At 39.6% G+C, this 57671-nt stretch carries 51 protein-coding genes, 1 rRNA gene and 3 pseudogenes (1 of these 55 running past the window's edge); 31 read left to right on the forward strand and 24 right to left on the reverse strand.

What is annotated here, in order from left to right:
* Both QT16_RS05310 and QT16_RS05315 read right to left on the reverse strand, forming a co-directional pair.
* Window positions 1–452, reverse strand: a 16S ribosomal RNA gene (locus QT16_RS05310); the annotation flags it as partial.
* Between the two features lie 526 nt (window positions 453–978).
* Window positions 979–2208, reverse strand: a pseudogene (locus QT16_RS05315) (Ppx/GppA phosphatase family protein); the annotation flags it as partial.
* 82 nt (window positions 2209–2290) lie between these two features.
* Between QT16_RS05315 and QT16_RS05320 the strand changes: the two are divergent.
* Complete coding sequence (locus tag QT16_RS05320; RefSeq protein WP_039486842.1) at window positions 2291–2563, forward strand: Hpt domain-containing protein; 273 nt, start codon at window positions 2291–2293, stop codon at window positions 2561–2563.
* 63 nt (window positions 2564–2626) lie between these two features.
* Here QT16_RS05320 and rho read toward each other — a convergent pair whose 3' ends face one another.
* Together rho and trxA are read right to left on the reverse strand one after the other, a co-directional pair.
* Entirely contained in the window at window positions 2627–3886 is a 1260-nt protein-coding gene (gene rho / locus QT16_RS05325; RefSeq protein ID WP_002960945.1) for a transcription termination factor Rho, read from the reverse strand.
* 186 nt (window positions 3887–4072) lie between these two features.
* On the reverse strand, window positions 4073–4399 hold the full coding sequence (gene trxA / locus QT16_RS05330) for a thioredoxin TrxA (protein WP_002960942.1): 327 nt from the start codon (window positions 4397–4399) through the stop codon (window positions 4073–4075).
* A gap of 91 nt (window positions 4400–4490) precedes the next feature.
* On the opposite strand from trxA, the gene rhlB reads away from it, so the two are divergent.
* On the forward strand, window positions 4491–5768 hold the full coding sequence (rhlB, locus tag QT16_RS05335; RefSeq protein ID WP_002960940.1) for an ATP-dependent RNA helicase RhlB: 1278 nt from the start codon (window positions 4491–4493) through the stop codon (window positions 5766–5768).
* Between the two features lie 43 nt (window positions 5769–5811).
* Window positions 5812–6087: pseudogene (locus QT16_RS20545) on the forward strand (Ppx/GppA phosphatase family protein); the annotation flags it as partial.
* Here QT16_RS20545 and QT16_RS05340 read toward each other — a convergent pair.
* Window positions 6084–8540 (reverse strand): annotated as a pseudogene (locus QT16_RS05340) (tetratricopeptide repeat-containing hybrid sensor histidine kinase/response regulator); the annotation flags it as partial. The pseudogenes QT16_RS20545 and QT16_RS05340 sit on opposite strands and share 4 nt — an antisense overlap.
* A 76-nt stretch (window positions 8541–8616) precedes the next feature.
* On the opposite strand from QT16_RS05340, the gene QT16_RS05345 reads away from it, so the two are divergent.
* A complete protein-coding gene (locus tag QT16_RS05345) occupies window positions 8617–9189 on the forward strand; it encodes a DNA-J related domain-containing protein (RefSeq protein WP_039486846.1) in 573 nt (190 codons plus the stop codon).
* 22 nt (window positions 9190–9211) lie between these two features.
* Here QT16_RS05345 and dbpA read toward each other — a convergent pair whose 3' ends face one another.
* Window positions 9212–10600, reverse strand: coding sequence for an ATP-dependent RNA helicase DbpA (gene dbpA / locus QT16_RS05350; protein ID WP_002960948.1), 1389 nt, complete (start codon window positions 10598–10600; stop codon window positions 9212–9214).
* Between the two features lie 189 nt (window positions 10601–10789).
* Between dbpA and QT16_RS05355 the strand changes: the two genes are divergently transcribed.
* The 3 genes from QT16_RS05355 (at window position 10790) to QT16_RS05365 (ending at window position 15477) form a co-directional block, all read left to right on the forward strand.
* A complete protein-coding gene (locus QT16_RS05355) occupies window positions 10790–12868 on the forward strand; it encodes a TonB-dependent siderophore receptor (RefSeq protein ID WP_039486848.1) in 2079 nt (692 codons plus the stop codon).
* A 180-nt stretch (window positions 12869–13048) separates the two neighbouring features.
* Window positions 13049–14449: a M20/M25/M40 family metallo-hydrolase gene (locus tag QT16_RS05360; RefSeq protein ID WP_039486850.1), complete on the forward strand. Its 1401-nt coding sequence runs from the start codon at window positions 13049–13051 to the stop codon at window positions 14447–14449.
* Window positions 14450–14535: 86 nt separating this feature from the next.
* Window positions 14536–15477 (forward strand): tetratricopeptide repeat protein, encoded by a 942-nt coding sequence (locus tag QT16_RS05365; protein WP_039486852.1) that lies wholly within the window; start codon window positions 14536–14538, stop codon window positions 15475–15477.
* A gap of 44 nt (window positions 15478–15521) precedes the next feature.
* Here the strand turns inward: QT16_RS05365 and QT16_RS05370 are convergent, their stop codons facing one another.
* Window positions 15522–16427: a DUF808 domain-containing protein gene (locus QT16_RS05370; RefSeq protein WP_039487027.1), complete on the reverse strand. Its 906-nt coding sequence runs from the start codon at window positions 16425–16427 to the stop codon at window positions 15522–15524.
* Between the two features lie 145 nt (window positions 16428–16572).
* Between QT16_RS05370 and QT16_RS05375 the strand changes: the two genes are divergently transcribed.
* The 5 genes from QT16_RS05375 (at window position 16573) to QT16_RS05395 (ending at window position 21901) form a co-directional block, all read left to right on the forward strand.
* Window positions 16573–16854 (forward strand): MliC family protein, encoded by a 282-nt coding sequence (locus QT16_RS05375; RefSeq protein WP_024595167.1) that lies wholly within the window; start codon window positions 16573–16575, stop codon window positions 16852–16854.
* A gap of 77 nt (window positions 16855–16931) precedes the next feature.
* Window positions 16932–18962 (forward strand): methyl-accepting chemotaxis protein, encoded by a 2031-nt coding sequence (locus QT16_RS05380; protein WP_039486855.1) that lies wholly within the window; start codon window positions 16932–16934, stop codon window positions 18960–18962.
* 71 nt (window positions 18963–19033) lie between these two features.
* Window positions 19034–20500 (forward strand): 4-hydroxy-3-polyprenylbenzoate decarboxylase, encoded by a 1467-nt coding sequence (gene ubiD / locus QT16_RS05385; protein WP_002960958.1) that lies wholly within the window; start codon window positions 19034–19036, stop codon window positions 20498–20500.
* A gap of 109 nt (window positions 20501–20609) precedes the next feature.
* Window positions 20610–21323 (forward strand): NAD(P)H-flavin reductase, encoded by a 714-nt coding sequence (fre, locus tag QT16_RS05390; protein ID WP_002960960.1) that lies wholly within the window; start codon window positions 20610–20612, stop codon window positions 21321–21323.
* A gap of 167 nt (window positions 21324–21490) precedes the next feature.
* Window positions 21491–21901: a CBS domain-containing protein gene (locus tag QT16_RS05395; protein ID WP_024605928.1), complete on the forward strand. Its 411-nt coding sequence runs from the start codon at window positions 21491–21493 to the stop codon at window positions 21899–21901.
* 54 nt (window positions 21902–21955) lie between these two features.
* On the opposite strand, the gene add is transcribed toward QT16_RS05395, so the two are convergent.
* The 8 genes from add to cyaY form a co-directional block, all read right to left on the reverse strand.
* Window positions 21956–22957 (reverse strand): adenosine deaminase, encoded by a 1002-nt coding sequence (gene add, locus QT16_RS05400; protein ID WP_039486862.1) that lies wholly within the window; start codon window positions 22955–22957, stop codon window positions 21956–21958.
* Window positions 22958–23084: 127 nt separating this feature from the next.
* Entirely contained in the window at window positions 23085–25772 is a 2688-nt protein-coding gene (locus QT16_RS05405; RefSeq protein WP_039486864.1) for a CHASE domain-containing protein, read from the reverse strand.
* A gap of 51 nt (window positions 25773–25823) precedes the next feature.
* Window positions 25824–26933, reverse strand: coding sequence for a heme biosynthesis HemY N-terminal domain-containing protein (locus QT16_RS05410; RefSeq protein WP_039486866.1), 1110 nt, complete (start codon window positions 26931–26933; stop codon window positions 25824–25826).
* A complete protein-coding gene (locus tag QT16_RS05415) occupies window positions 26930–28771 on the reverse strand; it encodes a uroporphyrinogen-III synthase (RefSeq protein ID WP_039486868.1) in 1842 nt (613 codons plus the stop codon). The genes QT16_RS05410 and QT16_RS05415 overlap by 4 nt, the downstream gene beginning before the upstream one ends.
* Complete coding sequence (gene hemC / locus QT16_RS05420; protein ID WP_039486871.1) at window positions 28772–29710, reverse strand: hydroxymethylbilane synthase; 939 nt, start codon at window positions 29708–29710, stop codon at window positions 28772–28774. It abuts the gene before it with no gap.
* A gap of 35 nt (window positions 29711–29745) precedes the next feature.
* Window positions 29746–30723 (reverse strand): DUF2914 domain-containing protein, encoded by a 978-nt coding sequence (locus tag QT16_RS05425; protein ID WP_039486874.1) that lies wholly within the window; start codon window positions 30721–30723, stop codon window positions 29746–29748.
* A gap of 22 nt (window positions 30724–30745) precedes the next feature.
* Window positions 30746–31402: an alpha/beta hydrolase gene (locus tag QT16_RS05430; protein ID WP_039486876.1), complete on the reverse strand. Its 657-nt coding sequence runs from the start codon at window positions 31400–31402 to the stop codon at window positions 30746–30748.
* Window positions 31399–31722 (reverse strand): iron donor protein CyaY, encoded by a 324-nt coding sequence (gene cyaY, locus QT16_RS05435; protein WP_002960979.1) that lies wholly within the window; start codon window positions 31720–31722, stop codon window positions 31399–31401. Before cyaY ends, QT16_RS05430 begins: the two co-directional genes overlap by 4 nt.
* Window positions 31723–31879: 157 nt before the next feature.
* Between cyaY and lptM the strand changes: the two genes are divergently transcribed.
* From lptM to QT16_RS05475, 8 genes are all read left to right on the forward strand, one after another.
* Window positions 31880–32074, forward strand: coding sequence for an LPS translocon maturation chaperone LptM (lptM, locus tag QT16_RS05440; RefSeq protein WP_002960981.1), 195 nt, complete (start codon window positions 31880–31882; stop codon window positions 32072–32074).
* Window positions 32075–33328 (forward strand): diaminopimelate decarboxylase, encoded by a 1254-nt coding sequence (gene lysA / locus QT16_RS05445; protein ID WP_039486881.1) that lies wholly within the window; start codon window positions 32075–32077, stop codon window positions 33326–33328. It begins immediately after the preceding gene.
* 64 nt (window positions 33329–33392) lie between these two features.
* Window positions 33393–34223 carry a diaminopimelate epimerase gene (gene dapF, locus QT16_RS05450; RefSeq protein ID WP_002960987.1) on the forward strand — a complete coding sequence of 277 codons (831 nt, stop codon included), beginning with the start codon at window positions 33393–33395 and terminating at the stop codon, window positions 34221–34223.
* Window positions 34220–34831, forward strand: coding sequence for a DUF484 family protein (locus QT16_RS05455; protein ID WP_039486884.1), 612 nt, complete (start codon window positions 34220–34222; stop codon window positions 34829–34831). Before dapF ends, QT16_RS05455 begins: the two co-directional genes overlap by 4 nt.
* Window positions 34828–35772 (forward strand): tyrosine recombinase XerC, encoded by a 945-nt coding sequence (locus tag QT16_RS05460; protein ID WP_039486886.1) that lies wholly within the window; start codon window positions 34828–34830, stop codon window positions 35770–35772. The genes QT16_RS05455 and QT16_RS05460 overlap by 4 nt, the downstream gene beginning before the upstream one ends.
* A 10-nt stretch (window positions 35773–35782) precedes the next feature.
* Window positions 35783–36490 carry an HAD-IA family hydrolase gene (locus QT16_RS05465; protein ID WP_039486888.1) on the forward strand — a complete coding sequence of 236 codons (708 nt, stop codon included), beginning with the start codon at window positions 35783–35785 and terminating at the stop codon, window positions 36488–36490.
* Between the two features lie 28 nt (window positions 36491–36518).
* Window positions 36519–37622 carry a retroviral-like aspartic protease family protein gene (locus tag QT16_RS05470; RefSeq protein ID WP_039486890.1) on the forward strand — a complete coding sequence of 368 codons (1104 nt, stop codon included), beginning with the start codon at window positions 36519–36521 and terminating at the stop codon, window positions 37620–37622.
* 21 nt (window positions 37623–37643) lie between these two features.
* Window positions 37644–38000: a HopJ type III effector protein gene (locus QT16_RS05475; protein ID WP_039486892.1), complete on the forward strand. Its 357-nt coding sequence runs from the start codon at window positions 37644–37646 to the stop codon at window positions 37998–38000.
* A 10-nt stretch (window positions 38001–38010) separates the two neighbouring features.
* On the opposite strand, the gene QT16_RS05480 is transcribed toward QT16_RS05475, so the two are convergent.
* Window positions 38011–38418: a GNAT family N-acetyltransferase gene (locus QT16_RS05480; RefSeq protein ID WP_039486895.1), complete on the reverse strand. Its 408-nt coding sequence runs from the start codon at window positions 38416–38418 to the stop codon at window positions 38011–38013.
* A 41-nt stretch (window positions 38419–38459) separates the two neighbouring features.
* Window positions 38460–38765: a DUF6482 family protein gene (locus QT16_RS05485; RefSeq protein WP_039486897.1), complete on the reverse strand. Its 306-nt coding sequence runs from the start codon at window positions 38763–38765 to the stop codon at window positions 38460–38462.
* A 109-nt stretch (window positions 38766–38874) separates the two neighbouring features.
* Between QT16_RS05485 and QT16_RS05490 the strand changes: the two genes are divergently transcribed.
* From QT16_RS05490 to QT16_RS05500, 3 genes are all read left to right on the forward strand, one after another.
* The gene (locus QT16_RS05490; RefSeq protein WP_039486899.1) at window positions 38875–39567 is read left to right on the forward strand and encodes a pseudouridine synthase; all 693 of its coding nucleotides are present in this window, start codon (window positions 38875–38877) and stop codon (window positions 39565–39567) included.
* Between the two features lie 101 nt (window positions 39568–39668).
* On the forward strand, window positions 39669–40043 hold the full coding sequence (locus QT16_RS05495) for a BlaI/MecI/CopY family transcriptional regulator (RefSeq protein ID WP_039486901.1): 375 nt from the start codon (window positions 39669–39671) through the stop codon (window positions 40041–40043).
* A gap of 9 nt (window positions 40044–40052) precedes the next feature.
* The gene (locus QT16_RS05500; RefSeq protein WP_039486903.1) at window positions 40053–41261 is read left to right on the forward strand and encodes a M56 family metallopeptidase; all 1209 of its coding nucleotides are present in this window, start codon (window positions 40053–40055) and stop codon (window positions 41259–41261) included.
* Between the two features lie 73 nt (window positions 41262–41334).
* Here the strand turns inward: QT16_RS05500 and QT16_RS05505 are convergent, their stop codons facing one another.
* Window positions 41335–41718: an MAPEG family protein gene (locus QT16_RS05505; RefSeq protein ID WP_024605945.1), complete on the reverse strand. Its 384-nt coding sequence runs from the start codon at window positions 41716–41718 to the stop codon at window positions 41335–41337.
* A gap of 239 nt (window positions 41719–41957) precedes the next feature.
* Between QT16_RS05505 and QT16_RS05510 the strand changes: the two genes are divergently transcribed.
* Window positions 41958–42836, forward strand: coding sequence for an EamA family transporter (locus QT16_RS05510; RefSeq protein WP_173400220.1), 879 nt, complete (start codon window positions 41958–41960; stop codon window positions 42834–42836).
* Between the two features lie 66 nt (window positions 42837–42902).
* On the opposite strand, the gene QT16_RS05515 is transcribed toward QT16_RS05510, so the two are convergent.
* The 4 genes from QT16_RS05515 to QT16_RS05530 all read right to left on the reverse strand — a co-directional run bounded on the left by QT16_RS05515 (window position 42903) and on the right by QT16_RS05530 (window position 48033).
* Window positions 42903–43220 (reverse strand): DMT family transporter, encoded by a 318-nt coding sequence (locus tag QT16_RS05515; protein ID WP_002962354.1) that lies wholly within the window; start codon window positions 43218–43220, stop codon window positions 42903–42905.
* Window positions 43220–44752 carry a bifunctional GNAT family N-acetyltransferase/carbon-nitrogen hydrolase family protein gene (locus QT16_RS05520; RefSeq protein ID WP_024595458.1) on the reverse strand — a complete coding sequence of 511 codons (1533 nt, stop codon included), beginning with the start codon at window positions 44750–44752 and terminating at the stop codon, window positions 43220–43222. The genes QT16_RS05515 and QT16_RS05520 overlap by 1 nt, the downstream gene beginning before the upstream one ends.
* Before the next feature lie 88 nt (window positions 44753–44840).
* Entirely contained in the window at window positions 44841–45689 is an 849-nt protein-coding gene (locus QT16_RS05525; RefSeq protein WP_039486908.1) for an MBL fold metallo-hydrolase, read from the reverse strand.
* A gap of 58 nt (window positions 45690–45747) precedes the next feature.
* On the reverse strand, window positions 45748–48033 hold the full coding sequence (locus tag QT16_RS05530) for a penicillin acylase family protein (protein ID WP_039487029.1): 2286 nt from the start codon (window positions 48031–48033) through the stop codon (window positions 45748–45750).
* A 156-nt stretch (window positions 48034–48189) separates the two neighbouring features.
* On the opposite strand from QT16_RS05530, the gene ycaO reads away from it, so the two are divergent.
* The 7 genes from ycaO to folX all read left to right on the forward strand — a co-directional run bounded on the left by ycaO (window position 48190) and on the right by folX (window position 56881).
* Window positions 48190–49950 (forward strand): 30S ribosomal protein S12 methylthiotransferase accessory factor YcaO, encoded by a 1761-nt coding sequence (gene ycaO / locus QT16_RS05535; protein ID WP_039486910.1) that lies wholly within the window; start codon window positions 48190–48192, stop codon window positions 49948–49950.
* Window positions 49951–50065: 115 nt separating this feature from the next.
* On the forward strand, window positions 50066–53428 hold the full coding sequence (locus QT16_RS05540) for an ATP-binding protein (protein ID WP_039486912.1): 3363 nt from the start codon (window positions 50066–50068) through the stop codon (window positions 53426–53428).
* Between the two features lie 43 nt (window positions 53429–53471).
* Window positions 53472–54101: a YceH family protein gene (locus QT16_RS05545; RefSeq protein WP_002962344.1), complete on the forward strand. Its 630-nt coding sequence runs from the start codon at window positions 53472–53474 to the stop codon at window positions 54099–54101.
* A 68-nt stretch (window positions 54102–54169) separates the two neighbouring features.
* A complete protein-coding gene (gene nadE / locus QT16_RS05550) occupies window positions 54170–55000 on the forward strand; it encodes an NAD(+) synthase (protein ID WP_024589633.1) in 831 nt (276 codons plus the stop codon).
* A gap of 223 nt (window positions 55001–55223) precedes the next feature.
* Window positions 55224–55943: a dihydromonapterin reductase gene (folM, locus tag QT16_RS05555; protein ID WP_039486916.1), complete on the forward strand. Its 720-nt coding sequence runs from the start codon at window positions 55224–55226 to the stop codon at window positions 55941–55943.
* A 22-nt stretch (window positions 55944–55965) separates the two neighbouring features.
* Window positions 55966–56520, forward strand: coding sequence for a GTP cyclohydrolase I FolE (folE, locus tag QT16_RS05560; protein WP_002962341.1), 555 nt, complete (start codon window positions 55966–55968; stop codon window positions 56518–56520).
* A 4-nt stretch (window positions 56521–56524) separates the two neighbouring features.
* Window positions 56525–56881 (forward strand): dihydroneopterin triphosphate 2'-epimerase, encoded by a 357-nt coding sequence (folX, locus tag QT16_RS05565; RefSeq protein ID WP_002962340.1) that lies wholly within the window; start codon window positions 56525–56527, stop codon window positions 56879–56881.
* Between the two features lie 16 nt (window positions 56882–56897).
* Here the strand turns inward: folX and QT16_RS05570 are convergent, their stop codons facing one another.
* A complete protein-coding gene (locus tag QT16_RS05570; protein WP_039486918.1) occupies window positions 56898–57332 on the reverse strand; it encodes a YqaA family protein in 435 nt (144 codons plus the stop codon).
* A 228-nt stretch (window positions 57333–57560) separates the two neighbouring features.
* A protein-coding gene (locus QT16_RS05575) for a DUF4870 domain-containing protein (protein ID WP_039486921.1) crosses the window boundary here: on the reverse strand, window positions 57561–57671 show its 3' end. It continues 255 nt past the right edge of the window; 111 of the gene's 366 nt are visible here — the last part of the coding sequence; the start codon falls outside the window, past its right edge; it ends in the stop codon at window positions 57561–57563.

Raw genomic sequence — 57671 nt, forward strand, 5'->3', positions numbered from 1 at the left:
TAACCTTTCCTCCTGACTGAAAGTGCTTTACAACCCGAAGGCCTTCTTCACACACGCGGCATGGCTGCATCAGGCTTGCGCCCATTGTGCAATATTCCCCACTGCTGCCTCCCGTAGGAGTCTGGGCCGTGTCTCAGTCCCAGTGTGGCTGATCATCCTCTCAAACCAGCTAGGGATCGTCGCCTTGGTGAGCCATTACCTCACCAACTAGCTAATCCCACTTGGGCCAATCTAAAGGCGAGAGCCGAAGCCCCCTTTGGTCCGTAGACATTATGCGGTATTAGCAGTCGTTTCCAACTGTTGTCCCCCACCTCAAGGCATGTTCCCAAGCATTACTCACCCGTCCGCCGCTCGTCAGCAAAGTAGCAAGCTACTCTCTGTTACCGCTCGACTTGCATGTGTTAGGCCTGCCGCCAGCGTTCAATCTGAGCCATGATCAAACTCTTCAATTAAAAAGTTTTATGTCTTTCGACAGCTCAATGAATTCTGAATTTTTTAATATCTTTCGATATTGAATTGACTGTGCCGAATAATTACCGAAATAACTATTCTGTTGGTCACTCAGTTTTCAATTGAGACTCTAATTTGTTTGCCTCGCTACCTAAGTAGTTTGGCTGTTAGAACTCAATCTGTACGAGTGCCCACACAGATGATTGCTTTATATTGTTAAAGAACGTTGCGATTATAAAGTTGAACTTTACCTCGCTAGGGCTGCGCATATTACGCTTTCCTATTTTTTTGTCAATACTTAAATTTAAACTTTCTAAAAAGATTCACTCTAAGTTTTACTTAACACCCTGAGTTGTTCGTGCCTCGCTATGCGTTGCTGTTTCCCGTCTCAGTGGGGTCGCATTATAGGGAGATCCAAAAACAGATCAACCCTTTTTTGAAGAAAACTTGAAATAATGTGCTGTTCGCACATATTTACATCGAAATGGTTACTTTAAACACTAAAAAGGCCCTGATGGGCCTTTTTAATTAGTTTACTATGAGCTTCCAGCCAAGTTTTCCTTGCTGTTTAGACTCTTGTTGCAGCTCGCTGGCCATTAATGGATGATCTTTTAACCAGTTACTTTCAAACTTAAGGTCTAACACTTCATTTTTAGCAGTTAACTCAAACTTAGGCAGTACATCATCTTGTCTGCGCATTGATAAAATGACTGCTATTCGTAGTAATCTCACTATATATTGCGCTAATAGACTATTTACGCCGAGTGAATTAAAACAACCTTTTGGAAAATCAGATCGATGTGCATCTGCTACCGCTACTATTAATTTATGCTCTGACTGTGAAAAACCAGGCATATCGGTATTTTCCAAAATATAAGCGGTATGTTTATGGTACTGCTTATACTCTATCAGTAATCCAATCTCATGAAGCTGCGCTACCGCTTTTAATAGTGGTAACCCATTTAAGCTTTCAATTGGCCAATCTTTATCAATACTCAACGCTAACTGCATTGCCAAGCTTGAAACTCGACACGCTTGTTTTTGATCAACATGATAACGACTCATAAACCCATCCACTGTGCGTTTGCGAATGTCGTTATTATGAAACTCCGGAACCATGCTATATAAAACACCTTCACGCAGTGCTCCACCCGCCAATCCCATTTTTTCTATTTCAAGAGATTCAAATAGTGCGATTAAGATTGCAAGTCCTGATACAAATACCAGTCGACGGTCTTCACTTAATCCAGGAAGGTCTAGCGCTGCAATAGTGCTAAATGCAATTGCTTGATCTTTTATAGTGTTGAGCTTTTCAAGTGTAAGTAAGTCGTCAAGATTTTGCGCGACCATAATTTCTTGAATTGCTTGTACTGTACCAGAAGCTCCAGATGCAATTTGCCATCCAGCTGCTTTATACTCTGGAGAAATTTCATCAATGACTGTACGAGCCGCTTTTATTGCTGCGTTAAAGTTACTCTTACTTAGTTGGCAATCTTTAAAATAGCGTTCAAGATAGGTAACACACCCCATATTGAGGCTTTTGTAATGTAGGGCATCAAATGCTTTACCAATTACAACTTCTGTACTTGCACCACCAATATCAATAACAAGCTGTTTGCCAGTACAAGATGAAGTATGGGCAACACCTTTATAAATTGTGCGCGCTTCTAATTCTCCGCTAATAACATTAATGTTATGACCTAGAATTTTTTCGGCATGATTTTTAAATACGTCGGCGTTAGTTGCTAAACCGATAGATAAAGAGTCATTTTATAAAGCGCTTTCCAGCCACCTATATAGTGCAGAAGATCAGCCAATTACAAAGCAAAATGAAGTTGATATGAGCGATCTTGTCATTAGTTTTAAGCAAAGCTTTGCTTTGGAGAGTGAAACGATTACTCAGCATTTTATAAGTGAAGATTTAGCCGCGCTACAAAAAGATAGTCATCGCATTTTAGGAGCGGCGCAAATGTTTGGTTTAGATGAAATTGCGCAATCGGCTCAAAGTTTAGATAGAGCACTTTTACGCAGGACCCAAAAAAGTAGTGCGAATGACTTTAAAGCGCTCGTTGATACGTTGCAGAGTGTACTTAAAAAGTATAATGAAAGTTAAACTGTGTTTAATCCCGACATAAAAAAAGCGCCTAAGGCGCTTTTTTTATTCAGCTAAGACGCTTTATTGGCGTCTCATCGAATCAAAAAATTCATCATTGGTTTTGCTCATCGATAGTTTATCGATTAAGAATTCCATCGCATCAATTTCTGACATGTCATGAACAATTTTACGTAAAATCCAAAGCTTTTGAAGCTCATCTGGTTTTGTTAGTAATTCTTCACGACGAGTGCCTGAACGATTAAAGTCGATAGCAGGGAATACACGTCTTTCCGCAATTTTACGGTTAAGGTGAAGTTCCATGTTACCAGTACCTTTAAACTCTTCGTAGATAACTTCATCCATTTTAGAGCCAGTGTCGATAAGCGCTGTAGCTATGATTGTTAAGCTACCACCTTCCTCAACGTTACGTGCAGCACCAAAGAAGCGCTTAGGTTTATGTAATGCGTTAGCGTCAACACCACCAGTAAGTACTTTACCTGATGAAGGAATAACGGTGTTATAAGCACGTGCTAAACGAGTGATTGAATCCAATAAGATAACAACATCTTTTTTATGTTCAACTAAACGTTTTGCTTTTTCGATAACCATTTCGGCAACTTGTACGTGACGAGAAGCTGGCTCATCGAACGTTGATGCAATAACTTCACCTTTTACTAGGCGTTGCATCTCTGTTACTTCTTCCGGACGTTCATCAATAAGTAAAACCATTAATGTTACATCAGGATGATTATGCGTAATTGATTGTGCAATGTTTTGAAGTAGCATTGTTTTACCCGCTTTTGGCGGAGCTACTAACAAGCCACGTTGGCCGCGGCCAATAGGAGATGCTAAATCAAGTACACGGGCTGTAATATCTTCTTTACTGCCGTTACCACGTTCCATGCGAAAACGTTCGTTTGCATGTAGTGGGGTAAGGTTTTCAAAAAGAATTTTAGTTCGAGAGTTTTCAGGTTTATCAAAGTTAACTTCATTTACTTTAAGTAAAGCAAAGTAACGTTCACCGTCTTTAGGTGGACGAATAAGGCCTGAAATTGAATCGCCAGTACGCATGCTGAAACGGCGAATTTGGCTAGGTGAAACATAAATGTCATCTGGCCCAGCTAAGTAAGAGGCTTCTGATGATCTTAAGAAGCCGAAACCATCTTGTAAAATCTCTAATACACCGCCGCCGAAGATATTCTCTCCGCCTTTGGCATGGGATTTAAGAATGGCAAAAATGATATCTTGCTTTCTTAAGCGGGCTACGTTTTCGAGCCCCATGGACTCAGCTAAGTCTACAAGCTCTTTAATCGACTTGTCTTTTAATTCGCGTAAATGCATATTGGTGGGTTCTTTATTACAGTTGTCATACTCAAAATCGCTTTGATCGTTGAGTGAGGTTTGTTGAATATAACTAAGGATTAGTTGGCTTTATAAACTAGCAGTTCACTGGCAAAGCGTCCAGTCTTTATACAAAATAAATTTAAAAAAGGGCAAAAAAGCCCTTTTTATTGTTCTAGCTTACCGTTAGATGTTGTTTTCTAAAAACTCGATAAGTTGAGTTTTTGAAAGAGCACCTACTTTCGTTGCAGCTACTTGGCCATCTTTAAAAAGAAGTAAAGTAGGGATACCACGAATACCAAACTTTGGCGGTGTGCCAGCATTTTGGTCAATATTTAATTTAGCAACAGTCACACGGCTGTCGTATTCATCAGCAACTTCGTGAAGAATAGGGGCGATCATTTTACAAGGTCCACACCATTCAGCCCAGAAATCTACTAGTACTGGTTTGTCTGATTGTAATACGTCAGCTTCAAAGCTATCGTCAGTAATTTGGATTATTTTCTCGCTCATTGCGCTCTCCGATTTAGTTAGGCGAAATATTTAGTGCGTATTTAAACACTCTTGTTTCTTATTGCAAGTTTAAACGTTATGCTTAAACGCTATGACTAAGACACATTTAACCGATAAAAAGTTTTCAGACTTTGCTATCGCACCGGAAGTGGTTGCCGGTTTAACCGAGAATGGGTTTGAATATTGCACACCTATTCAAGCAAAATGCCTACCTTTTATTTGTGATGGACGCGATATCGCGGGCCAAGCTCAAACGGGTACAGGCAAAACGTTGGCGTTTTTAACCGCCACGTGCCATCGGTTATTACAATCTAGCAAAGCACCTAGTAAACATCCAAGAGCCCTGATCATGGCCCCTACTCGGGAGCTTGCGATTCAGATACACAAAGATGCTAAAATTTTAGCGCCGCACTGTAATCTTAACTTAGGTTTAGTATATGGTGGCGAAGATTACGAAAAACAACGTGCACAACTAGAAAAAGGCGTTGATATTTTAATTGGTACTACAGGTCGCCTAATTGATCTGTATAAGCAAGGCTGTTACACCCTTAATGAAATTGAGGTAGTCGTGCTGGACGAAGCCGATCGTATGTTCGATTTAGGTTTTATCAAAGATATTCGCTATATGTTCGATCGTATGCCAGATACATCAAAGCGTTTAAACTTATTATTTTCTGCCACATTATCGTACCGCGTACAAGAATTAGCTTTTGAGCACATGACAAACCCAGAGCATGTTCAAATTGAACCTGACGTTAAAACGGGTAAACGTATTCAAGAAGAGCTATTTCATCCTTCGCAAGAAGATAAAATTAAGCTGTTGTTAACCTTAATTGAAGAAGAATGGCCAGAGAAAGCAATCGTGTTTGCAAATACCAAGCACAGTTGTGAAACAGTATATGCTTGGCTTAAATCAGACGGTCATCGTGTAGGTATGCTTACTGGTGATGTAAACCAGAAAAAACGCCAAACTATATTAGCGCAATTCAGCAAAGGTGATTTAGACTTTTTAGTTGCGACCGATGTTGCAGCGCGTGGTCTTCATATTCCAGAAGTAAGTCATGTGTTTAACTTTGATTTACCTGACGATTGTGAAGATTATGTTCATCGTATTGGCCGTACTGGCCGCGCTGGTGCATCAGGCCACGCAATTAGTTTTGCATGTGAGCAATATGCATACAACCTGCATGAAATTGAAGAATATATAGAGCACAGCATTCCTTTATCACATTATGATAAAACAGCATTGCTAGATGATTTAACTCAGCCTATTATTCAAAGAAAGCGCAACTATTCAACAGGTCCACGTAACCGTAGTAATAACAGCGGACGTCGCCCAAATAATAGTTACCAAAAAGGACGGTCGTAAGCGACCGTTTGTATAAGTAGTAGTAACTAGAGGTTTTTGAACGGTGGGGCAACTTAAACCGCAAAAAAATGTGTACGCAGTTATTGATTTGGGCTCAAATAGCTTTCATATGCTTATTGCCAAATCAATTGCTGGCGGTCTACAAACAATTGGACGTGTTAAACGCAAAGTCCGATTAGCCGCAGGGCTTGATAAAGGAAACGTATTAAGCACTGAAGCAATGCAGCGAGGCTGGGAATGCCTTGCCCTTTTTGCTGAGCGTCTACAAGATATCCCAGACAAAAACATCACCATAGTAGCAACAGCTACCTTACGCTTACCTAAGTAACCACTAAACCCTAACTCTAAATAGCCATCCACTTCATGACTCATAGCATTTGCAGTTAAAGCAAAAATAGGCTGCTCAAAACCACACTGTTTTAATAGCTGAAAAGCAGAACGCCCATCCATCACAGGCATTTGAATATCGAGTAGCACTAAATCAGGATACTCTTTTAAGCACTGCTCTACCGCTTGCTCACCGTTTTCAACGGCAATAACCTCGAGCCCCATTGAACGTAAATAGCGGCTTATTAACCTTCGATTATCAGGGTGATCTTCTGCAAGTACAACACGCCCTGCCAATTGCTTATTTACCTTTGGAGCGCTTTGAGTTTCAATCAGGCTTTGCGATTTATTTACTTCTGCGCACGGTAAAAAGAACGAAAACTGACTGCCCTTTTTGTATTCGCTTTGTACACTGATATAACCGCCCATCATCGCGGCTAATTGTTGCGATAAGCTAAGGCCTAACCCTGTCCCCCCAAAGCGACGGCTAATACTGTTATCAGCTTGGCTAAAGCATTCAAAAATAAGCTTTAACTGTTTAGAGCTCATACCAATACCGGTATCTTTTACAATAATCACTAGCCCTTGTTCACTCTTATTTAAAGCAATAATGATTTGGCCAGCGTGAGTAAACTTAATAGCATTAGCACATAAATTTATAAGAATTTGTTTTACGCGTATTAAATCCAGTTTAGTGTAAAACTCATTACCCACTTGATTGTCTAAAATGAGGCGTAGATTTTTTGCTTTTGCTTGAGTGATAAACATTGCATGTACGTCATTTACAAGCTCTACAATATCAAAGCACGAAATATTTAACTCTAATCTATTGGCTTCAATTTTACTTAAATCGAGTACATCATTTATTAAGCTTTTTAAATGGTCACTGTGACGCTGAATTACTCTTAGTTCATCTTTAAGTGACTCAGGCTCATATAATTCATTAATTAAAGCATCTGTTTGCCCTAAAATAGCCGTTAGTGGAGTGCGGATTTCGTGGCTAATATTGGCCAAAAACTGGCTTTTAACATCGTTAGCTTCTCTTAGCTCCTGTGCTATTGCCTGTAACTCGGCAGTGCGCTGCGTAACTTGCTCTGTTAACTGCTGCTTAGCACGTTTTTCTGCGCCACGGCGGTAAAGCGCAATACCAGTTACAACAACCAAAAGTAATAGTAAAAAAGAGAATAAAGTAAGCTGAGAACGCTGCGACATTTTTAGCTCTTGCACACGTCGATCTTGTTTAAGTTTTTCTATCTCTTGGTTTAATTGGGTTGCTTTAAATTGATGCTGAAGTACCGCTAATGCATTTATAATTGCTGTACTTCTGAGTTTTCGTAGCTCACTAATATATTCTTGTTGCAAGGCCATTGCGCTTGAATAATCGCCTTTACTGGCTTCAAGTAGTGCTTTAGTCCCTAAACCCTCCCTAATTATTCGCTCACTGCCATATTCGTGGGCAAGTGAAATAGCTCTATCTAAACTTATTTTCGCCTCTTCTAAGTTGCCTTTAACAAACTGAATTTTACCAAGCGCATGTAGCGCATTAAGCTCTAAATTATGGTTACCTATTTTAAGCGCATAGTACTCACCTAATTTAGCTTGCTCGTACGCTTCATCTACTTTTTTTAACACTAAATTAGTATTTGCCAAGTTGGTATATTGCGTAGATAACTTATTGTAATCATTGGCTGAAATATAATAACGCAGCGCTAGCTGGTAATAATGAAGTGCTAAGTCAAATTGATTACTCTCCATATGAGCAACACCCATATTGTTGTATACCTGCGCAATACCGCTTTTATCATCTAACCGCTGATAAACTTTAAGTACATCTTGATAAAGACTAAATGCACTATCGTAGCGTGATAAGCGTATATAAACGCCAGCTATATTAAGTAATATGTCGGTTTGATCTTGCTCACTACCGTGCGCTTCGTAAATAGCTTTTGCCTTTAAGTAAAACTCTAGGGTATCGCCTAGCTTATTCATATTAAAATAAGCCAAACCAATATTATTTAGTAAATTTGCTTGTTCAAGTAGTTGTTCATTTTTTTCAGCTAATACTAGGGTGCGGGTATATTCACTTATGGCCTTTTGAAATAAGCCTTGATAAAAAAGTGCTACACCTTGCATTTTTATTGCACGAAAGTGCTCGTCAGGAAAGAAAGTATCTGAAGTGTTTTTTTCTAATAATTTAAAATAGTGTAAAGATTCTTTAAAATTATCAGCCGATAACGCACTATTACCTAATGCCGAATAAACAGCGACACGCTCTTTTTTAGAAACGTTTTTATTAGCAAGTAACGTATTTGCTAATTGTAATTTAGGCTCCCACTGCACTTCGTTTTTGAATTGCTCAAATAACGAATCACTATTTTGGGCATAGCTAGGAGCTATTAGTACACAGCATATAGTAAATAAGAGGCATTTAAACTTGCCCAGCATAATTTTAATCCTTCAAACCGTTACTTATATCAGTGTAATCTTTATTGAAGATACACTAACTACTAGGGCCTAAACAATGCTTAACCCACTGATTGATGAGATTTTTGAGCTGATATTAACAAGGCAGGTTTGGCAAGTTCATACTTTAGCAGCAGAACTGACAAACCGCAGCGCAATAACAACACTCGATAAAAGCCCTGAACGTGATTTATTTAAACGTAACTTTTTAATTATGAATGCATTGTACCAACTGCAGGCACAATTACGCCCTCAAAGTTTACTCATTTCAACTCTGCATATCGAGCTTTTAGAAAAAGAAGATAATAGTTTAGTAACAACGAACGAAAATTTGCGAGATTATTATTTAGATTGGCGTAATTACGATACCGATGAAGAGAAAATTGATGAGCTTTTGAATAGTTTTTGGCGTCAGTTTAAAACGACATCACCACAACAAGTATTAAATGACAATGAATTTAAAGCGTTGGCTTTAGAATGGAAGTTACCCGAAAATTTCACTCTTAAAAACGTTCAAAAGCGCTGGAGACAACTTGCATTACAGATGCACCCAGATAAACCAAATGGTTGTGAAGTTAAGTTTAAAAAAATAAAATTACAATACGAGCAGCTAAAGGTAGCTGCTCGCTAATTTGTTAATTTAGCGGTTTAAATTAACGAGTAAGGCGACGAGCGCGTATTTTACGCCCTTTAATGTTGCCTTCGGTTAGTTTGCGAAGTGCTGGTTTTGATGAGTTACGTTCAACAGCAACAAATGCTACGTTATCAAGTACGTTAATTTTACCTACTTGACGACCTGCAACCCCATCCTTACCTGTTAGAGCACCAAGAATATCGCCTGCACGTACTTTTTGCTTTTTACCTGAATCAATCATCAAAGTAACCATTTCAGGTCGGTACGGCGGTTTATCTAATAAATTAAACGGCGGCATTTGCTCTGGAGTAATATCACGCTCGTAATGATCGCCAATTTGTGCAATTTTAAACGCTTCAGCTTCACCATAAATAGAACAAGCAATGCCCTTTTTACCAGCACGCCCAGTTCGGCCAACACGGTGAACATGTGTTTGCGTGTCATGTGCTAAATGGTAGTTAATAACCATATCCATGTCATCAATATCTAAACCTCGTGCAGCAACATCGGTTGCAACAAGTATTGAAGCACTTTTATTTGAAAAGTGAATTAGCGTACGTTCACGATCGCGTTGCTCTAAATCACCGTGCAATGCAACAGCGCTGAAGCCTTCGTCAGCTAAATCATCACACACTTGTTGAGTTTCTACTTTGGTATTACAAAATACAACACAGCTTTGTGGTGTAAATTTAAGAAGTAATAACTTAAGCGTTGGATAGCGCTGCTTATTGTTATCCATTTTGTAGAAGTACTGCTTAATTGTGCTTTTGGCTTGCTCTTCTTCTACTTTAACCATTTCTGGATTTTTAAGTACACGCTTAGCAATTGCTTCAATAGCTCTTGGGAAAGTAGCACTAAATAACAATGTTTGACGATTTTGTGGAATACGCTCAATAATTGCATCAAGTGTGTCTTGAAAACCCATATCAAGCATTTGATCAGCTTCATCAAGCACCAATGTTTCCACATCATCTAAACGTAGAGTACCTTTACGAATATGGTCATCAACACGCCCTGGCGTGCCAACAATAATATGCGCGCCATGTTCAAGTGAACCTATTTGCGGGCCAATTGAAACACCACCACATAACGTCAATATTTTAATGTTATGAATGCCGCGCGCTAATTTACGCATTTCTACCGCAACCTGCTCGGCAAGTTCGCGAGTCGGACACAAGACTAAAGATTGAATACGAAAGCGTTTTACGTTTAATTTAGCTAACACACCCAAGCTAAACGCAGCAGTTTTACCTGAACCGGTTTTTGCCTGAGCAATGATGTCTTTACCAGCAAGTACAGGCGGCAAACTTTGCGCTTGTACAGGTGTCATGTGGGCATAGCCAAGTGTTGATAAGTTATCAACGAGTCCAGCCGGTAAAGCCAAAGATGAAAAAGCAGTTGAAGTCACAGTAAGTTCCATAGCAATAAAATAACATGGGAGAAAGCCCCACTAATATGCAGCTTATAATAGCAGAATTCGTAATTGGCAACCATTAACAAACACATTATAAAACATGTTAATGAAAGGTGTTGAAAATGATAGTAGTTTGCATTAAGATCGCGATTGTTTTTTACATACCTGCGCTGGAAGCAATTAATGAAACTGAATTCTATTTACATAGCACTATTAGCAAGCATTACAACAAGCACATATGCAAACACTACCGACCTTGAACGCATAGAAGTAAAGGGTAGCTACTTTAACGATTACAAAGTAGATAACGCTAATGGCGCAATGAGAACATCAGCTTCATTACTTGAAACTGCACAATCTGTCACTGTAATAACCGACACTATTATTAGCGAACAGCTTGCCACTACACTTGGCGAAGTACTCACAAATGACGCAAGCTTAACTGCAGGCTCACAACAACGAAATCGTGAGGTATTTAACTTACGCGGCTTTGAGCTGAGCTCATCGACAGGTTATTTACGCGACGGTCATCAGCATTGGTCGCACTATCAGCAACCAATCGAAATTTTGCAGCAAGTTGAAGTAATTAAAGGCCCATCAAGTATTTTATATGGTCAGTCAGGCCCGGGTGGCTTGGTTAACATGGTAACTAAAAAGCCTACCGCACAAACATTATTTAATGCCAGTGCCGATGTAGATCAGCATGGTTCAACTCGCTTTATGGTAGATGCTGCAGGCGCATTAACTGAATCTGAAGATTTACGTGCTCGCGGGATTTTAGTAAAGCAAGACGTTGACTACTGGCGTGAGTACCAAAACGGTGAAAACCGTGAACGCGACCGCTTTTTAGGTGCTTTAGTTGTAGATTACGATATTAGCGATAACGCATTAGTACGTGTGCATTACGACCGCACAGATGACGAAGCAGGTTTAGATACTGGCGCATGGATAGACGATAATGCCAATATAATTGGTAACGATAAAACAATCCGTGATATGTCTTGGGCGTTTACCGATATTACCGTAGAAAACCTAGGTGTAGACCTAGAAGTATTTTTAACCGATAACTGGCAAGTAAAACTTGGTTACAACGAACAAACGTTTGAGCGCCAACGCTTTGAGTCATCTCCTAGTCGAAATTCTTACGACGCGCAAACTAATACATACACCTCGAATCCATACGATCGCTTTGATGATTGGCAGTTTAAAACAGCATTTATCGATTTTATTGGTGAATTTGAAATGGCTGGCATACAACACCAATTTCTAATTGGTGCTAACTCGCTTGACTACTATTATGGTCAACTGCGTACATCTGCTGATTCATTTAGTTTTACAGCAGGACAAAATGAACCTGCCCGTCCAGATATCAGCTATAAAACAGATCTCACTAAAAGCGAAACTGAATACGACTACTATGGTCTATATGCGCAAGACTTAATTACTTTCTCTGAACAATGGCAGGTGTCTGTTGGTGCTCGCTTTGATAAGCAAACACGTGAAGGCCAAAATAACGAATCTTTCTTACCTAAATTTGGCGTACTTTATCATCCAAATGCATCGGCCACTATCTATGCCAGTTATACAGAAGGTTTTGAGCCACAAAATGAAACCATCACTAATGATAAAGATATCAACTTCGGTATGGAAATAGATGCTGTTACCTCTGAACAAAGAGAACTAGGTATAAAATGGCAACTGCTTGATGACCGTTTACTGCTTAGTGGTGCCGTTTTCGATATAAGTAAAAACGGAACGCTGGTAACTGAAGACCTTGAGGCTCCTATTGGCTCAATTACAACCGAGACAAATCAGGTTGGTGAACAACGCCACAAAGGCTTTGAAGTTGCAGCACAAGGCGCTGCAACAGATCGTTTATTTGTAATGGCCTCTGCGATGTATTTAGATGCGAACTATGAAAGAGCGAATGAGGAGCTGCAAGGTAAACGCCCTACCGATGCACCTAAATGGTCAGCATCTCTGTGGACTCGTTATGAGCTAAATGATGCGATTGCTTTTAACGCTGGTGCTTTTTATGAAGGCGAGCGCTTTGCAGATAGCGATAATACAATTACTAAAGATGCATATACACGTGTTGATGTTGGCGCCACTTATAAGTTTAACTTAAGCAATACCGATATTAACTTACGCCTTAACATCGAAAACTTATTTGATAAAAGCTATTTAGGTGGTGGCGGCACGAGTAATGTAACTGTTGGCGAGGGTACAAATCTTCGTTTAGCAGCGCAATTTAGCTTTTAATTAAATGCCTTAAATAACAGTGTTAAAATATAGTCCGCGTACATTTACGCGGGCTTTTTTATATCTAAACGTTTATACCTAACAGCATTAAATCTATTACAAAGCCTATTCATCTCATCTATTTTTTATCATGTTTGTTACATGTTCTAATAGCGCTAATTATTAAAAAGGCTTACCCAAATGAAAAAACTAATTACCGCACTGCTGCTTACTAGCAGTATGGCTGCAAACGCTAACAACGCCGAATTTACCCAAAAGCAATTACAACAAGTCAATGAAGTGCGCACCTCTGCACTAAATAGTGATTTAAGCTATAAATTACTAGAGTCATTAACAACTGAAGTAGGCCCTCGCTTACCTGGTACTGAAAATGATAAAAAAGCAGTGGCATGGGCTAAAGCTAAATTTAATGAGCTTGGTTTTGATAAAGTATGGCTTGAAGAAGCGACTTTTCCTGAATGGCGCCGTTATAGCGAAAGCGGAAAAATACTAACACCAAGCGAGCAACCTCTACATTTAACTGCATTAGGTAACAGTATAAGCACGCCTAAAGATGGGATCACAGCGCCAGTAGTCTTATTCGAAACACTTGATGAGTTAATTGCAGCACCTGCAAACAGCCTAAAAGGTAAAATTGCGTATATTAATTACCGCATGAACCGCGATATAGATGGGAATGGTTACGGACCTGCTGTAAAAGCACGTGGCACAGGCGCTATAGAAGCGTCTAAAAAAGGCGCTGTTGCCTACATGATGCGCTCGGTAAGTACCGGTCATCATCGTTTTGCACACACTGGCGGTAGTTACTACAAAGAAGGTGTTACAAAAATACCTAATGTAACCATTGCTAACCCAGATGCCGATCAGATTGCACGACTCATTGCTTTAGATAAAGACGTATCGGTAAATATTAATGTGCAAACCGAAAGCCTTGGTGAAGGCACAGGTTATAACGTTATTGGCCAATTTAATGGTACCGAAAACCCTGAGCAATATGTATTAATTGGCGGGCATTTAGATTCTTGGGACTTAGGGACTGGCGCACTAGATGACGGTGCAGGCGTTGCGCTAACAATGGCAGCCGCTAAACATATTAGCGATGTAAAGCGTCCTAAGCGCAGTATTCGTGTGGTACTTTTTGCAGCTGAAGAGCTAGGTCTTTGGGGTGCAAAAGCTTATTTTGCAGAGCATAAAAACGAGCTAAGCAATATTGTTGCAGCAGCTGAGTCTGATTTTGGCGCCGATGTTGTATATGCTTTTGAATCGAACGTAAGCGCAGAGTCACTTCCTGTAGTGCGTGCTATTGCAAAAGAACTTTCGCCGTTAAATATTGAGCATATTGGTAAAAACCAAGCGAATGGTGGCCCTGATCTAATTCCACTTAAAGCAGCAACCTCAGCACCTATTTTTGAACTTGCTCAAGATGGAACAGATTACTTTGATTACCACCATACAGCTGACGATACACTTGATAAAGTAACACCTGCTAAGCTTCGTCAAAATACCGCTGCATACGCTGTATTTGCTCTAATGGCTGCTGATGCAAAAACAACAATTAAGCCTAAAGCTCAAAATAAGTAATAACAGACATACTTACTTACAGTTTGTGGCTTTAACTAACACGCTTCTTGTTTTACCTTTAGGTAATTAAACAAGGAGCGTGCTTTATGTTACTTTTCAACACGAGTGAATCATTTCCATATTTTGCACAAACAACACGCTGCCCTCATTGTCAAAGCGACGCCTATCATTTAGTAAATAAAAGCCGCTATTTACGGTTTAGTATTTTACCTATGTTTGCCTTAAAATTAAGTTATAAACGCGAGTGCTATCAATGCGGAAAAAGCGAACCTGTAAAAATAACGCAACTACCGTTAATAGAAAAACTAAGCCTACCTAAATACTTTATTGGTGTATTTTTATTACTTTGGATTGTTTTATTTTTTTATCAACAGCACCTTAATAGCGAGACTCGAAAGGAAGGCTATTTAAATACGCCTAAAATATATGATACCTACTTAGTACACGCCGACAAATTTACACACGAGCCCTGGACCCTAACCAATTTAAAAATTGCTCAAGTTTTAAATTTTGACGAACAATTTATTACCTTTCAGATAAGCAACTACAGCTATAAACGTAATAATAGTATTACTTTGGCAATGCGTACTAGCCAGCTAATTCAAGACAATTACTTTTCCACTAAAACAATCACCCTCCCTCGTGATGAAGTAGCACGCCTTTACAACGACGAAGCTATTTACGACGTTCTGCGCCCCTATGCCAACATCCTTTATGGTGGGTTTGTGATGCATCCTCCCAAACCTAAGCCACTATATAAAGGCTTAAAGCTCGATAAAAACAATCAACAAGGCATTATTTATTTTAAAGATGGTTTGTTTGTTGAAGCATTTAATAGCTTTAAACAAGCTGCTGAAGCGGGCTCTCAATGGGGGCAATTAAATTTAGCGCAAATGTATCGTGATGGTCAGGGAATAGATCAGGATCAACAGCAGGCTATTTATTGGTACAAAAAGGCTATTGAGCAAAAAAATACTAAAGCACAATTTGAATTGGAATCTCTTTGTAAAATAGCTAACTGTGAATGAGTGAATTTCAATATAGCTGGCGCAACAAGTACGCCAGCTTGGAACTATTTTTTAAATAACTTTGTATAACCTACATGTATAAGCACAACAACTAAGCCAGCAATCACGCCTAGCAAACCATCAAACAATAGAGGAGCTAATACTTCTCCTGTACCGCCAGCAACAGATTGGGCATAGTTTGTTACATCGACTTGAGTATGATGCAGTAACTCAACACCATGTACTAAAATCCCGCCACCTACTAAAAACATCGCGATGGTGCCCGCAAATGCTAAAAACTGCATCAACCTAGGCGCTGCTGCGAGTAAGCCTTTCCCAAGTAATTCTTTAAATCTATTAGCTGTTACCTTTGATTGGTTGAGTAAATAAAGTCCGGCATCATCCAGTTTTACAATACCTGCCACTAAGCCATAAACACCAATAGTCATTATAATTGCGATAACACAAAGCACTAAAGCTTGATTAAGCAATGTAGCACCTGCCACAGTACCTAAAGTAATCACAATAATTTCGGCAGAAAGAATAAAGTCGGTTCTTATTGCCCCTTTTATTTTTTGTTTTTCGTACTCAACTAAATCTAATTTCTCACCCTCGTCTACCGCTTCACTGTTATGAGGCAAAAACTTAGCAAATACTTTTTCAGCTCCCTCAAAACATAAAAACAAACCACCCATCATTAAAAGCGGTGTTATTAACCAAGGCAGCCATACACTTATTAATAAAGCAGCGGGTACGAGTATCGCTTTATTTAAAAATGAGCCCTTTGCCACAGCCCAAACAACCGGTAATTCACGCTCTGCTGCTACACCTGTAACCTGCTGTGCATTGAGCGCTAAGTCATCGCCTAATACACCCGCTGTTTTTTTTGTTGCTACCTTACTCATTGTCGCAATGTCATCAAGTAAAGTGGTTATATCATCTAATAACGTTAAAAGGTTAGTGCCTGCCATAAAGCTTCCGAGCTCAAGAAATATTGCTATAAACATAACTTAAAGCGCTACTTTCACCAACGGTTAATTTTGCTTTGTTATTCTTACATTAGATTAAAATTTTGCCCTGTGTTTTAACTAACGTTTAAAGAAGATGGGAGGAAAAATGAAAGTATATTTAGCATTAATCGCTATTTTACTAAGCTTAACCGCATGTAGTGATTTAAAAACCAGTACTGCTTACCAATGCGATGATGAGAGCGTAAAACTCAATATTATTAATAATTCTGAAGCCGAACTTATCTTTAACAATAAAGTGCATGTACTTAATCACGAAAAAAGTGCATCAGGGAATAAATATATAAGTGAAGAGGTACTGTTTTGGGGTAAGGGCAATGAAGCCATGTTAATCATTGCAGGTAAAAAAAGACAGTGCACCAAGGTTTAACATAAAAACAACCAATAAACCACAATAATGCTACAATAATGCTACAATAATTAAAGACTCATTATTGTGATGAAGTTATGCGTTCAATTGCGATCAAACATAAAATAATTTTAGCCTTTACAGCCATTGGCATATTGGTGCTAACAAGTAGTGTATTTTTTTATTGGTCATTAAACAAAATTAGCGTTAACAATACCCGAACCGAAAAATTAGCGGTTCCGGTACAACAGTTCAGCAAAGATTTAAGGTTATCATTACTGTCTATTACCAAATTTAACGCCTTAGCTTACAGCCAAGCAAACCTTGATTTACTTCAACAAAATAAAAAACAGGCGCAAGTTGAGCAACAACAATTTAGCGATATGCTCAATTCGTTAAGCACTCAACTAAATCAACAAATAACAATGCAAAATTTACTCACCAGTACCAACGCAGGTTTCGAGCAACTGACTGAAGTAAGTGTCGCAATGTTTAGCGCTAAAGAGCGTAAGTTTGTAGCGCAAAATTCCACCATAGAATTATCAGCAACGTTTAACGAGCAACTTTACAATTTAAGTTCTAACTTACTTGATATAGAACTTTTAGAAGTGCCTGTAAAACAGCAGGCATTACTTAATGCTATGTTTGGAACAGCGACCCGTATAGACGATTTATTGTTTAACTTAAGTAATAATATAAAAAGCATTACTCAAACTACAAGTATCAATGATTTAAATAGCCATCAGCAAGATACCCTATTTCTACTAGATAACATCCAACCTAATTTCACCTATTTAGAGCAACAAGCCCTACCTTTTAATAATGCGTTTAATGCTAAAAATTTAACAGCTAAGTTTAATCAATTAAGAGAGTTACTTAACAACGATACAGGAATTTACGCCCAACAAAATAAAGTACTCAAAAGTGCTATTGCTGCGGCTCAAAATTTTGAACACTTTCAACAGCAATTTATAACAACAGAAGGTCAGCTTATTGAACTTAATAAATTGGCTGATGAGCGCTTTAATGCCTTACAAACTAATGCAAAGGCCGCCATAAATACAGGGATTAGTTCTGTAGTAATTATTACGATTGTTTTAATTATATTGATTATCGCCATCTCTATTTTTACAACGCGTGCAATGCTAAAACCGCTTAAAAAAGTAAACCGAGATTTAGCCCGAATCGCCTCAGGTGATTTATCAAAGCGAAGCCACCCACGTAGTAAGGATGAATTTGGTACTTTACTAAATAACATAAATAAACTCAGTGAAGACCTTACTAATCTAATTGGTGCAATTAGTAGTGACGCCCACGAGCTAGACCGCAGCGCTATTAAAACCAGTGAAAAAGGTCAGCAAATGACGATTGTTGCACAACAGCAGTTAGAGCGAAGCGCGCAGGCAACATCGCTTGCACAAAATATGCTAATCAACTCACAAGCGGTTTATGAACAAGCAGATAAAACATCAAGTGAAATAACAAACGCATCGCAATTTGCAAATGATGTAAACGAGATTGCTAATCAAAATAGTCTAAGTATAGAAACTTTATTACAGCGTCTTGATAAAGCAGTAGGCAGCACAGAAGAGCTCGCACAGTACACTCAGCTTATTGAAGCCATTGTTGAAACAATTAGTAGCATTGCCGAGCAGACTAACTTACTTGCACTTAATGCTGCAATTGAAGCAGCGCGAGCGGGTGAAAACGGACGCGGGTTTGCTGTAGTTGCTGATGAGGTTCGATCATTAGCTGCACGTACACAAACCTCGACTAGCGAAATAAACACCATGATCCAAACATTGCAACAACACACTAAAACAACTCAAGAACACATTACTGATGGCCAACACCAAGCCAAGCAATGTGTTAAAAACAGCACTGAACTAAATAAAGCCGTAGAGCGTATTAAAAGCACATTGTTGTCTGTTAATCAGATGAGTGAGCAAATTGCTCATGCATCACATGAGCAATTGACTAACAGTGGCGACATTCAACAAATAATGGCAAAGGTGACAGAGCAAGCAACCTTGAATGCCCAAAACGCGACAACCCTAGCAAGCGAAAGTGAAGACGTAAACCAACTTGCACACTCTTTAACGAGTGCCGTAGAGCGCTTTAAGTTTTAAGTGCAAGTAATGACTTGCCTTGCATGAAATGGGTATAATACTTTAACTCTTTTGCTTAATAGCGGCCCACAATGAAATATAAAGATCTACGTGATTTTATCGATTTGCTTGAAAAAAAAGGCGAACTTAAACGTATCACCCAAGAAATCGACCCGTATCTTGAAATGACCGAAATATCTGATCGCACCTTACGTGCAAAAGGTCCTGCGTTATTATTTGAAAACCCAAAAGGCTACGATATGCCGGTGCTTACCAACTTATTTGGTACACCAAAACGCGTAGCAATGGGCATGGGCCAAACAGATGTTAGTGAGCTTCGCGAAGTGGGTAAGCTACTCGCTTTTTTAAAAGAACCTGATCCACCAAAGGGTATTAAAGAAGCTCTAGGCGCTATACCTATTTTTAAGCAAGTGCTTAATATGCCTGCAAAAGAAGTTAAAAAAGCGCCTTGCCAACAAGTAGTTTTAGAAGGTGATGATGTAGATTTAACTAAATTACCTATTCAGCATTGTTGGCCAGGTGATGCAGCGCCATTAATTACTTGGGGCCTTACAGTTACTAAAGGGCCTTATAAAAAGCGCCAAAATTTAGGTATTTATCGCCAGCAATTATTAGGCAAAAATAAAATAATTATGCGCTGGTTGTCACATCGTGGTGGCGCGCTTGATTTTCAAGAATGGTGTAAAGAAAACCCAGGGCAACCCTACCCTGTATCAGTAGCATTAGGTGCCGATCCTGCCACTATATTAGGTGCTGTAACGCCTGTACCTGACACTCTAAGCGAATATGCATTCGCTGGCTTATTACGTGGCAGCAGAACCGAAGTTGTAAAATCTATTTCAAATGACCTACAAGTCCCTGCCAGTGCAGAAATAGTACTTGAAGGTTACATAATGCCTGGTGAAATGGCGCCAGAAGGCCCTTATGGTGACCATACCGGTTACTATAATGAAGTCGATGACTTTCCAGTAATGACGGTCACTCACTTAACGCATCGTAAAGATCCTATTTATCACAGCACATTTACTGGCCGTCCGCCTGATGAGCCTGCTATTTTAGGTGTGGCACTTAATGAAGTGTTTGTGCCGATACTACAAAAGCAATTCCCTGAAATTGTCGACTTTTACCTTCCGCCTGAAGGGTGCTCATATCGTATGGCGATTGTAACAATGAAAAAACAATATCCAGGCCATGCTAAGCGCGTGATGATGGGAGTTTGGTCGTTCTTACGTCAGTTTATGTACACCAAATTTGTCATCGTCTGCGATGACGATGTTAACGCCCGCGATTGGGAAGATGTTATTTGGGCTATAACAACCCGAATGGATCCAGCGCGTGATACAACATTAATAGAAAACACACCTATTGATTATCTCGATTTTGCATCGCCAGTCTCAGGTCTTGGTTCAAAAATGGGAATGGATGCTACCAATAAATGGCCTGGCGAAACCACCCGCGAATGGGGCGAGCCTATTGTTATGGATAAAGACACCAAAGACCGCGTAGATGATATTTGGGAAAGCCTTAATATTGTTTAAGTGTTTATATGTAAGTACATATCAGGCTATAAAATAACCCTGCAGATATGCTAGAATCGAGCTATTCGATTGCGTATCTGCTGTTACAAGCGCTGCTAAAAGGTAAAAAATGCAAACATTAAAAGCTGAAGTTGTAGCTATCAGCCCACTTACAGAATTTGTTCATAAAGTAATTTTAAAGCCACAACAACCGGTGACCTTTGAAGCTGGCCAATACATGCAACTCGTATTAGGCGAAAAAGACAAACGTGCTTTTTCTATAGCTAGTCGCCCTTCACAGTGCGATGCAATAGAACTGCATATTGGCGCCTCAGGTGCCGATTCGTATGCAATGCAATCGTTAGAGCATTTACGAAACGCCCATACCACAGGGCAGTTAGTAGACATTGAAGCTGGCTTGGGTATTTCACAGTTGCGCCTGCAATGTGAGCGCCCTATTATTTTACTCGCCGGTGGTACTGGTTTTTCATACGCAAAATCAATGGCTGATCATTTAGCTGAAATAAAATGCGACCGTCCTGTGTTGTTTTACTGGGGCGTAAAAGAAGAATCTGCTTTATACGCACATACAGAAATGCAAACATGGGCAGATAGCCATGAGAACTTTAAGTTTATTCCTGTAGTAGAAAATCCATCTGCTAATTGGCAAGGACACACTGGCTATGTACACAAAGCAGTAATGCAAGATATTGTGTCACTAGAACCATACGATATTTATATGGCAGGTCGTTTTGACATGATAGGTATTGTCCGTGATGACTTTATTACTCATGGTGCAATTCGTGAAAACATGTACGCAGATGCATTCGCATTTATCAAATAATTGAAATTTACTTTCAGTTATAAATAAAGGCACCTAATCGGTGCCTTTATTTTTATAACAACAAACATTTAATAGTTAAAACCTATCAACTCCATCAATATAAACAATTTCCTAAATCTCTATCTATAAACCATACTTTGTATAGAACATCAGCGGGAGAGACCCAAATGCTAAATACAAAAGTAAAAGATTTTATGCAACGCAAATTGCCAAATATCACACCAGATACAGAAATGACGACAGCCATAGCAGAACTACAAAAATTTAAACTACTTGGCGCACCAGTATTTGATAAAGATAAATGCTTAGTTGGATTTATATCAGAGCAAGAGCTGTTAAAACCACTTACGCAAAGCAGTTATTTTTGTGATGGGATGGTTAAAGTATCACAGCTTATGCAAACAGAGGTAGTGACCGTTAGCGGCGATACCAACATTATTGAGCTTGCACAGCAGATGCAGCCTGGTAAACCAAAAAACTACCCTGTTGTAGAGGGTATTAAAGTAATCGGTATGATCAGCCGAGCAGATGTACTTAAAGCACTTTACGATAATTACATAAGCTGCCAAACACACTAAATTGCAGATACAAAAATGCCGCTTATATAAAGCGGCATTTTTAATGCTCTTACATTAACGTGCGCTAACGAGTGCTAAAAGTTCTTTTTTATCGCCATCGCTTAAAAATGCTATTTCTAAAGCATTTTTTTGGGCTTTTTCCATATCAGCTTGAGATAAGCCTGCTTTAGGTGCAGCAACGGTATATTCATACTCAATTTCAATACCTTCAACCGCAGGATCATCAGTATTAATACACGCTAAAATACCATGATCTAAAAACTGTTTAAGTGGGTGCTTAGTTAAATCGTTTACTGTACTGGTTTGAATATTACTTGTTAAGCATGACTCAATACCAATACGGTTATCGCGTAAATAATCCATTAGTTTTGGATCTTCAATTGCTTTAACGCCATGCCCTATTCTGCTCGCACCCAACTCATTAATTGCTTGCCAAATACTTGGAGCACCAAGTGCTTCTCCAGCATGGACAGTCGAAGCTAAATACGCATTTCGTACTTGTTTAAAGTGCTCTACAAACAACTCACCCGGGAAGCCAATTTCGTCACCGGCTAAATCAACAGCAACTAAATCATTTTTAAATGCGAGTAATGCATCAAGCTCTTTTTGACACGTTTTTACGCCATAAGTACGCGATAAAATACCAATCAAGTTAGCTTTTATATTTGCGCCTTTTGTTGCTGATTTAATACCATCAACAACTGCCTCTACAACGCCTTCTGGGTGTAAACCTTGGCTTTGTGCCATGTAGTAAGGGCTAAATCGAAGCTCCACATAATCAAGACCTTGTGCTTGTGCATCTTCAATGTTTTCAATTGCGATACGTCTACACGCATCGTAGTCGCCAAGCACAGTAACTCCCCAATCTAACTTTTGTAAAAAAGCCATGAGGTTTGGTTCAGGATCAATAACTTGAACATGAGGGATTAATGCTTCAACGTTATCTGCAGGTAGCTCTATATTAAACTGTCGACCAAGTTCTAATATGGTTTGCGCACGTACATTACCGTCTAAATGGCGGTGAATATCTAGCAAAGGTAATTTTCTATTGATCATAATAGCAACCCAGTTTAGTTAAATTTGCGCGCATGATACGCAGATACAGTTATTTTTCAAGTCTATATGATTTGCGGTAAGTTTTAGCGGTCATATGTCTGCTTTTTGTGCAAAAAAATGATACAGCTTATTTTCCTGATAAGTGGTGCCAAAGAGTTTTAAAAAGCGTATTTGCATCAATAGGTTTGGTGATATAACCATTCATTCCACAGGCTAGTGCCTTTTTAACGTCCTCGTCATGGGCGTTCGCCGATAGCCCTATTATGGGTAAATCAATTAACTCTAAATCACGACGAATTACTTTTGTTGCTTTGAGTCCATCCATTTTTGGCATTTGAATATCCATAAGAACAATGTCGTAGCTATTTTCGGCTAGCTTTTCTATGGCCTCAAAACCATCGTTAGCAATGTCGGCAATACAGCCTTTCGTTTTTAAAATAGCATTAGCAACATGCTGATTAAGTGGATTATCTTCTACTAAAAGTAATTTATAGCCTGTAAATGATAATGTACTTACGTCTATTTCGTTGTATTGCTGCTGAATTTGCTCTGCCTTTGGTAAAGGCGATATTAGCGGCAAACTAAATGTAAATGTAGAGCCTTTACCTTCATAACTAACTAAATCAATTGCACCACCCATTAACTCAACTAGTTTTCTGCAAATACTTAATCCTAAGCCTGTACCACCATATTGACGTGAGGTTGAGCTATCAGCTTGCGCGAACGGTTTAAACAATTGTTTCTGTGCTTCGCTACTAATACCAATACCCGTATCGTTAATACTAAAATAAGTCATTTTTTTCGACTGCCAAATTTTCAGAGTGATTTCACCTTCCCCTGTAAATTTAACCGCATTATTGAGCAGGTTCAGCAGCACTTGTTTTAAGCGGATTGGATCGGTATTGATGACCAAATTTGATGTTTTATCAAAATCGAGACTTAACTTTATTGATTTAATATCAGCCTCAAATTGAAGTAAATTAAGCATTTCATCCGCTAAACTCGCTACATTAATAGGCTCTTGCATTAAGTCTAGCTTGCCTGCTTCCATTTTTGAAAAGTCGAGCACATCGTTTAATACCCTCAGTAAAACACCCAGTGCCCCATCTGCTTGCTCTATGTAACTTCTAGCTTGTTGCCAATCGTTTTGCTGGAGCGCTAAATAATGCAGCCCTTTTATACCGTTAATAGGGGTGCGGACTTCGTGGCTCATGTTTGCTAAAAACTGCCCCTTTATATGACTCGCTTCATCTGCTTTTTGTTTTTCTTTGCGTAGTGTATGTGTTTGCTTGGCCACTTGTTCGCGAATTTGTATGTTTGTACCAGTAACTGAAATCAAAAATGTAATCAGTAACCACACAAACAACATACCTACTATTTGTGCAAGCCAATATACTAACCAAGACGTTCTAACTATTGGCTCATATAACTCAACCTGCCACATACGTTTGCCAATCAACAATTGATATTCTTTAAATAGCGCTTGCAAATTAGCGGTATCTGCAATATAAATTGCCTGCTTTTTCCCTGGTATCGTTGTGTCAAAAAAACTAGCTGAAATTGAGTTGTTGTGATCAAATAATAGTGTTTGCGATAAGCGTTTCAGGCTGACAATCGCTGCCACAAAGCCTTGAAAATCATCTTCGGTAGAGGACTCTCCAAAAACAGGATATAAAAAAAGCACACCGTGTTCGGCTGTATTTTGGACCAAATTAATTGGCTCACTTAGTGCAAGTTCATTAAGCTCTTTCGCTTTGCTAAGCGCTGCACCTCTTACTTTACTAGAAGCTAAATCAAACCCTAAAACATCTTCATTACCTTTTAAGGGATATACGTACTTTACTGGAAAGTAATTACTACGCGTACCTGCAGGTTGCCAAGCTCCATCTAGTGACTTTTCTTTTATATATAGAGGTTTGCCTGTGGCTGGATTTTCATGTGTCTCAAAATCTGCGAGTTTATTTGCTGGTATATAAGGTATCCATTCAAAAGCTAGAATTTCTTGGCTGTAGTCCAACTGCTTTGAAGTAAATTGTTTAAACTCTTTAAAATCCACGTCACTACTACTAGCAAAAAACGTAGCTAATAAGCCTAAATGAGCAGTAATACCATCGAGCTTTTGGCTTATAGCATTTTGCACAGAAAGTATTTTGGCTTCTTGCTTTTGAATATCTTTTTCTTTTTTAACACTAGCAGCGCCATAAAAACTAACGCTGATCAGTATGTAAATTAATAGCGAGGGTAAAATTACCAACATACGGTGGCGTACTTGTGTGTAATTAAAAGCGGCGAGTACTAAAGGTGTAAATATAAGTACGCCAATACTGTCGCCAATCCACCATGCTATAAAGTTATCAAAAATAGCATTGGTCGGAATCACATTATTCAATGCTAATAAACTTGTTCCTACACCTGCAGCAATAACACAACATATTGGCCCCGCTACTATTAAGCTTTGAACACTGTGTTTTAAAGAGGATAAATCCAACGGCGCTTTTATAACATTCACTATAATTTGTCGGCCAATCCAAGCCTGTAAAACAGAGGCTAAAGTAATGCCTATAGCTTGTAAAAGCACAATAAAATGAAAAATATCTACGGTGTGTTCAAGGTGAATTAAGTTAGTACAAAAAGCCCCAATAATAAGGCCAATAAATGACTTACGTCCCCAAATTAAAAAGCTCGCTAAAGCAATTCCTGAGGGCGGCCAGGAGGCGACCGCATAGCCATCTACAGAAAGAAGTGAGTTGCTAAAGTATCCTGTAAAGAAGTAAGCACAAGCCAAGCTAAGGGTTAATATTAAAAACTTTCTCAAAGCTTGTGCTCCTGAACTACAAAAAATGCTAAGTAGTTATAGTGTAGTCATTTATTGATATAAAACGAGCGCCTTTTCTGCCTGTGCACTATTTTTATAACTCAACACAGCTTGTTCAGAGAACTGTTTTTTATTTTCACTATTCAGTGCTTTATCAAATATTCTAGCTGCTAAGTCATAATCACCCTTAGCATTAGCAAGGCAAGCTAGCGCAAGTAATAGTGAATTATTTGAATCATCCTTCTTAAGGCGTTCTTGAATGCTTATTTGCAACTTAGCTGCATCGGCTGCTGTTGCTTTACTTAATATATTTGCAAGCTCTAAGTGTTGCTCACTATGCTTAACCATCTTAATTAAGTCACTTTCAATAACAGCCAATTGACCTGCTTGCGCCATTTGCATTAAATATGCGGTGTGGGCATGAGCTTGCAGCTTTTTCGGTAGCTGTTTATATTTCTCACTCAGCTTGTCTGCATCTAACGCATTAAAATAAGCACTAAATAACTGCGTCCACTGTGCATCAGTAAGTACTTTTTTGCGCAGTAAACGCGGCAAAAAGTCTTCCAGCGCACTAAAGTGTTGTTGTTGTACTAATACTTCTGCATAAAGTTTTAACTCAAGTGCGGTGGCTTTTTTAGCTTCTGCGCTAATACGCATTTGTGATTCAATCGCACTACTATCGCCACTTGCCAACCATAGCTTTGCTACTTTTAATTGATGCTCTGGGCTTATTTCAAATAAACGCTCAAGTGCTTTATCTGTTTGATTATTAGCAAGCGCTGCTTTTGCAAGTAATGCTAAGCGAATATCTTCAAACTTATCTGGTACGCTATTACCCGATAAAGCCTGTTCTACGTGCTCGTAATCATCATTAATAGCACTCCAAAGAGCCTGCTCAATAGCTGCTTGTTTGCGCTCTTGGCTACGTGCAAAAAAGCCATGCTTAGTATTATGATAAATCGATAATAAATAACGAATTAACTTATATGTTAAATATAAAACAACAGCGGTAATGACTGCCATTATACAAAACGATACTATCGTGCCTTCTATCGTCGTATTGTTAAATGAAATAAGTACATAACCTTTTTCATCTAGAACGAATGGAGTAACCGCTAGTACAACAACAATAGCTACAATTAAAATAATTAGCCCTATCATTGCGCCCACTCCTTAACCTTTTGTGTACTGTTTAAGGTTACTTTTGGATTAAAGTTTAGCTGCTCTTTTTCAAGTTTAGACAACGCTTTAAGTACCGTTTTTGTTGTATCATCGTCTTGCTTAAAGTACTCACCAACTAAACGTTTTGCTTCACTTAAGGCGCTAAAGAAAATACTTGCCTGCTTACTCATAAGTGCATCTTGTGCCTGAGTTATATTAAGCTTGATTCGTTGATTTATTAAATGGCGCTCTTGATCCGTAAGTAATGGCTCAATGGAAACACCTTCGTGCTGACGAATAGTAATAAAGCTATCCACAATTTTATTCCAGCTATTACTCAAGTTTTGCTGCCAATCACTCACGTCACCACTTAAAGCATTTTCATCTATTGCAGCTGCTTCTTCTGGTAAATTAACCGCATTAAAAACTAAGTCGTCAATACTGCTTAGTACACTGTTTAGCTGTAAATAAATAGCCTCTGTTGCAACAGGTTTAAGGCTATCAAGTGTTTGTATATCTTGCATAATCGCTTGGCGAACTTCAACAGTTCCGGGGTGCTCACTAAGTAATCCATCTAAGCGCTTTAAAACAGCACTAGTCTCTTGGTAGTCTTTTTCAGCCCATAGTTTAAACTCAGCCATACGCTGTAAGCTGGTTACTTCTTGCGGGTTTAACGATGAGCCTTGTTGCTGCGCCTTTTGCAAAGCCGCTTTTAGTTCTTGCTGATTTTGAACTGCACTTTCATTTAGGGCTGCGGCAACTTTTTCTTCACTATTAAACAGCGCTTGTTGCAAATTAGATTGCGCCGATTTAAGTGCTTGCAGCTCCTGGGTGAGTAACTTATTTTGCTCGCTTAACTCATTAACGGCTAGGTTTTGCGCCTTACCAGCATTTAATTTTTGATAAAACTCGTATCCAACACCAGAGGCCACAATTAACGAAATAAGAAGCGCAAGTACTGCAACCTTACTTATTTTTTGTTTACTTTTGTCTGCCGTATTTTTTGTAGCTGTAGGCTCTTGCTTAGTTGATTTAGCAGAGGTCGTGTTAGCTATTGTTGGTGTGGCTTTTTCTGCCGTTACTGGCTTTGACTGTTCGCTCATGTTGCTACCTTGCTGATTTATGCAGGTAAACATAGCATTATCGCTAGCCCCTGCTGCAATGTGTATATTAGCCGAACTTACCTGTTGCAGCTTTAAATAAGCGGCTATACGCTCGCTGGCAACATAAAATCGGCACTGTTGTAACCATTGTAGTTGGTGTGCAGTAAGGCTTTTAAATATAGCATCAACTGCTGCATTACTTGTTATGACTATACCGTGTACATTCTGGCTTTTCCAGTGGTCTGTCCAGTTAGAGGTAATACTCTCTGTCGGTTCACGTTTGTACACAACACAATTATTTAAAAAAGCACCGCGCTCTTTGAGCGTTTTAGCTAACTCAGGGCGGCCACCTTGGCCCTTAACTAATACTATATTACAGCCATCCACCTCGGCGAGTGATTTAAGCGCAAGTAACCCTTCTGAATCATACTGCTTTGGTACTGCTGCGCGCACACCAAATTGCTCATATATAACATCGGCTGTTTGTTGTCCAACCGCATAAAACTGCGCTTTGGTATTTATATCTGGTTTTAATTGCGAAAGTGCACTGACTGAATCTTGCGATATAAATATTATTTTATCTGCATTTAATAGTGGACTAAGCTCAGTGCTGGAGGGTGTTAAATGCGTTATTTTTAATACCGGAAATAAAGACGCCTGATAACCCGCTTGCTCAAGTTGCTGTGCAAGGGCTGCGCCTTTTCCTTCGGGCCGAGTTATCAGAATATGTGTCATTTATGCGTCTCTATAAACTTCAGCTAATATTTTGTCTGCACCTTGAGCTAGTAATTTTTTAGCAAGCTCAATACCTAGTTTTTCTGCGTCATTTACATGGCCCGTTACTTCGTCACGTAAAATTTCGCTGCCATCAACAGCACCAACTAAACCACGTAAATGCACTTGTTCGCCATCAACCAATGCATAAGCACCAATAGGAACTTGGCAACCACCTTCTAAATAGCGATTCATCGAACGCTCTGCGTTTACGCGAATACGTGTTTGTGTATGCTCAAGTGGTGCAAGTAATGCTTTGGTTACTTCATCATCAATACGACATTCAATACCTACAGCGCCTTGACCATTTGCTGGTAATGACACTTCTGGCTCAATGTAGTCAGCAATACGCGACTCCATTTCTAAACGAATAAGCCCTGCAGCCGCTAAAATAATAGCATCATATTGGCCGTCATCTAATTTACCTAAACGCGTATTTACATTGCCGCGTAAATCACGAATATCTAAATCAGGGCGAAGTGCCTTAATTTGGCACTGGCGGCGCAGGCTCGAAGTACCAACAATAGCGCCTTGTGGTAGGGCACTTAAATTAGCAAAATTGTTTGATACAAACGCATCGCGTGGATCCTCACGCTCACAAATAGTATGCAGTGCTAGCCCTTGAGGAAACTCTACTGGCACATCTTTCATAGAATGTACGGCAATGTCAGCTCGGCCATCTAGCATGGCTTGCTCTAGTTCTTTAACAAATAAGCCTTTACCGCCAATTTTGGCCAATGGTGTATCTAAAATAATATCCCCTTGCGTCGACATTGGGACTAATTCTACGTGCACATCTGCATGAAAACGCTCAAGCTCTGCTTTTACAAATTCGGCCTGCCAAAGTGCTAGGGCGCTTTTGCGCGTTGCGATGCGTACTAATTTTGTTTTTTCTGTCATAGGGGTATCCAATTAATTACTGCGTTTAGCCAGTTTTAGTCAGCTAAAATTCTAAATTCTTTTTGGGCAATTAAATTACCTTGCTCATCAACTACATCAACACGCCAATGACCTGTTTGTGTGTTCATGATATTTTTTGTTGAATACGTTCTGTAACGAGGCGAAGTAACATTAAGTGTAATTTCAGCCATCGTTTCACCTTCAAACGACCAAACATGCTTAACTTGCTGGCCTTGAAGGTTTTTAATCTCGCTAAAAAACGATAACCCTTCCTCAAACTGGCTTAACCTAATATCAGCAGCAAACACATTAGTAGGCTCACGCTTACTTACTTTACGAGTAAGTACCGCACGACTAATTTTACCAGTGTCTATTTGCGCGCCCAATGCCACACTTGCCACATGTGCTGTAGAGGAAAAACCTTCAGTGCCACTCAATGCGCCATCATCACTTTCTAACTCTAAAAGTAAGTCACTTTGACTAGCAGGCTCAGTTACGTTTTGGGCTTCTGCGGTTTCTTCTTGCACATCATTATCAAGGTTTGAGTTTAACTCTGTATTAATACTTTCGCTTTGATCAGTAACAATATCGTTGTTAGCCAACAAAGCCGGGGGATTATTTACAAGGTCTACTTCGGCAGGTGTATTACTTGAAATGTTTAGTTGTGTCTCATTTTGCTCAGCTAACAAAGGTTCAATACTCGCTTGAGTTACCTCTGCAGACTCAGCTGAGGTATTGTTTACTGATGATTGAGGCTCAACATCCATTACCTCATCGCTTGTTTGGTTTTCAGCGTTACTGCTAAAACTTAAGAATTGCTCCTGCTCATTTGGGTGCTCACCTTGCTCTGCATTAACAGAGGTGGTTAAGCCATAAACAACTGCTGCAGAGGTCATTAATACCAACATAGCAATACTCACAATACGACGCCAATTCCACTCGTAGCTTACCGTTGGTACGCTCTGTTGTAATTCGCGTTTAACATTTGCTTTTATAACTATTTTTTGACTCATATTGACCTCAGCGGTTCCAAAATTAGCTTAAACGAGCAATTAACCATTGGCGAATAGCTTGCAATTCTTCTGCGCAAACTTGATGAGCCATTGGATATTCTTGCCAGCTTACATCCATGTTATGTGCTGTTAATACTTCAAACGCATTTCTACCCGCACTGTGCGGTACAACGTTATCTTGGCTACCATGAGCCATAAATACGTTTAAATCAGAATGCTTTGCTTCATCAGCAAATTTGTGTGGCACACACATATAAGTAGAAAGCGCCATAACACCCCCAAGCTTTTGCTCAAAGCGCGGCGCTAAATGCAAAGACACAACACCACCTTGAGAAAAACCAGCTAAAATTATTTTATTAGCAGGAATGCCATTAGCAATTTCTTTATTAATTAACTCTTCTACCTTTGCAGCAGAATCTCTTACGCCTTGTTCATCGGCACGCTTATCTAATTCTATAGACTTAATATCGTACCAAGAGCGCATTTCCATACCACCATTTATGGTGACCGGTTGCACTGGCGCATGCGGAAAAATAAACCGTATACCAAGCTCGCTTGGTAAATTTAGCTGCGGGGCTACTGGCGCAAAACCATCCCCAGAGTCACCTAAACCATGTAACCAAATAACCGTTGCTTTGTGTTCACTTTGGGCTGCATATTCTACAAATTCTAAACTCATAGTGATGATTGCCACTTAACTTCTTGGCCTGCTTGGCGAGTTGAGGCTTCATTTATAAACGCCCAAAATTCAGCGCCAGAGCGGTTATCAATCCATAACCCATCACGCATTTCAAAATGATGTCCGTTAAACTTAGTCGCAACCCATACTTGATGAAGAGGTGCTTGCTTATTGATCACTATTTTACTTTTATCAGGAAAAATAATTTCTAAAATACCTTGTGCCGATTCATAATCTAAATCAGCTTCGCAATCATCAACCTGCTCTTCAATAGTGAACATAAGAGCTTCGGCTAATTGGTGATATTCGTGTTCAGTCATTGTTATTTCCTTTGCAGGCGAGCCGCCTAATATTGGGTACGTTTTAGCTTTAAAAGTATGCAGCTAGTGTAACAGGAATAAAATCATCCGCGAATAGCTGCATTTTTTAGATATTCTGTTACTCTGCGATTATAAAGCCAGCAACCGTATTAATCTAATGAAAGCGACACATACCTTACAATTAAAAAGACTATTAATAAGCACTGTACTGTTAAGCGCCTTAGCTGGCTGCGGACAAAGTGGTCCGTTATATTTACCAGAGCAACAAACAGAGCAAAACCAACCTCAAAATACAGCTAAACCAGCCACTACCGCTGAGCAAGCTAAAACATCGCAAAGTCAGGAGCAATAAATGGATTATTTTAACTACAAAAACAACCAATTATTTGCCGAAGACGTCAGCGTAGCAAGCATAGCGCAGCAATACGGTACGCCGTGTTATGTATACTCGCGTGCTACATTTGAGCGCCATTACTTAGCATTTGCTAACGCCACTAAAAATCATAAAAGCTTGGTATGTTACGCTGTAAAAGCAAACTCAAATATTGCCGTACTTAATATATTAGCGCGCTTAGGATCGGGTTTCGATATTGTATCTAAAGGCGAACTAGCGCGTGTAATTAAAGCGGGAGGCGATGCTTCTAAAGTGGTTTTTTCAGGCGTGGCTAAAACGTCTGACGAAATAGCTTACGCATTAAAACTGGGCATTAAATGTTTTAATGTAGAGTCGGCGTCTGAGCTTGAGCGTATTTCTGAAGTGGCTTGCGAGCTTAACCTAGAAGCGCCTATTTCTATTCGCGTAAACCCAGACATAGATGCAAAAACACATCCATATATTTCTACCGGTTTAAAAGAAAATAAATTTGGTATTGATATTCAAACAGCAGTGAGTGTTTATCAACAAGCAGCGGCTTTACCTGGTTTAAAAGTAATTGGTGTCGATTGCCATATTGGCTCTCAATTAACGCAAGTTAGACCTTTTTTAGAAGCCCTTGATAAATTAATGACGCTTATTGATGAGCTAAAAACCAACGGTATTGAGCTAACCCACTTAGATATTGGTGGCGGTTTAGGCGTGCCATACGACAACGAGCAACCACCACACCCAAGTGAATATGCAGCGCAAGTTACCGAACGCTTAGCTAACTACAAACATCTTGAACTTATTTTTGAACCAGGACGCGCAATTGCAGCTAACGCAGGTATTTTGGTTACTCAAGTTGAATTTATTAAACAAAACCAAGACAAATTTTTTGCCATTGTAGATGCAGGTATGAACGACATGCTTCGCCCTGCGCTTTATCAAGCGTGGCAAAAAATTATTCCGGTATCCGTTCGCGACGACGAAACACCTACTCACAACTTTGATATTGTGGGTCCGGTGTGCGAAACCGGCGACTTTTTAGGAAAAGACCGCGAACTTGCACTCAAACAAGGCGATTTACTTGCACAACGAAGTGCGGGGGCATATGGCTTTACAATGAGCTCAAACTACAACTCGCGCCCGCGTGTTGCAGAAATAATGGTAGATGGTCAGCAGCATCACCTTATTCGCGAACGTGAAACTATTGAAAGCCTTTATCAAGGTGAGAAAGTTTTACCATAAACGTTTTTGTCTACTAGCTGCTCTGTGGCATGATTAGCACAGAGCAAAACCGAATTAGAGCGCTATGTTAGTTAATTTTTCCAAAATGCACGGCTTAGGTAACGACTTTGTTGTGATTGATAACATTACACAAAATGTTTTTTTGTCGCGAGATCAAATCAAAAAACTGGCAGATCGCCACTTTGGCATTGGCTTTGACCAATTGCTGATGGTTGAAGCACCATATTCACCTGATCTCGACTTTCATTATCGAATTTTTAATGCCGATGGTACCGAAGTAGAACAATGCGGTAACGGCGCACGCTGTTTTGCCCGCTTTGTACGCATGAAAGGCCTTACTAACAAGCACAAAATTAGTGTATCGACTAAGTCGGGCAACTTAACGCTCTACATAGAAAAAGACGGTCAAGTAACTGTTAACATGGGCCATCCTAATTTTGAGCCAAGTAAAATTCCGTTAAAAGCCAGCAAACGCGAGCTTACTTATATTATTAGAACGCAAGAACACACTGTATTTAGTGGCGCGGTATCTATGGGTAACCCACATTGCGTGCTAGAAGTTGACGACGTAACCACCGCGCAAGTTGATATATTGGGTCCATTACTCGAAAACCACGAACGCTTTCCGCAAAAAGCGAACATTGGCTTTATGCAGGTTGTATCGCAAGAACACATTAAGCTAAGAGTGTGGGAGCGCGGCGTTAACGAAACCCTAGCCTGTGGCACAGGTGCGTGTGCAGCAATGGTGATTGGTCATATGCAAAATAAATTATCAACAACCGTTCAAGTAGATTTGCCGGGCGGTACTTTGCAAGTGCGCTGGAGTGGTGAAGGTCATCCGGTACGCATGACTGGTCCCGCAGAGCATGTTTTCGACGGACAAGTAGCGCTATGAGCGAGCTAAGTACAGAGCAGGTTATTGATTACTTACAGCAACATCCTGACTTTTTAGTTCATCACCCTGAGCTACTTGCACAACTTGAGCTGCAACTGCAAGCTCAAGGTGCAACGTCGCTGGTACATATTCAGCAACGTCAATTACGCGAGCACAACACGCTTTTAAAAAGCCAAATAGACGCTATGAGCAAGCATGCAACGCAAAACGAGCTCGTATATCGTTTGTTTAGCCAATGTCATCGCCAGCTTTGGAATCATGACGATTTTGATACTCTTGCAAATAATCTACGCAATATAATCTGCTCAAGTGAAGATGTTAACGACTGCAAATTAGTAAAATATAATCCCGAGTACGACGAGCTTATTGCGCATCGCCTTAGCCATTCTGGGCATTATTTAGGGCGAATTAATAAACAAGAGTGCGAACAATTATTTAGTGAAGATACACAATCCGTCGCTATTTATTTAATTGGCGACACCAAGCACCCTATCGCTATTTTGGCGTTTGGTAGCAATAACGTAAACCATTTTGAGCCCGCGCAAGATAACCTGTTTGTGCTCGACTTTATAAACGCATTACACCTGCGGTTACAAAAACTAGCATGAGTGACGATGCGCCTAATATTACCGCGCTAAGCGACCACTGGCGTACACCCATAACGCTATTTAGCGATTATTTAAAGTTTGAAAAACAATATTCAGCGCACACAGTTAATCAATACGTAAGCCAACTTGGCTTTGCAGCCCTATATTTTAGCAAACTATGTGATGACTGGTTTGGCGTACAAGGCGAACATATTCGCCGCTACAGCATGGCACTGCGATCAAAACAATTAAGTGGCCGTACAATTAGCTTAAAGCTCAGTTGTATTCGCAGCTTATATAAGTTTTTAAAAGCAAAAAATATTGCCGAGCAATCGCATTACCATAATCCGGCTATAGGTATAAAAGGCCCTAAGTTTGCAAAGCCCCTACCTAAGAATCTCGATGTAGATCAAATGGCACGCTTGCTCGAAATACCCGACGACGAACCTCTCGCAATTAGAGATAAAGCAATGATGGAGTTAATGTATTCATCAGGGCTGCGTATAAGCGAGTTAGTTGGCGCTAACATGCAAGATATTAGCGCTGCCAATGGTGAAATTTTAGTGCGTGGTAAAGGTAATAAAGAGCGATTAATTCCGGTGGGCAAAAAAGCGTTAGACGCATTAAAAAAATGGCTCACAATACGCCCTCTGTTTGCAAAGCCCGATGAAATAGCAGTATTTTTAAGTAGCCAAAAAAACCGTATTTCGATTCGCCAAGTGCGCCTACGCATGCAAGAGTGGGGAATAAAACAAGGCATTAGCTCGCAGGTTCACCCACATAAGCTACGCCACTCGTTTGCGTCACATATTTTAGAATCATCTGGTGATTTACGCGCCGTGCAAGAGTTACTAGGGCACAGCAGTTTGTCGGCTACACAAGTGTATACACATTTAGATTTTCAACATTTAGCCAAGGTGTACGACAACACTCACCCTCGTGCAAAAAAACGAACTGATTAGGTAAATAAAAATGATCCGATTTAATCGTGCTATTAAGCCATTTTCTGTCATGAGCTTTGATTTAGACGACACTCTTTACAACAATCACCCCATTATAAAAGCAGCGGTTAAAGCGCAGCAAGATTATTTAAACGCGCTCCCTAGCTACTTAGCCCAAGGCCCAAAATACTGGCAACAATGCCGCAATGAAGCCGTATTACAGTTACCTGAACTTGCTGATAACGTCACTAAATGGCGCCAACATACATTGCGCTTAGCCCTTTCTAAACTAGATTTGAATGAGCAAGAGGTAGAGCATCATGCCGATGCTGCCTACAACGCCTTTGCCGATGCGCGCAGTAAAATAGTGGTAACCGACGACGTACTAAAGCTGCTAGATAACTTAGCCCAGCACTTTACGCTGGTTGCTATAACTAATGGTAATGTTGAAATTGAACGCTTTAACTTACACAATAAATTTGAACTCGTGTTACAAGCCGGTATGCACGGTAAAGCAAAACCTCACAGCACCTTATTTGATAAAGCCGCCGAACACTTAAACGTTGCTAAAAGTGAAATTTTACACATTGGCGATAGCCTAGATACCGACGTACAAGGCGCAAATAATGCCGGTTGCCAATCGGTATGGTTAAACGATCAAGACGCCAATTATGCTTATAAAGGGCTAGCTGATATTGAAATAGCCAATATTCATGCCTTAACGCACTTTATTAAATAATACCAATTGCATTAAATAAGAGGTCACAATGAGCCACTATACCAAGCTAATTACCTTGCTATTAATTGGCTCACTTAGCCTTAACGCTTATTTATTGTGGCCGCAGCCCGCGCCAATCAAAGTACAAAAAACGCAAGGTGCTGAAAAAAGCATATCGCCTAAACAACAAAATACGTTACTAAACACGGCAAAGCAGCAGTTTAAACAACACCAATTTGAAGCCGCACTTAGTAGCTATCAACAACTTAAAAACAGCAATCCAGTAATCGCAAAAAACCTTTATTCATCGTGGCTAGTGCAGCTTAAAACATGGCTAAATAGCAATTTATTACTCAGCGAGTCATTTCTCAATGCGCTATTAAATAACAGCCCTTATAACGTAGAGTTACTTAATTTACAGGTTGAGTATTTAATAAATAGCGAGCAAACACAAAACGCCATTATTGCTTTATTTGAGCTTAATTCATTACTGCCTGCTGATCAGCAAAGTAATGTAAATACACGTTTAAATACGCTCACTCAAAACGAATTACACACATTAACTGAGCAACAAAATTGGCAAGCTATTATTGAGCAAACACAAATTTGGCTTGATTATAAAAGCGATAACGCGCAGTTTTTATATCCGCTTGCGTATGCCTACTATCAGCAAGGCGATTTAATTAGCGCACAAGCAACCCTTGATCGAATGCCAAACCAGCACAATCTAAAAAGCCAAGTGCAAACACTGCAAGCGATGATCAATAAAGCACAATCGCAAGACGACTTTGTTGCTTTAACGCCTTACGGCGCGCATTACTTAATAAACACCGAAATAAATAACAACCTATCGACCGAACTAATGATTGATACAGGCGCAAGCGTAACCTCGCTACCTACAAATATTATTGAGCAAATTTCGCCACGACCTTTGTATTTAGGCGATGTAACGGTCAACACAGCTAATGGTCAAATTGTTGTAAAGCGTTATCAAATTGAATCGTTTAAAGTGGGCTCGCAAATTATTTATGGTTTTGAAGTGCTAAGCATTGAAAACACCCGTGGGCAAGGTTTGCTAGGAATGAATTTTTTATCGCGATTTAAATTCAATATAAATCAGCAAACAGATGAGCTAGAGTTGAGCGCTAAATAATTAAAAATCCAAAGGTAACACATGACACTAAATAACTATTTAAAAGCACTTGCTGAAAACCCAAAAAGCATTCAATTTACCGATACAATGGCCGTGATAGAAGCAAATTACGACTTTACTGCATGTGGCTTTAATAACCATGGATTACTTAGCGCTGCGAGTGAGAACAACGGCTCGTGTAAAATTTTTGCATTTGCTAAGTTAAACGATTTAAGTAAACAAAATACGTTGGATTGTTTTGGTAAGTTTTACCGAGAAGACGTGCTGCAAAACCCTAAAGGGGATGATCATATGAACATTCGCACGTTTATGTTAGCACCAGAGACAACACCTTTTTTAGGTATTACCTTTGAAGGCGAGCCACTAAAGGCAAAATAGCCAGCAAAAACTAAAGTGGCTTTTCCATAAAGTAACGCGTACCTGAGCGTGGGTAATTATTAAGTTGATACTTAACACTATAACCGCGCTTTTCATAAAAAGGTTTTGCTTGAAAATCAAGTGTATCAAGCTGAGCAGTTGTAGCACCTAGCTCAATAGCAGCTTGTTCAAGTGCCGTTAGCAATTTATCTGCAAGCCCTTTACCTCGCGCACTATCGCTACACCAAAGCCAACTAATCATCAGCCAATTTCCAAACACACTCCCACTAATACCGGCAACAAGCTCGCCCTGCTCATCAGTAAATTTATAACCTAATGGCAGCCTTTGCGCATCAAAATGCTCGGCGTTAAATTCAACTATTTTACTACGTAGTATAGAGCTTAATGCGTCGGAGTGATCTGCTTGTAATTGGTACATATTGCGCTTCTTAAAAAGCGAATATTAGCAAACTCATACCATCAATACAGATTATTTTTACCATAAGGTACTTCAAGCAGATTGCTGCTGGTTTTATCCGGCTGGCCGCACATTTCGTCGTAAGCGCTTGTTTGCCTTAACATCATCTGTGCGTACGCTATTTTTTCAAAACGTTTTTGTACATGCAGTGGGCTGAGCCCTCTTAAAAACTCACCGCTGTCTTCTGTTACATAATATTCAACGTTATTAATCATTACCGATACCTGATAAAGCGCCATATCTAACGAGTGAACAATGACTTTTTGTAGCGGTTCGTGCTTTTTTAACTGTGAAAATTTAATACCCATCTTGGCTACCTTTTTATATTTAACCTGAGTTCTGGTTATTTAACATTATCGATACGCAGCTTTGCTATAATCACGATCAAATTTTTATTAGCCGCTGGCGTCACACGTTATGAGCACAAAAATCCGACTCGCTAAATATATTGCCCATGCAGGTATTTGTTCTCGTAAACAGGCATCGCGCTTAATTGATGAAGGTGTGGTGACTGTAAATAATCGCCCAGCAAATCATATAGATCACGTTGACGAGCAAGACACAATAATAGTGAACGAAAAAGAAATTAAAGGAGCTGCCGATTTAGTTTATTTTGCGTACCACAAACCAGTAGGTATTGACTGTAAATTAAATATTGATGACCCTGCCAGCCTTATTCACCATTTGCCTACACTTACCCGTGTTTACCCTATTGGTCGATTAGATAAAGACTCTCGTGGTTTGCTTATTTTGACCAACGATGGGGGTTTTTGTAATCAACTAATACATCCTGACTTCCACCAGCCTAAACATTATTTAGTCACCGTAAATAAGCCTTTAGACGATGCTTTTTGTAAAAAAATGGCTGCAGGCGTACCCGTTGATAAACACATAACCCTGCCTTGTGAGGTAAATAAAATAGCCAGTAATCAGTTTAGTATTGTTTTAAAACAAGGGCTAAACAGACAAATACGTAAAATGGCACATTACTGCGGATACAAAGTAATTGACTTATTTAGAGTGCAATTTAGTGACCTCACCCTTTCAAAGCTAAACCTACCTGAAAACCAATATATACAAATTAATAAAAACGATATTTCAAAAATCTAATACCAAGTCACTTAACTACATCTCAAAAAGTTAAAAATAAACTTGCAAAAATAGATTACAGGTGTAGTCTTAAATTAAAGATTACACTTGTAGGCGATAAAATGATTGAATTATCAAAAGCAGAGTTTGACGTGCTCGACGCACTTTGGATTAACTACCCCGCCACCGCGAGCCAAATAATTGAGCGCTTAAGCGACGATAAGCAATGGCACGAAAAAACCATTAAAACCCTGCTAGGTCGACTAGTAAAAAAAGGCGCACTTACATTTGAAAAAGAAGGTCGCCAATATATTTATACTCCCTGTATGGAGCGCGACGACTACACCTTAAAAGAAAGCCAAAACTTTATTGAGCGATTTTTTAGTGGGCGTATTGCGCCACTTGTAAGTGGCTTTGCTAAATCGGAGCAGCTTTCTCAGCAAGATATAAACGAGCTTAAAAAAGTTATAGATGACTGGGAAAAAAACCAAAAGTAAGGGATTAACATGGTTATTCAAACTGGTTTTAATTGGTTAATTGAGCAGCAATTACTATTAAGCATTTTGTTTTGTGGTTTTATTTTACTCGAGCGATTTGGTTTAAAAGCCCTTGGCTCGCGGTTTGTATATAAATTAGCATGGCTATTACCTGCGGCATTGGTGATTGCTAATTTACCAAATGCGATTAAACCACTGCAAAATAGCAATATTAGCCGTTACTTAATCACCCCTAACCAGCCTTTTACACATGAAATGGGTATTAGCTGGGCGCTCATGTATGTACTTATTACCGCAGGGTTATTAATAGCTAGTTTTATTACACATACCCGTTTTGTTAAAAGCCTGCAGTTAACTGAGTTAACACAATTTGAAGGCACTCTTACCGCTGATGTTAAAACTTATACCAGCCAACATGTAGCCACGCCAATGGTGGTCGGTATTTTAAACAGCAAGCTGGTGTTACCGAGTAACTACAATACCCAGTTTGATAAAGCCACATTAGCGCTTATTTTAGAGCACGAAAACGTACACATTAAACGCAAAGACAACCTAACAAACGCACTTATATTACTACCTACTATTTTACTTTGGTTTAACCCACTAGCTTGGTTTTGTTACGCAAGCATGCGCCGACTACAAGAGCTGACTTGTGATGAACGGGTACTTGCCAATAAAACCACACAACAACATATTTTATATAGCAAAGCCTTAATAAACTGCGCGGCAAATGCGCCCACAGGACTTATGGCTTATTCACACTACGGAGATAAAAAAACCATGTTACAACGACTAACTAATATAAAACACAGCGGGGAGCGTTCAAAGTTTGCTAAAGGTGGCTTATTGCTTGTAGCAGCAAGTATGCTAAGCGGATTAGCGATTGCAAAGCAACCAGAAGCAATGACTAAAGAGGATCACATTTCACCAACAATACGCATTGAACCTGCTTACCCAATACAAGCAGCTCAACAAGGGATCAGCGGCTCTGTTGTATTAAAATACGATATTGCAGCAAACGGTAAAACAAAAAACATTAGTGTTATTCAATCTAAACCTAAAGATATTTTTGATAAATCAGCGAAAGAGGCGCTAGCAAAATGGAAATATAAAGCATCAGATTCAGGTTTTGAAGATGTACTTGTGCAACTAGATTTTGCGATTAATAGTGAAGTGGCGCCTACCGATTCAATTGAGCGTATTAAAGTGTCGCATTAACGCCACGAGTTGTTCAAGACTACAAAGCAAGCGCCCTTTTAGGCTGCTTGCTTTGTGGTTTTAAAATATAAACCTACAAACTCACCACAATCATGGCAATGGCTGTACCCAAACCAATAAACCACACTAATGAGCGAATTATATCTAGGTTCATATAGTAAAATACGCAATACAAAATACGCGACACAATATGCGTAACCGCTAGCGTTTCGGTCACTGCACCTACAGAGTTAGTGCCCAGTACAACTGCAATAGCGACAGCAAAAACAGCAAGCGATTCAAAACAGTTTTGATGAGCAGCGAGCGCCCGTGCACCAAAGCCGGTTAATTTTGTTTGTTGCGCCCTTGGGTGTTTATTGTCGTATCGACCTAATTTTGCCATTGCTATAGCAACCGGCACTTTTGCAAAGTAAGGCATTAATACCGCAAGTAATGCACATACAACTAATGTTGTCATAATTTATCCTTTTGATGTTTCGGATAATTTAGCATAAGCGTAATAAAAAAGCCGCCAGATACGTTTTATGACAAACGCTGGCGGCTAACAATAACATCAGACCTACTATAGCTAAATTTATCCTCAAACCCATGCGACATAATGTCGCAGATGATGAATATTCAACATCATAGTTAATGCATCGCTTTAATTCACAAAGCTTGTTAACTTTACTGCCTTACATTTTAACGATGACGACCATGACCTGGATATTTTTCACTTTTTTAGCCGCCTTCATGCAAGCATGGCGTAATGCCCTGCAAAGTAAATTAAGCAACGATGTGAGTGTGGCTGGCGTAACTCTCTCCCGCTTTATTATTGCAGGCCCTATTGCTGCCGTGTATTTATATGGTTTGTATCAATATCAAGATACAGCCATGCCTACGTTTAATAATGCCTTTTGGGGATTTATTGTAGGCGCAAGTGTGATGCAAATACTTGCCACTGGTTTAATGGTTAAGTTATTTAAAATGAATAATTACGCTGTAGGTGCTGGTCTTGCCAAAAGCGAGGCATTAGTAGCTGCCATTTTAGGTGTATTATTTTTTGGCTCGGCACTTTCTTTACTCGGTTGGCTTGGTGTGTTTTTTGGCGCTATCGCCGTATTGCTACTCAGTGGCATAACAAGCGTTAAACACTTTAATGCTAAAACAGCATTACTAGGACTGGCTTGTGGTACTTGCTTTGCACTTACATCGCTGTGGGTACGAGAAGCGAGCTTAAATTCAGGATTATTATTTCCTCACTCAGCAGCTTGGGTTTTGCTGTTTGTAATTAGCTTACAAACACTAATACTACTGGGCTATTTATTATTAAAAGAGCCGCAAACACTTAGTAAACTGTGGCAATACAAAGGTACTACAGCCGCAATTAGTGTTTTTAGTTGTGTCGGTTCTATTGGCTGGTTTAGTGCAATGAGCTTACAGCACGTTGCTTACGTTAAAACACTTGGACAGGTTGAAGTTTTTTTTACCATGCTAATTGCCGTTCTTTGGTTAAAGCAGCCACTTAAGAAACAAGATACTGCAGGCTTAATACTCATAGCCATTGCTGCTGTTTTGGTTATGTTGCCGAATTAAGGGCATAAAAAAGCGCAGGCTTTTATACCTGCGCTGTTATAATTTTTATAGCTTTAAGAACTGGTTCTAAGAGCTGATTTTTAGTGTTATCACGCCACTAATAATCATTAATACTCCTGCAATACGACCAAATGTAGCTGCATCGTTATAAAACAATATACCCACTAAAAACGTACCGGCGGCGCCAATACCTGTCCATACGGCGTATGAGGTACCCATTGATATTTGCCTTTGTGCAAGCCACAGCATAAAACCACTAGCGACTAAAAATACCACCGCTATTGCTATGCCTTGCCAGCGTGTATCAGCGTTTTGCGAAATTTTTAAGCCAATCGGCCAGCCAATTTCAAGTAACCCAGCAATAATTAAGTACACCCACGCCATTAAACGTCTCTCTTTTTAACAATCACTTCGTATAAATCTTCGCGGCGATCTTTTAAGTTACGCACTGTGCCTTCGCTGTGAAGTATTTTAAGCTTATCCATATCAAGGTCACTAAATAACAGCATTTCGGTGTTTGGTGTGGCTTCGTTAAGTGTTGCATCGTGCGGGAACGAAAAGTCCGATGGCGTTAATACCGCCGATTGTGAGTACTGCACATCAAGACTTTCTACCTCTGGTAAATTACCCACCGAACCTGCAATAACCACATAACATTCGTTTTCTATTGCACGCGCTTGTGCACAGTGGCGCACACGTAAATAACTGTTTTTAGTATCAGTCCAAAATGGCACAAACAGAATATCTAACCCTTGTTTGGCCAATATGCGTGAAAGCTCTGGAAACTCTACATCGTAACAAATTTGAATACCTACACGACCGGCATCGGTATCAAACACGGCAATTTTATCGCCGCCTTGAATAACCCAATCGTTTTGCTCATGCGGGGTTATGTGTATTTTACGTTGCTCGTCTATTTTACCGCTACGATGGCACAGGTAACTTACGTTATAAATTTTATCATCTTCGGCAAGTGGCATAGAGCCGGTAATAATATTAGCGTTGTATTCTATTGCCATACGCGACATCGCGTTTTTAAAAGTTTCGGTATATTCCGCTAAATAGCGAATCGCTTCTGTTTGATTACTTTGATTTCCTAGCCCCATTAGTGGCGCATTAAAAAACTCAGGGAATAGTATAAAGTCACTTTTGTAGTCAGATACGGTATCTACAAAGTATTCAACCTGCTTTAGCATTTCTTCAACCGATTCAACACAACGCATTTGCCATTGCACAGCACCTACTCGCACGATTGATTTAGTTGACTCAAGTACCGTGTCGGTTGGCTCATACATGATGTTATTCCACTCAAGTAAAGTGGCGTAACCAACAGACTCTTGATCCTCCGGTAAATACTTTTTAAGTAAGCGTTTTACCTGAAAATCGTTAGATAACTGAAAACTTAAAATAGGATCGTATAATTCTTTTTGATCTACTTTTGCAATGTATTCCATTGGCGTCATTTCACTACTGTGATTGTAATAACGCGGAATACGCCCACCTGCTAAAATAGCGCGTAAGTTATATTGGCGGCACAATTCTTTACGGGCATCATAAAGGCGACGACCTAAACGCATGCCTCTGTGACTTTCGCTAATAGCAACATCTAAGCCGTATAGCGCATCGCCGTCGGTATCGCTAAATACACGGTCGTGACCGTCTGCAATATCTTCGTATGTATGTGGGTTTGAAAAACGCGTGTAATCAACCTGCACGCTTAATGCTAAGCCCACCAGCACGCCGTCATCCACAATACCTATTTGCCCTTCAGGAAATTGGTCTATTAATCTAAAAATGGTATGACTTGGCCACGCACCGCCTAAGTCGGGATACGCTTGATCCATCAAGGTTTTAATTTGCGGATATTGCTCTCTGGTTAAGTTACAAATCTCAAGATGGGTTTTTTCTGCCGACATACACAACTCCTTTGGGCATAAGAAAATAAAAGCCGAATGTACGTTAAAGTACACTCAGCTTTGTATCATGTTTTTTACGTTACGCGTACTACTTTAAGCTACGATAAAAAAGTGTGGTTACTTTCTCTTTTGGTAACCAGCCTGCGTATTCAAGATTCAGCTCAGCCAATGGATCGGCTTTAAGTACTTGCTCTAAGCTTGCATTATTTTGCATTGCTTTTAGCATTACGTCTTTCGCGTTTTGAACTAGCTTACCATACGCTATCAGTCCTGAACGGTCACTTACCTTGCCATGTCCTGGTATTACTTTAGTGTTGTCGTCAATTTGATTAACTACATCGTTTACTGCCGCTAAAATACCATCAACGCTGCCGCCGCTATCTACATCAACAAACGGTAAGCTGCCAAAATTAAAGTAAATGTCGCCCATGTGCACTATGTTGTCGTTACTAAAAAAGATAACCGAATCGCCATCGGTGTGTGCATGTTCGTAATGCACTACATGGGCGTGTTCGTTATTAAAATGTAGTTTTAAGTCATGACCAAAACTAATGCGCGGTAAAAAGTCTGACCCTTCCCCGTGCTGCTCTTCTAAACGTTTGTGTACATTGTCGTGCGCTATAACATGCGCACCCGCTTTAGCAAAGTTCTCGTTGCCACCGGTATGATCGCCATGATGGTGAGTATTAATAACAAACTCTGCACTGCCTGGTTTTAAATCGCTAATGGTTTTTTTAATATCATCTGAGAGCTTGGCAAACTGATCATCAATAATATAAATCCCATCATCACCTACACTTGCTGCAATATTACCGCCTTGCCCAAATAGTACGTATACATGCTCACTTAGCTTTTGTGCTGTTACTGGGCCATCATCTGCTTGCGCTGTAGTGCTTAGTAATAAACCTGTTATTAATGCGGGTAGTATTTTTTTCATTTTAGTTCTCTGTTGTTTTATTGGTAATTATATAGAACGTGTTTAGCTATACTTTAGTTCATCGTGTCGGCTTTATTACTATTTGATGTATTAATTCTTGCGGCAATAAAGGTGTATGTTTACCCTCTACGTAATCACTAAACCCCGCTCTGTAAAATTCAGAAAGAGGGTGCCCCGATTGCCCACCAGGAATAGCTAAAATTGCATGCTCTAAATGCCCAGGTTGAGCAATAAAACGCTGCGATGCGCCAAAACTACGCCCTTGTACGGCGGGCATATAACTATCTCCAAAACCTGCTGCTGTGGGCATATTTAATAACTTAGCAAGTAACGGCATTTGCTTTGCAAACGGATGCTCTATCACTAACTCATTTACCTTGCCCCACTGCCAGTTTTGTACGTTATTACCAAATTGTTCTGTAAGCTTAGTAATAGTTTGGCTAAATGCTCCTTGTAACTGCTCATCCCAGCTTTTAAATTGTGGGTTTATCCATGTGTCGGGCTTGTTGTTTATAAGCTGCCAAACAGCGGGCTCTAAATCTCGTTTTACGTATTTAAGTGTGCCTTGTTGTTTATTTAATTCATCTTCCATACTGCTAAATAAAATATTAATCACTGCATCGCGGTAGCGCTTAACCAAGGTGTACCCTGTGGAGGTTGAACACGCACATTGCTGCCAGTTTTCAAGCGCTGTTATATATTGCTGATTTTTAGTTATATCGGCTTTTAATTGCTTTAATAGTAGAGCATGCCAAGGCATTAAAAAGCGAGCTTGATTATCAAGTTGTAATGCGTAAAAGTCGCTCTCAGCAAATGTTTGTTTTTCAAATAATCTATCGCGAATTTGACTCGAACGTGCGCCGAGTGCATAGCCACCATTACCAAAGCGGGCGTTATCTTCAGCCGATACCGCGCGAGAATTACCAGTCCATAATCGACCGTTTTGCGGGTTTTTAATGAAAGGGCGTTGTAATTCATTTTGCTGCCAAAGTGCTGAGTAGTCATCGGCATTTACGCTAAGCTCACTTGGCGTTTTACGAGCCGGTATACCGCCCATGTTTTTCCACGCTGCGCTACCAAGGCTATCTACCACCATTAAATTTTGCACCGGAATACCCACATCGCTTGCTACAGCAAGTGCATCATCTACTGTTTTGGCTTGTTCTAACTTCACTAGCTGCATATTAACGGCATAAGATTGATGTGCAGTCCAGCTAAGTGCGTAAGGCTTTTCGTTAATGTATTTTACAGGGCCATATTCACTGAGTATTAATGAGTAGTTTTCGACCTCCCCATCGGGTAATGCAATAGGTTCATCTACTTGCCATGTTTTACTATCATCGTTTAATGCAATCCAATCGGCTGTATCTAAATAACCGTTAGTAAATCCCCATGCAACATTGTTGTTAGTGCCAACAACAATGGCTGGTGCGCCGGGCAGCGATACACCGGTTACCTGAGTCTGCTCACCACTGTGCATGTAATTTAATTGTGCCCTGTACCAAATTACAGGTACTGCCATCGATAAATGCATATCATCCGACACCATTCCAGCCCCTGTTTTAGTAAGCGCTCCTGTAACAGCCCAGTTGTTACTGCCACGCTCTTGGTTAGCTTCAATACTTTTAACTATATGCTCTGTTTGATTGGGGAAAGTAGGTATGCCGTCGCTATAAGGCGCTAATTTGCTGCCATCAAGCGCGGCTTGGTACTTACTTGGTTGCGTTAAAAAATCAACCATTTGCTTTGTATACGCTTGCTCAATTTGAATAAGTGCTTGGTCGCGCTCAAATGTGGCGCTTTGTAAATCAAGGTACATGCTAAATATCACCAGTAGGCTGTCTTCACTTTGCCATGGCTTTTGTGCTGCACCTGTTAGTAAATATTCAAAGCTTGAATACCCTACTTGCGCTAAGCCTTCGTTTACACCTTGAGCGTAACTTTTAAGTAATTGCTTATCTGCCTCTGGCAGGGTTTGTAAAATAATTTGGCTGCGTTTACGTAATTGATGAAAACGCATTTTTTTATCGAGCCCCAACGCTGCTTCGCCAAATAATTCACTTAACTCACCTGCGGCATTACGCCTGAGTAAATCCATTTGAAAAAATCGGTCTTGGCCATGCGCATAACCTAAACCATAGGCAGCGTCGTTTCGGCTGTCTGCATTTATTACTGCTTGCCCTAGTGCATCGCGCGAAATTTTTACAGGCTCTACCACCGCGTTACTGCGTCCGTTTCCATCAAGAGCGGGTAAACTTAAACTAAGTACCCCATAAACAACAGCGGTACTTGCCAGCCCTAATATCACAATTAATAACAACAAGCGTTTGATTACTTTAAACATCACCGTTTCCTTTGCACGTTTTGACCAAGCGTTAAGCACATATAATAACCACAGTTTTATTAAATAATAATGTTCTTGCTCGCAAAGGGTGAAATAAACATCAAAATCCACGATAATGTCAGCTCCACACATCGTGCAGAACTAGTTGAGATCAATATGACTGAAAAAACATTTATCAAAGGTAAAGACCGCGACCTAGAATCGTCAATCTCTACCATGCAAAACAAGCTTAAAGCCCTAAACATTAATGTTGAAGAAGCGCTTTGGCTTAACCCTGTAGCTAACTGTTATTCGGTTCATATAAAAGACAGCGACTGCGGTGTTATGTTTACCAATGGTAAAGGCGCAACCGACAAAGCATCTATTGCTTCAGCACTTGGTGAATACTTTGAACGTTTAAGCTGTAACTACTTTTTTGCAGACTTTTATCTAGGTGAAGAATTTGCCAATGGCGAGTTTACTCATTACCCAAGCGAAAAATGGTTTAAAGTTAAAGGCGATGAAGTGCCAAAGGGTATTATGGATGAAAGCTTATGGGATTACTTTGACCCTGAGCGCGAACTAAACGCATCACACCTTTTTGATTTTAACTCTGGCAATATCGATCGTGGTATTTGTACCCTGCCATACACACGCCAACGCGATAACCAAGACGTATACATTCCGGTAAACGTTATCGGTAATATTTTTGTATCTAACGGTATGAGCGCAGGTAACACCAAATTTGAAGCTCGCGTACAAGGTTTATCAGAAGTATTTGAGCGCGCTATTAAAAACCGCATCATAGCCGAAGGTATTTGTTTACCAATCGTGCCTGAAGATGTTGTTAAGCAATACCCTAAAATTCACGAAGCGTGTGAAGAACTTCGCAGCCATGGCTTTCATTTACGTATTGCCGATGCATCACTTGGGGGCAAATACCCTGTAATGAGCGTAACGCTTATTAACCCAACAGATGGCTCTGTATTTGCTTCTTTTGGTGCTCACCCATCATTTGAAGTTGCGCTTGAACGTACCGTGACTGAATTACTACAAGGTCGTCGTCTTGATCAGCTAGATGTATTCCAACCTGCAACATTTGATAACGATGAAGTAGCAACACCAGAGAACATTGAACTGCACTTTATTGATTCAAGCGGTTTGATTTCGCATGATTTTTTCCGTGCAAAACCTGATTTTGAATTTGTACACTGGGACTTTAGCGGAACAACTGAAGAAGAATATAACTTCTGTACTGATCTAATTCATAGCATGGATCATGATATCTACATCATGGATTACACGCACCTAAACGTATACGCGTGTCGTATTTTAGTACCTGGCTTGTCTGACATTTACCCTGTTGATGAGCTTATTTGGCGTAACAACAACGAAGGCGCAAAATTTCGCGAAGTATTCCTATCGCTTGATCAGTACGATGCAGAGCAATGGATGGAAATTTACGACAGCCTTGAAGAAGCAGGCCACAGCGATATTATCCGCGCCGCAGAATTTATTGGCCTTGCAACCGATGCCGACACACCATGGCACACACTGCGTATAGGTGAGCTTAAAGCGCACCTATGTTTAGCTGCAGGCAGCGAAGAAGCCATTGATTGGGTTGACTGGATACTTCATACAGGCCAAGTAAATGAAGAGGCAATGCGCCACTTCCGCTGTTTAAAAGCAGTTCTTGAAATTAAATACGATGACGAGCGCGAATACGCAGATTACCAAGATGCACTAGGCTTAATGTTTGGTGCTAATAATGTAGCGCTGGCTATAGAAATTGCCGAAGGTAAAAAGCAGTTTAACGGTTTAACTTTCCCTGGTTTATCGCTTGAAGGCTTTAAAAAGCATGCGGCGCTACTTGATGGTTACCGCAAGCTACATGTAGCAAAGCAAAATCACTGGGCGCGTGAAGTTAGCGACTCGTAACTCGCTAAACCACTAATTATAAAAAATAAACGGCACATTTGTTAATGCGCCGTTTTCATTTGTGTAATAAATTAGCTATAGTTAATTTGCCTAAATTAACGCCACGATGTAGCAAATGCCACCATCTACTAACAATAAAAAAACGAACGTTCATAACTTTAAGTTGACCTTTTGGTTATCGCTTACGCTAACTGTACTAGTTGGTATCGTTCTTGATCGTATTAACTACAATCGTGTTAAAGATGCTCATCGCCTACAAATTCTTTCTGAAGTAAGTACATATCGAGCTCAATTAGAATCTATTTTAGTTTCTAATATCCAACTAGTTCGAGGTCTAGGTGTTGCCGTAGCGGCGCAGCCTGATTTACAGCAAACACAATTTGAACAAATTGCCCAACCACTATTTAAAACCTCAAATGAGCTTCGCAATATTGGTGGCGCTCCTGATATGGTAATTCGCATGACTTACCCCTTAAAAGGTAATGAAAAAGCACTCGGTTTAAACTTTTTAGAAGAAAAAAACCAACGCGCTGATGCTATTAGAGCTCGCGATACAAATACCATTGTAATGGCTGGCCCATTAAAATTAATCCAAGGTGACATAGCACTTATAGCCCGAGTTCCTGTTTACATACCGCCAGATAATCGCTTTTGGGGATTACTTTCAGTTGTTCTCAACATTGACAAAGTCTATGAAAATTCAGGTATTTATGAGCTAGAAAAAGAATACAACGTCGCTTTACAAGGCAGGCATGGACTTGGCAGTAAAGGGGAGTTTTTTTACGGTAATCAAAACATAATAGAGCAAGACCCCCTTGAGTTTACGTTAAGCTTTCAAGGTGGCAATTGGCAACTTTACGTAGCACCTAAAATAGGTTGGAGCCCACCAAATTCAGCTGTATGGCCACTTAGGCTATCAATTATAATTATTTGCGGGTTATTAATTTGGGCCTTTTTATTCTTTTTGAAAATGCTTAATCGTCAGCAACAAAATGAAAAAATGCTTGAGGCAATGAGTGATCTAGCCCAAATAGGCGCATGGTCATTTAATTTAGAAACGAAACAAGTGTATTGGTCTGATATGACCAAAAAACTATTTAAATACCCATTAAATAGCCAACCAGAATGGCCTAAAGATTTAAATTACTTTAAAAAAGGCACTAGCAGAGAAACAATTAAACCTTTAATTGAACGAGCTATAAAATATGGTGAAAGCTACGAAGTTGAATTAGAAGTAATGGATGAAGAAGGTGAATCTGTTTGGGTACTCGTACATGGTGAAGCAGAACGAAAAAATGGACGATGCACACGTATTTTTGGCTCATTACAGAATATTGATACCCGTAAAAAGATTGAATTAGAAAATAATAAAACAGCATTACACAACGAAATTTTAGCTTCCCTTACCGTTAATAAATTAATATTAACTGGGCAACTGAGCCAATCAAAAGATATTATTACTAAAGCAATCTGCCAAGCATTTGATATTAAACGTGCCAGTATTTGGTTTTTTAATGAAGACAAATCCCAACTAAGCCCTTTTGCCATACATAGTAAACATTCGTCTAGTGATAAAATTGACTCTATTTGGCTAAGAAAAAATCTTCCCGGCTTTTTTAATGCAATAGATCACCAGCCTGTATTTAATGTGCCTGACGCCCAAGAACACCCAATACTCGAGCCAATTAAAGAACAGTATTTAATGACTCTTGAGATTAAATCAATGCTGTGCGTAATAATCCCTGCAGGAAGTGGCGCTATAGGAGTCGTTTGCGCAGAGCAATGCCAATCAAAACGCTACTGGTCTAAAAACGAAGAAAGCTTTTTAATTGCCGTTGCTGCGTTAATAGGCAGCTTGCACTCAAGCCAACAGCGAATTGAAACCGAACAAAAACTAGTTTCAGCCAAAGAAACCGCCGAACAAGCTGTTGAAGCTAAAAGTGAATTTTTAGCGAGTATGAGCCACGAAATTCGCACCCCAATGAACGGTGTTTTAGGTATGCTTAACATAATTAAGCAAACTCAATTGGACCTACAGCAAAAACATCATATTGAACTTGCTCAATCATCAGCTCAATCTTTGCTTAATATAATTAATGACATATTAGACTTTTCTAAAATTGAAGCCGGTAAGCTCGATATTGAAAACGTGCAATTTAATTTACCTCGGTTATTAGGCGAAGTGGTGGAATCCTTTGCTTTAAAGGTAGAACAAAACAATACAAAACTTATTCTAGATGCTACTCAAATAACTGTTAGCGAGATAATTAGTGACCCTAACCGCTTGCGCCAAATTTTGAATAACTTAATTGGCAACGCCGTTAAATTTACTATTGATGGTGAAGTAGTTATTACCGCCAAAGTGGATGAAACAACGGATGGCTCGTTCCTACAATGTTCGATTATTGATACTGGTATTGGTATTGACCCTAAAAAACAAGCGTCGTTATTTGACTCATTCACACAAGCCGATGCTTCAACAACACGCCAATTTGGGGGCACAGGGCTTGGTCTTGCCATAGTAAAACAATTGTGCGAACTGATGAACGGTGAAGTGAGTGTAAACAGTATGCAAGGTGAAGGAAGTACATTTTCTTTCACAGTACAAATACAACCGCGCTTAAGTAAAGAACAAGATTTACCGAGTCATTTAATTAAAAACAAACATATTTTAATTATTGATGAGTGCTCGTTAAATGCTAACACCGCTAATAAGCAGCTCACTGTTTGGGGTGCAAAAGTTAATTGTATACATAACTATCTTGAGGTTGATGATTACTTAAGTAATGTAACCACCCACCCTGGTGCTATTTTAGTTGATTACTACTTTTTTGAAAAAGCCCCACAAACGCATATCACCGCGCTCAAAAACTTTATAAATATGCATAGTTGCAAGTTAGTTATTATGGCGCCAATGAGTTATTCACCAGAGGAGTCTAAAGTAGGTATGGAAGTCGACTGTATGATTTTCAAACCTCTCACACCGTCTGATTTGTTTGACTCACTCACAAACGATAAATACATTGAACAACAGCAGCAACAAGCACAGCTTCAAAACAAGCTAACTAAAGCGCCAGTACTCGATTCATCAGAGCCACAACTATTGCTTGTTGAAGACAATAAAATAAACCAAGTGGTTGCCTCTGCGCTATTAAAGCAGGCGGGTGTTACTTTTGATATTGCCGAAAATGGACTTGAGGCAATTGTAAAGCTCAATGCAAAACAAGGTAAACCATATAAGCTAGTTTTAATGGATTGCCAAATGCCCGAAATGGATGGCTACCAAGCCACTAAAGCCATTAGAGAAGGTGATGCAGGTAAAGATAATGAAAATATTACTATTATTGCGCTAACAGCCAATGCCATGCAGGGCGATAAAGAAAAATGCCTAGCCGCAGGCATGAACGACTATTTAAGTAAGCCTCTCGATTTAGCTGCATTACAACCAATGCTTCAACAATGGCTTGGCATTCAATAAAGGTGTAAGCTAATAAAATACGCTTACTAATTTGAGATTATTTATGCAGTTATCAACAAATCAACAACGTATTCTTGGTTGCCTATTAGAAAAACAAAGCACGACGCCAGAGCATTATCCGCTATCGTTAAACGCTCTCGTGAACGCATGTAACCAAAAGTCTAATCGCGATCCTGTGTTAAGTCTTACAGATGAAGACGTGCAAAACGCACTTGATGAACTAATAGAAATGCGTTTGGTCACAATAGATGAAGGTCTTTCGGGTCGTGTAAATAAATACGACCACCGCTTTTGCAACACTGAATTTAGTAATCTGCAATTTTCTGCTCAGCAGCGTGCCATTGTTTGTTTATTACTTTTGCGTGGTGCTCAAACCCCTGGTGAATTAAGAACCCGCAGTGCTAGGCTTGCTGATTTTAATAACGTAAATGAAGTAGAGGCAGCGCTCAATAAACTGATTGAAAGCGAGTACGTCACAAAGCTAGAGCGTGAAGCTGGTAAACGTGACAGCCGATATATTCATTTATTTGGCGAACAACAAAATAATCCCGCCGATGCCTTTGTTGCTCTACCAAGCGAAGTAATTAAAGACAAAGAATTAAGCGATTTACTTGAAGAAGTAGAAAAATTAAAAGCAGAGCTTCGCCAAATAAAAGCTCATTTAAAACTTTAATTAACTAAAACTAAATCACATAATAAATTTATTGCGTATCACATATTAAATTTTATAAGGAGCTGGCAATGCGCGCCGAAATTATGGCTGAAATGAAGGTTCAGCCAACGATTGATGTAAATGCTGAGATAACTCGCCGAGTTAATTTTATTAAAACACGTTTGGTAGCAGCTCATTCACGCTCGTTAGTACTGGGTATTAGCGGTGGTGTTGACTCATCAACCTGCGGCCGCTTATGTCAACTTGCTGTAAACGAGCTAAATAAAGAACACGATACTGACAAGTATCAGTTTATTGCAGTGCGCCTACCTTATGGTGTACAAGCTGACGAAGATGAAGCACAAATGGCGGTTGATTTTATTCAGCCAAGTAAACGTATGACCGTAAACGTACAACCTGCGGCTGATGCATTGCATGAGCAAGCGATAGCTGCCGTAGTTGGCTGTGGTGAAGCACTGCCTGAGCAAGCTCAGATAGATTTTATTAAAGGTAATGTTAAAGCACGCCAACGTATGGTTGCTCAGTACGAAATTGCAGGTTTTTGCCAAGGCTTAGTAGTGGGTACCGATCATAGTGCTGAAAACATTACTGGTTTTTATACTAAATTTGGTGACGGCGCGTGCGATTTAGCCCCTCTGTTTGGTTTATCAAAACGCCAAGTTCGTGCACTTGCTACTGCACTAGGTGCGCCAGCTTTATTGGTAGATAAAGCACCTACAGCTGATTTAGAAAGTGACCGCCCAGGTTTAACAGACGAAGAAGCACTTGGTTTGAGCTATGAGCAAATTGATGACTTTTTAGAAGGTAAACCTGTGTCTAATGATGTTGAACAAAAGCTTGTAAGCATTTACACGCGTACACAACATAAGCGTCAACCAATTCCGACAATTTACGATTAATATTTAGTAGCTAAAATAAAGCAATTAATGCCTTTGAGGATTAATTGCTTTTTTGATCGACAGATTAAGAAGCTGCGTATATTTTAATAAATTAACGCTTTGAATTTTATAATACCAATTGCATTAAATTAGTGAGCTATTATAGCCCTATGAAATAGCGATAGAACGATGATATTTTTAATTATATTGGTATAACTACCCGCCAAAGAGAACACTGCCTTATATGACATCGCCCATTTTAATTACCGGCGCAGGCCAACGTATTGGTTTAGCACTCGCTCAGCATTATATAGCCCAAGGGCAGAGTATTATTATCACGTATCGTACTCGTCACGCCGCTGTTGATAAATTAGAGCAACAAGGCGCTGTATGTATTTATGCCGATTTTAGTACCGATGAAGGTATTAGTGCATTTATAAATACGCTTAAAGAGCATACAACATCGCTGCGCGCTATTGTTCATAACGCATCAAGCTGGGACTGCGAAGCTAACAACCCTGACTTTGCAGCACTGTTTGATAATATGATGCGTATACATGCCAAAACACCGTATTTAATTAATTTAATGTGCGCAGAGCTGCTTTTAAACTATCAGCAAAATGAAAAAGTACCTGCCGATATAATACATCTTACTGATTATGTAGTTGAAACAGGCAGCCCTAAACACTTAGCTTATGCAGCAAGTAAAGCAGCACTCGACAACCTAACCAAATCGTTTAGCGCTAAATATGCGCCAAATATAAAAGTGAACTCGGTTGCTCCATCGCTCATTATTTTTAATGAACATGACGATGAGCAATATCGAGCTAAGACCCTTAAAAAATCATTAATGGGCATTGAACCCGGATGCCAAGAAATTATCAATAGCATTGATTTACTATTACAAAGCCACTACATCACAGGGCGCTCTTTGCCTATTGATGGCGGTCGTCATTTAAAGTAAATATAAATAAACTGAGATATTTATGCACAATGAATTAAAAGAAAGTTATGAAAAAATCATCACCGCTGTAGGCGAAGATGCTAACCGCGAAGGCTTACTTGATACGCCAAAACGTGCTGCAAAAGCAATGGAATATTTAACGCAAGGGTATCGTCAAACGCTTGATGAAATAACTAATAAAGCGGTATTTACATCTGACGCTGACGACATGGTGTTAGTACAAGACATAGAGCTCTACTCTATGTGTGAGCATCATTTACTGCCTTTTATTGGCCGTTGCCATATTGCTTATATACCAAACGGTAAAGTATTAGGCTTGTCTAAATTTGCCCGTATTGTTGATATGTTTTCACGCCGTTTTCAAATTCAAGAACAACTAACGCATCAAATCGCTAAAGCAGTTGAAGAAGTTACTGGCGCTAAGGGCGTAGGCGTTATTGTTGAGGCAAAACACATGTGTATGATGATGCGTGGTGTAGAAAAGCAAAATTCAAGCATGCGTACATCAGTAATGTTAGGTAACTTTAGAAGCGATCCTAAAACACGTAACGAATTTTTGCAGCTTATAAAAGGTTAACCCTATGGCTAATGCAATTATTAACGTTACTAATTTACGCCTGCGTACGTTTATTGGCTTTAACCCCGATGAGCGTGAAAAAAAGCAAGATGTAGTGATCAATCTAGAGATTCACTACCCTGCTGATGATGCGTGTAAAACGGATGAAGTTGACCAAGCACTTAATTATAAAGTGATCACCAAAGAAGTTATTAGCTTAGTAGAGCAAGGGCACTTTTTACTGCTCGAAAAATTAGTTGCTGAAATTCTTGCCGTTTGTCACGCGCACCCAAGCGTTCATTACGCTAAAGCACGTGTTGATAAACCACATGCACTGCGTTTTGCCGACTCAGTGTCGTTAACGCTTGATTGGGCTAAATAAGCACTTAAAAACTTATTTAAAAAAGCTTTTCGAATCCTACGGCAAGGGCGATAACCGCTAAATAGCGAGCGCCTTTGCCTAGTGTTACAAACAGTAAAAAGGTACTAAATCGTACTTTAAATATGCCTCCAATCACCGTTAATGGGTCCCCCACAACCGGTAACCAAGCAAATAACAAACTATACACTCCATATTTATTAAATTGCTTTTGTGCGCTATCAAGCCCTTTTTGCGATACAGGAAACCATTTTTTATCTTTAAAACGCAGTACCTGCGTGCCTAACCAGTAATTAACACAGCTCCCTAACACATTTCCAAGTGTTGCTACGCACCACATAAGCCATAAATTAACTTTATCTTGAGTAATCATTCCCACCATTATCACCTCAGAAGAGCTAGGCAGTAATGTCGCAGATATAAATGCGCTAATAAATAACGTGAGATAAAGCATAATGCCCTTATGGCTAAACGTAAAAACCCAGCCTATAGCTGGGTTTATAATACCAATTTTATTAAAAACATGATCATTCTAGCGTATTAAATAACTCACTAACTACGTTAAAAATTATTTATATAGAACAACTATGTATCATAATTTTAGCCTTGTTATTGAGCTATTTTCTTATCGCTATAATAGATCACTAATTTAATGCAATTGGTATAAAAATAAACTGTATGTTTATTTTATCAAATTTAAACTAAACGGGTAATTAAACTCTTTACCTTCATTAGCTTTAATACTTGCCATTACAACCATTACAAACCCAAAAATTGCCACTATAGGTAGTAA

The organism is Pseudoalteromonas distincta, assembly GCF_000814675.1.
In the GTDB taxonomy this organism is placed as follows: Bacteria; Pseudomonadota; Gammaproteobacteria; order Enterobacterales; family Alteromonadaceae; genus Pseudoalteromonas; species Pseudoalteromonas distincta.

Bases quoted from the DNA above. Each gene is read 5' to 3' on its own strand.
- QT16_RS05320 (WP_039486842.1), top strand. From the start codon at position 2,291: ATGAGCGATCTTGTCATTAGTTTTAAGCAAAGCTTTGCTTTGGAGAGT.
- rho (WP_002960945.1), bottom strand. From the start codon at position 3,886: ATGCATTTACGCGAATTAAAAGACAAGTCGATTAAAGAGCTTGTAGAC.
- trxA (WP_002960942.1), bottom strand. From the start codon at position 4,399: ATGAGCGAGAAAATAATCCAAATTACTGACGATAGCTTTGAAGCTGAC.
- rhlB (WP_002960940.1), top strand. From the start codon at position 4,491: ATGACTAAGACACATTTAACCGATAAAAAGTTTTCAGACTTTGCTATC.
- QT16_RS05345 (WP_039486846.1), top strand. From the start codon at position 8,617: ATGCTTAACCCACTGATTGATGAGATTTTTGAGCTGATATTAACAAGG.
- QT16_RS05355 (WP_039486848.1), top strand. From the start codon at position 10,790: ATGAAACTGAATTCTATTTACATAGCACTATTAGCAAGCATTACAACA.
- QT16_RS05360 (WP_039486850.1), top strand. From the start codon at position 13,049: ATGAAAAAACTAATTACCGCACTGCTGCTTACTAGCAGTATGGCTGCA.
- QT16_RS05365 (WP_039486852.1), top strand. From the start codon at position 14,536: ATGTTACTTTTCAACACGAGTGAATCATTTCCATATTTTGCACAAACA.
- QT16_RS05370 (WP_039487027.1), bottom strand. From the start codon at position 16,427: ATGGCAGGCACTAACCTTTTAACGTTATTAGATGATATAACCACTTTA.
- QT16_RS05375 (WP_024595167.1), top strand. From the start codon at position 16,573: ATGAAAGTATATTTAGCATTAATCGCTATTTTACTAAGCTTAACCGCA.
- QT16_RS05380 (WP_039486855.1), top strand. From the start codon at position 16,932: ATGCGTTCAATTGCGATCAAACATAAAATAATTTTAGCCTTTACAGCC.
- ubiD (WP_002960958.1), top strand. From the start codon at position 19,034: ATGAAATATAAAGATCTACGTGATTTTATCGATTTGCTTGAAAAAAAA.
- fre (WP_002960960.1), top strand. From the start codon at position 20,610: ATGCAAACATTAAAAGCTGAAGTTGTAGCTATCAGCCCACTTACAGAA.
- QT16_RS05395 (WP_024605928.1), top strand. From the start codon at position 21,491: ATGCTAAATACAAAAGTAAAAGATTTTATGCAACGCAAATTGCCAAAT.
- add (WP_039486862.1), bottom strand. From the start codon at position 22,957: ATGATCAATAGAAAATTACCTTTGCTAGATATTCACCGCCATTTAGAC.
- QT16_RS05410 (WP_039486866.1), bottom strand. From the start codon at position 26,933: ATGATAGGGCTAATTATTTTAATTGTAGCTATTGTTGTTGTACTAGCG.
- QT16_RS05415 (WP_039486868.1), bottom strand. From the start codon at position 28,771: ATGACACATATTCTGATAACTCGGCCCGAAGGAAAAGGCGCAGCCCTT.
- hemC (WP_039486871.1), bottom strand. From the start codon at position 29,710: ATGACAGAAAAAACAAAATTAGTACGCATCGCAACGCGCAAAAGCGCC.
- QT16_RS05425 (WP_039486874.1), bottom strand. From the start codon at position 30,723: ATGAGTCAAAAAATAGTTATAAAAGCAAATGTTAAACGCGAATTACAA.
- QT16_RS05430 (WP_039486876.1), bottom strand. From the start codon at position 31,402: ATGAGTTTAGAATTTGTAGAATATGCAGCCCAAAGTGAACACAAAGCA.
- cyaY (WP_002960979.1), bottom strand. From the start codon at position 31,722: ATGACTGAACACGAATATCACCAATTAGCCGAAGCTCTTATGTTCACT.
- lptM (WP_002960981.1), top strand. From the start codon at position 31,880: ATGAAAGCGACACATACCTTACAATTAAAAAGACTATTAATAAGCACT.
- lysA (WP_039486881.1), top strand. From the start codon at position 32,075: ATGGATTATTTTAACTACAAAAACAACCAATTATTTGCCGAAGACGTC.
- dapF (WP_002960987.1), top strand. From the start codon at position 33,393: ATGTTAGTTAATTTTTCCAAAATGCACGGCTTAGGTAACGACTTTGTT.
- QT16_RS05455 (WP_039486884.1), top strand. From the start codon at position 34,220: ATGAGCGAGCTAAGTACAGAGCAGGTTATTGATTACTTACAGCAACAT.
- QT16_RS05460 (WP_039486886.1), top strand. From the start codon at position 34,828: ATGAGTGACGATGCGCCTAATATTACCGCGCTAAGCGACCACTGGCGT.
- QT16_RS05465 (WP_039486888.1), top strand. From the start codon at position 35,783: ATGATCCGATTTAATCGTGCTATTAAGCCATTTTCTGTCATGAGCTTT.
- QT16_RS05470 (WP_039486890.1), top strand. From the start codon at position 36,519: ATGAGCCACTATACCAAGCTAATTACCTTGCTATTAATTGGCTCACTT.
- QT16_RS05475 (WP_039486892.1), top strand. From the start codon at position 37,644: ATGACACTAAATAACTATTTAAAAGCACTTGCTGAAAACCCAAAAAGC.
- QT16_RS05480 (WP_039486895.1), bottom strand. From the start codon at position 38,418: ATGTACCAATTACAAGCAGATCACTCCGACGCATTAAGCTCTATACTA.
- QT16_RS05485 (WP_039486897.1), bottom strand. From the start codon at position 38,765: ATGGGTATTAAATTTTCACAGTTAAAAAAGCACGAACCGCTACAAAAA.
- QT16_RS05490 (WP_039486899.1), top strand. From the start codon at position 38,875: ATGAGCACAAAAATCCGACTCGCTAAATATATTGCCCATGCAGGTATT.
- QT16_RS05495 (WP_039486901.1), top strand. From the start codon at position 39,669: ATGATTGAATTATCAAAAGCAGAGTTTGACGTGCTCGACGCACTTTGG.
- QT16_RS05500 (WP_039486903.1), top strand. From the start codon at position 40,053: ATGGTTATTCAAACTGGTTTTAATTGGTTAATTGAGCAGCAATTACTA.
- QT16_RS05505 (WP_024605945.1), bottom strand. From the start codon at position 41,718: ATGACAACATTAGTTGTATGTGCATTACTTGCGGTATTAATGCCTTAC.
- QT16_RS05510 (WP_173400220.1), top strand. From the start codon at position 41,958: ATGACCTGGATATTTTTCACTTTTTTAGCCGCCTTCATGCAAGCATGG.
- QT16_RS05515 (WP_002962354.1), bottom strand. From the start codon at position 43,220: ATGGCGTGGGTGTACTTAATTATTGCTGGGTTACTTGAAATTGGCTGG.
- QT16_RS05520 (WP_024595458.1), bottom strand. From the start codon at position 44,752: ATGTCGGCAGAAAAAACCCATCTTGAGATTTGTAACTTAACCAGAGAG.
- QT16_RS05525 (WP_039486908.1), bottom strand. From the start codon at position 45,689: ATGAAAAAAATACTACCCGCATTAATAACAGGTTTATTACTAAGCACT.
- QT16_RS05530 (WP_039487029.1), bottom strand. From the start codon at position 48,033: ATGTTTAAAGTAATCAAACGCTTGTTGTTATTAATTGTGATATTAGGG.
- ycaO (WP_039486910.1), top strand. From the start codon at position 48,190: ATGACTGAAAAAACATTTATCAAAGGTAAAGACCGCGACCTAGAATCG.
- QT16_RS05540 (WP_039486912.1), top strand. From the start codon at position 50,066: ATGCCACCATCTACTAACAATAAAAAAACGAACGTTCATAACTTTAAG.
- QT16_RS05545 (WP_002962344.1), top strand. From the start codon at position 53,472: ATGCAGTTATCAACAAATCAACAACGTATTCTTGGTTGCCTATTAGAA.
- nadE (WP_024589633.1), top strand. From the start codon at position 54,170: ATGCGCGCCGAAATTATGGCTGAAATGAAGGTTCAGCCAACGATTGAT.
- folM (WP_039486916.1), top strand. From the start codon at position 55,224: ATGACATCGCCCATTTTAATTACCGGCGCAGGCCAACGTATTGGTTTA.
- folE (WP_002962341.1), top strand. From the start codon at position 55,966: ATGCACAATGAATTAAAAGAAAGTTATGAAAAAATCATCACCGCTGTA.
- folX (WP_002962340.1), top strand. From the start codon at position 56,525: ATGGCTAATGCAATTATTAACGTTACTAATTTACGCCTGCGTACGTTT.
- QT16_RS05570 (WP_039486918.1), bottom strand. From the start codon at position 57,332: ATGCTTTATCTCACGTTATTTATTAGCGCATTTATATCTGCGACATTA.